Source organism: Promicromonospora sp. MEB111 (genome assembly GCF_030209445.1).
Taxonomy (GTDB): Bacteria; Actinomycetota; Actinomycetes; order Actinomycetales; family Cellulomonadaceae; genus Promicromonospora.
In genome coordinates, this window is the sequence record NZ_JARVSD010000003.1 from 57,672 (window position 1) to 113,566 (window position 55,895).

At 72.4% G+C, this 55,895-nt stretch carries 55 protein-coding genes (2 of these 55 cut by a window edge); 43 read left to right on the forward strand and 12 right to left on the reverse strand.

The features are described from left to right. A protein-coding gene (arfA, locus tag QRN56_RS02115) for an arabinosylfuranosidase ArfA (protein ID WP_285100816.1) crosses the window boundary here: on the reverse strand, positions 1-384 show its beginning. Its footprint begins 1,173 nt before the window's first position; the window shows 384 of its 1,557 coding nt (coding positions 1-384); the start codon lies at positions 382-384; its stop codon lies off the left edge, out of view. Between the two features lie 116 nt (positions 385-500). On the opposite strand from arfA, the gene QRN56_RS02120 reads away from it, so the two are divergent. From QRN56_RS02120 to QRN56_RS02170, 11 genes are all read left to right on the forward strand, one after another. Continuing rightward, positions 501-1,577, forward strand: coding sequence for a LacI family DNA-binding transcriptional regulator (locus QRN56_RS02120; RefSeq protein WP_285100817.1), 1,077 nt, complete (start codon positions 501-503; stop codon positions 1,575-1,577). A gap of 1 nt (position 1,578) precedes the next feature. Then, positions 1,579-1,938, forward strand: a complete 360-nt coding sequence (locus tag QRN56_RS02125) for a hypothetical protein (RefSeq protein WP_285100818.1) — start codon at positions 1,579-1,581, stop codon at positions 1,936-1,938. A gap of 134 nt (positions 1,939-2,072) precedes the next feature. Continuing rightward, positions 2,073-3,425 carry an ABC transporter substrate-binding protein gene (locus tag QRN56_RS02130; protein WP_285100819.1) on the forward strand — a complete coding sequence of 451 codons (1,353 nt, stop codon included), beginning with the start codon at positions 2,073-2,075 and terminating at the stop codon, positions 3,423-3,425. Continuing rightward, complete coding sequence (locus tag QRN56_RS02135) at positions 3,422-4,357, forward strand: carbohydrate ABC transporter permease (RefSeq protein WP_285100820.1); 936 nt, start codon at positions 3,422-3,424, stop codon at positions 4,355-4,357. Before QRN56_RS02130 ends, QRN56_RS02135 begins: the two co-directional genes overlap by 4 nt. Positions 4,358-4,401: 44 nt before the next feature. Continuing rightward, on the forward strand, positions 4,402-5,268 hold the full coding sequence (locus QRN56_RS02140) for a carbohydrate ABC transporter permease (RefSeq protein ID WP_285100821.1): 867 nt from the start codon (positions 4,402-4,404) through the stop codon (positions 5,266-5,268). 279 nt (positions 5,269-5,547) lie between these two features. After that, on the forward strand, positions 5,548-6,723 hold the full coding sequence (chvE, locus tag QRN56_RS02145) for a multiple monosaccharide ABC transporter substrate-binding protein (protein ID WP_285100822.1): 1,176 nt from the start codon (positions 5,548-5,550) through the stop codon (positions 6,721-6,723). Between the two features lie 150 nt (positions 6,724-6,873). Further along, positions 6,874-8,454, forward strand: coding sequence for a multiple monosaccharide ABC transporter ATP-binding protein (gene mmsA, locus QRN56_RS02150; protein WP_285100823.1), 1,581 nt, complete (start codon positions 6,874-6,876; stop codon positions 8,452-8,454). Then, complete coding sequence (mmsB, locus tag QRN56_RS02155) at positions 8,451-9,632, forward strand: multiple monosaccharide ABC transporter permease (RefSeq protein WP_285100824.1); 1,182 nt, start codon at positions 8,451-8,453, stop codon at positions 9,630-9,632. Before mmsA ends, mmsB begins: the two co-directional genes overlap by 4 nt. Positions 9,633-9,792: 160 nt before the next feature. Beyond that, positions 9,793-10,419: a TetR/AcrR family transcriptional regulator gene (locus QRN56_RS02160; protein WP_285100825.1), complete on the forward strand. Its 627-nt coding sequence runs from the start codon at positions 9,793-9,795 to the stop codon at positions 10,417-10,419. A 25-nt stretch (positions 10,420-10,444) separates the two neighbouring features. Further along, on the forward strand, positions 10,445-11,200 hold the full coding sequence (locus QRN56_RS02165; RefSeq protein WP_285100826.1) for an ABC transporter ATP-binding protein: 756 nt from the start codon (positions 10,445-10,447) through the stop codon (positions 11,198-11,200). Continuing rightward, on the forward strand, positions 11,197-11,922 hold the full coding sequence (locus QRN56_RS02170; RefSeq protein ID WP_285100827.1) for an ABC transporter permease: 726 nt from the start codon (positions 11,197-11,199) through the stop codon (positions 11,920-11,922). The genes QRN56_RS02165 and QRN56_RS02170 overlap by 4 nt, the downstream gene beginning before the upstream one ends. A 56-nt stretch (positions 11,923-11,978) precedes the next feature. On the opposite strand, the gene QRN56_RS02175 is transcribed toward QRN56_RS02170, so the two are convergent. Further along, a complete protein-coding gene (locus tag QRN56_RS02175) occupies positions 11,979-13,301 on the reverse strand; it encodes a phytase (protein ID WP_285100828.1) in 1,323 nt (440 codons plus the stop codon). Positions 13,302-13,393: 92 nt separating this feature from the next. Beyond that, positions 13,394-14,569, reverse strand: a complete 1,176-nt coding sequence (locus QRN56_RS02180) for an acetoin utilization protein AcuC (protein WP_285100829.1) — start codon at positions 14,567-14,569, stop codon at positions 13,394-13,396. 152 nt (positions 14,570-14,721) lie between these two features. Here QRN56_RS02180 and QRN56_RS02185 point away from each other — a divergent pair, with 152 nt between their 5' ends. From QRN56_RS02185 to QRN56_RS02195, 3 genes are all read left to right on the forward strand, one after another. Next, positions 14,722-16,122, forward strand: a complete 1,401-nt coding sequence (locus tag QRN56_RS02185) for a TrkH family potassium uptake protein (protein ID WP_285100830.1) — start codon at positions 14,722-14,724, stop codon at positions 16,120-16,122. Positions 16,123-16,194: 72 nt separating this feature from the next. Next, on the forward strand, positions 16,195-16,863 hold the full coding sequence (locus tag QRN56_RS02190; protein ID WP_285100831.1) for a potassium channel family protein: 669 nt from the start codon (positions 16,195-16,197) through the stop codon (positions 16,861-16,863). A gap of 233 nt (positions 16,864-17,096) precedes the next feature. Further along, positions 17,097-17,195, forward strand: a complete 99-nt coding sequence (locus QRN56_RS02195) for a 30S ribosomal protein bS22 (protein ID WP_003792170.1) — start codon at positions 17,097-17,099, stop codon at positions 17,193-17,195. 73 nt (positions 17,196-17,268) lie between these two features. Here QRN56_RS02195 and QRN56_RS02200 read toward each other — a convergent pair whose 3' ends face one another. Further along, a complete protein-coding gene (locus QRN56_RS02200; RefSeq protein WP_285100832.1) occupies positions 17,269-18,063 on the reverse strand; it encodes an HAD family hydrolase in 795 nt (264 codons plus the stop codon). Between the two features lie 78 nt (positions 18,064-18,141). Here QRN56_RS02200 and QRN56_RS02205 point away from each other — a divergent pair, with 78 nt between their 5' ends. From QRN56_RS02205 to QRN56_RS02215, 3 genes are read left to right on the forward strand one after another with little or no spacing between them, the layout of a single operon-like run. Continuing rightward, entirely contained in the window at positions 18,142-18,813 is a 672-nt protein-coding gene (locus QRN56_RS02205; protein WP_285100833.1) for a Pr6Pr family membrane protein, read from the forward strand. A 14-nt stretch (positions 18,814-18,827) separates the two neighbouring features. Further along, on the forward strand, positions 18,828-19,076 hold the full coding sequence (locus QRN56_RS02210) for a glutaredoxin family protein (protein ID WP_285100834.1): 249 nt from the start codon (positions 18,828-18,830) through the stop codon (positions 19,074-19,076). Positions 19,077-19,136: 60 nt separating this feature from the next. Further along, entirely contained in the window at positions 19,137-19,784 is a 648-nt protein-coding gene (locus QRN56_RS02215) for a redox-sensing transcriptional repressor Rex (protein WP_285100835.1), read from the forward strand. Positions 19,785-19,895: 111 nt separating this feature from the next. Here the strand turns inward: QRN56_RS02215 and QRN56_RS02220 are convergent, their stop codons facing one another. Further along, positions 19,896-20,447: a YceI family protein gene (locus QRN56_RS02220; RefSeq protein ID WP_285100836.1), complete on the reverse strand. Its 552-nt coding sequence runs from the start codon at positions 20,445-20,447 to the stop codon at positions 19,896-19,898. A gap of 220 nt (positions 20,448-20,667) precedes the next feature. On the opposite strand from QRN56_RS02220, the gene QRN56_RS02225 reads away from it, so the two are divergent. Further along, positions 20,668-21,180, forward strand: coding sequence for a MarR family winged helix-turn-helix transcriptional regulator (locus QRN56_RS02225; RefSeq protein ID WP_285100837.1), 513 nt, complete (start codon positions 20,668-20,670; stop codon positions 21,178-21,180). 83 nt (positions 21,181-21,263) lie between these two features. Here QRN56_RS02225 and aqpZ read toward each other — a convergent pair whose 3' ends face one another. Further along, a complete protein-coding gene (gene aqpZ, locus QRN56_RS02230) occupies positions 21,264-22,004 on the reverse strand; it encodes an aquaporin Z (RefSeq protein WP_502928741.1) in 741 nt (246 codons plus the stop codon). A gap of 156 nt (positions 22,005-22,160) precedes the next feature. Between aqpZ and QRN56_RS02235 the strand changes: the two genes are divergently transcribed. Genes QRN56_RS02235 through ccsB form a run of 5 tightly spaced genes read left to right on the forward strand, consistent with a single transcriptional unit; the run spans position 22,161 to position 26,992 of the window. Continuing rightward, positions 22,161-22,808 (forward strand): histidine phosphatase family protein, encoded by a 648-nt coding sequence (locus QRN56_RS02235; protein WP_285100839.1) that lies wholly within the window; start codon positions 22,161-22,163, stop codon positions 22,806-22,808. After that, a complete protein-coding gene (locus tag QRN56_RS02240) occupies positions 22,808-23,404 on the forward strand; it encodes a TlpA family protein disulfide reductase (protein WP_285101247.1) in 597 nt (198 codons plus the stop codon). The genes QRN56_RS02235 and QRN56_RS02240 overlap by 1 nt, the downstream gene beginning before the upstream one ends. Then, positions 23,404-24,210: a cytochrome c biogenesis CcdA family protein gene (locus tag QRN56_RS02245; RefSeq protein WP_285100840.1), complete on the forward strand. Its 807-nt coding sequence runs from the start codon at positions 23,404-23,406 to the stop codon at positions 24,208-24,210. Before QRN56_RS02240 ends, QRN56_RS02245 begins: the two co-directional genes overlap by 1 nt. Continuing rightward, a complete protein-coding gene (gene resB, locus QRN56_RS02250) occupies positions 24,210-26,000 on the forward strand; it encodes a cytochrome c biogenesis protein ResB (RefSeq protein ID WP_285100841.1) in 1,791 nt (596 codons plus the stop codon). The genes QRN56_RS02245 and resB overlap by 1 nt, the downstream gene beginning before the upstream one ends. Positions 26,001-26,002: 2 nt before the next feature. Then, the gene (gene ccsB / locus QRN56_RS02255; RefSeq protein WP_285100842.1) at positions 26,003-26,992 is read left to right on the forward strand and encodes a c-type cytochrome biogenesis protein CcsB; all 990 of its coding nucleotides are present in this window, start codon (positions 26,003-26,005) and stop codon (positions 26,990-26,992) included. An 80-nt stretch (positions 26,993-27,072) separates the two neighbouring features. On the opposite strand, the gene QRN56_RS02260 is transcribed toward ccsB, so the two are convergent. Beyond that, positions 27,073-27,459, reverse strand: coding sequence for a PLDc N-terminal domain-containing protein (locus QRN56_RS02260; protein ID WP_285100843.1), 387 nt, complete (start codon positions 27,457-27,459; stop codon positions 27,073-27,075). A gap of 120 nt (positions 27,460-27,579) precedes the next feature. Between QRN56_RS02260 and QRN56_RS02265 the strand changes: the two genes are divergently transcribed. Beyond that, on the forward strand, positions 27,580-27,861 hold the full coding sequence (locus QRN56_RS02265; protein WP_285100844.1) for a DUF4229 domain-containing protein: 282 nt from the start codon (positions 27,580-27,582) through the stop codon (positions 27,859-27,861). On the opposite strand, the gene QRN56_RS02270 is transcribed toward QRN56_RS02265, so the two are convergent. Further along, the gene (locus QRN56_RS02270) at positions 27,858-28,727 is read right to left on the reverse strand and encodes a 1,4-dihydroxy-2-naphthoate polyprenyltransferase (protein WP_285100845.1); all 870 of its coding nucleotides are present in this window, start codon (positions 28,725-28,727) and stop codon (positions 27,858-27,860) included. The two genes, QRN56_RS02265 and QRN56_RS02270, sit on opposite strands and share 4 nt — an antisense overlap. A gap of 85 nt (positions 28,728-28,812) precedes the next feature. Next, positions 28,813-30,165, reverse strand: a complete 1,353-nt coding sequence (locus QRN56_RS02275; protein WP_285100846.1) for an AMP-binding protein — start codon at positions 30,163-30,165, stop codon at positions 28,813-28,815. A 108-nt stretch (positions 30,166-30,273) separates the two neighbouring features. On the opposite strand from QRN56_RS02275, the gene QRN56_RS02280 reads away from it, so the two are divergent. The 3 genes from QRN56_RS02280 to QRN56_RS02290 all read left to right on the forward strand — a co-directional run bounded on the left by QRN56_RS02280 (position 30,274) and on the right by QRN56_RS02290 (position 34,518). Beyond that, positions 30,274-31,353 (forward strand): DUF3048 domain-containing protein, encoded by a 1,080-nt coding sequence (locus QRN56_RS02280; protein ID WP_285100847.1) that lies wholly within the window; start codon positions 30,274-30,276, stop codon positions 31,351-31,353. Between the two features lie 164 nt (positions 31,354-31,517). After that, positions 31,518-32,777, forward strand: coding sequence for an ATP-binding protein (locus tag QRN56_RS02285; RefSeq protein ID WP_285100848.1), 1,260 nt, complete (start codon positions 31,518-31,520; stop codon positions 32,775-32,777). Beyond that, entirely contained in the window at positions 32,764-34,518 is a 1,755-nt protein-coding gene (locus tag QRN56_RS02290) for an ABC transporter ATP-binding protein (protein WP_285100849.1), read from the forward strand. Before QRN56_RS02285 ends, QRN56_RS02290 begins: the two co-directional genes overlap by 14 nt. Before the next feature lie 227 nt (positions 34,519-34,745). Here the strand turns inward: QRN56_RS02290 and QRN56_RS02295 are convergent, their stop codons facing one another. Next, positions 34,746-35,699, reverse strand: a complete 954-nt coding sequence (locus QRN56_RS02295) for a 1,4-dihydroxy-2-naphthoyl-CoA synthase (RefSeq protein WP_285100850.1) — start codon at positions 35,697-35,699, stop codon at positions 34,746-34,748. 70 nt (positions 35,700-35,769) lie between these two features. Here QRN56_RS02295 and QRN56_RS02300 point away from each other — a divergent pair, with 70 nt between their 5' ends. From QRN56_RS02300 to QRN56_RS02320, 5 genes are all read left to right on the forward strand, one after another. Further along, positions 35,770-36,366, forward strand: a complete 597-nt coding sequence (locus QRN56_RS02300) for a gamma carbonic anhydrase family protein (RefSeq protein ID WP_285100851.1) — start codon at positions 35,770-35,772, stop codon at positions 36,364-36,366. Positions 36,367-36,498: 132 nt separating this feature from the next. After that, the gene (locus tag QRN56_RS02305; protein ID WP_285100852.1) at positions 36,499-37,476 is read left to right on the forward strand and encodes an o-succinylbenzoate synthase; all 978 of its coding nucleotides are present in this window, start codon (positions 36,499-36,501) and stop codon (positions 37,474-37,476) included. Then, positions 37,473-39,263, forward strand: coding sequence for a 2-succinyl-5-enolpyruvyl-6-hydroxy-3-cyclohexene-1-carboxylic-acid synthase (gene menD, locus QRN56_RS02310; RefSeq protein WP_285100853.1), 1,791 nt, complete (start codon positions 37,473-37,475; stop codon positions 39,261-39,263). Before QRN56_RS02305 ends, menD begins: the two co-directional genes overlap by 4 nt. Before the next feature lie 157 nt (positions 39,264-39,420). Next, the gene (locus QRN56_RS02315; RefSeq protein ID WP_285100854.1) at positions 39,421-41,193 is read left to right on the forward strand and encodes a S1C family serine protease; all 1,773 of its coding nucleotides are present in this window, start codon (positions 39,421-39,423) and stop codon (positions 41,191-41,193) included. Between the two features lie 112 nt (positions 41,194-41,305). Continuing rightward, complete coding sequence (locus tag QRN56_RS02320) at positions 41,306-41,803, forward strand: GNAT family N-acetyltransferase (protein WP_285100856.1); 498 nt, start codon at positions 41,306-41,308, stop codon at positions 41,801-41,803. A 21-nt stretch (positions 41,804-41,824) separates the two neighbouring features. Here QRN56_RS02320 and QRN56_RS02325 read toward each other — a convergent pair whose 3' ends face one another. After that, positions 41,825-42,454, reverse strand: a complete 630-nt coding sequence (locus QRN56_RS02325) for a TetR/AcrR family transcriptional regulator (protein WP_285100857.1) — start codon at positions 42,452-42,454, stop codon at positions 41,825-41,827. A 128-nt stretch (positions 42,455-42,582) separates the two neighbouring features. Here QRN56_RS02325 and QRN56_RS02330 point away from each other — a divergent pair, with 128 nt between their 5' ends. Further along, positions 42,583-43,176: a DUF6230 family protein gene (locus QRN56_RS02330; protein ID WP_285100859.1), complete on the forward strand. Its 594-nt coding sequence runs from the start codon at positions 42,583-42,585 to the stop codon at positions 43,174-43,176. Further along, positions 43,167-44,924, forward strand: a complete 1,758-nt coding sequence (locus QRN56_RS02335; protein ID WP_285100861.1) for a DUF6114 domain-containing protein — start codon at positions 43,167-43,169, stop codon at positions 44,922-44,924. The genes QRN56_RS02330 and QRN56_RS02335 overlap by 10 nt, the downstream gene beginning before the upstream one ends. A gap of 100 nt (positions 44,925-45,024) precedes the next feature. On the opposite strand, the gene QRN56_RS02340 is transcribed toward QRN56_RS02335, so the two are convergent. Continuing rightward, positions 45,025-46,476 carry an isochorismate synthase gene (locus QRN56_RS02340; protein WP_285100862.1) on the reverse strand — a complete coding sequence of 484 codons (1,452 nt, stop codon included), beginning with the start codon at positions 46,474-46,476 and terminating at the stop codon, positions 45,025-45,027. A gap of 88 nt (positions 46,477-46,564) precedes the next feature. Between QRN56_RS02340 and QRN56_RS02345 the strand changes: the two genes are divergently transcribed. From QRN56_RS02345 to QRN56_RS02385, 9 genes are all read left to right on the forward strand, one after another. Then, the gene (locus tag QRN56_RS02345) at positions 46,565-47,260 is read left to right on the forward strand and encodes a demethylmenaquinone methyltransferase (RefSeq protein ID WP_285100863.1); all 696 of its coding nucleotides are present in this window, start codon (positions 46,565-46,567) and stop codon (positions 47,258-47,260) included. Between the two features lie 258 nt (positions 47,261-47,518). After that, a complete protein-coding gene (locus tag QRN56_RS02350; protein WP_285100864.1) occupies positions 47,519-48,814 on the forward strand; it encodes a geranylgeranyl reductase family protein in 1,296 nt (431 codons plus the stop codon). Positions 48,815-48,857: 43 nt separating this feature from the next. Next, positions 48,858-49,217, forward strand: coding sequence for an NADH-quinone oxidoreductase subunit A (locus tag QRN56_RS02355; RefSeq protein ID WP_020016036.1), 360 nt, complete (start codon positions 48,858-48,860; stop codon positions 49,215-49,217). A gap of 75 nt (positions 49,218-49,292) precedes the next feature. Further along, entirely contained in the window at positions 49,293-49,844 is a 552-nt protein-coding gene (locus QRN56_RS02360; protein ID WP_036971201.1) for a NuoB/complex I 20 kDa subunit family protein, read from the forward strand. Continuing rightward, entirely contained in the window at positions 49,841-50,608 is a 768-nt protein-coding gene (locus tag QRN56_RS02365) for an NADH-quinone oxidoreductase subunit C (RefSeq protein WP_285100865.1), read from the forward strand. The genes QRN56_RS02360 and QRN56_RS02365 overlap by 4 nt, the downstream gene beginning before the upstream one ends. Next, entirely contained in the window at positions 50,605-51,975 is a 1,371-nt protein-coding gene (locus tag QRN56_RS02370) for an NADH-quinone oxidoreductase subunit D (protein WP_502928737.1), read from the forward strand. The genes QRN56_RS02365 and QRN56_RS02370 overlap by 4 nt, the downstream gene beginning before the upstream one ends. Beyond that, positions 51,972-52,820: an NADH-quinone oxidoreductase subunit NuoE gene (gene nuoE / locus QRN56_RS02375; RefSeq protein WP_285100866.1), complete on the forward strand. Its 849-nt coding sequence runs from the start codon at positions 51,972-51,974 to the stop codon at positions 52,818-52,820. The genes QRN56_RS02370 and nuoE overlap by 4 nt, the downstream gene beginning before the upstream one ends. Then, positions 52,817-54,163: an NADH-quinone oxidoreductase subunit NuoF gene (gene nuoF, locus QRN56_RS02380; protein ID WP_285100867.1), complete on the forward strand. Its 1,347-nt coding sequence runs from the start codon at positions 52,817-52,819 to the stop codon at positions 54,161-54,163. The genes nuoE and nuoF overlap by 4 nt, the downstream gene beginning before the upstream one ends. Beyond that, a protein-coding gene (locus tag QRN56_RS02385) for an NADH-quinone oxidoreductase subunit G (RefSeq protein ID WP_285100868.1) crosses the window boundary here: on the forward strand, positions 54,160-55,895 show its 5' portion. Its footprint extends 901 nt past the window's final position; 1,736 of the gene's 2,637 nt are visible here — the first part of the coding sequence; it begins with the start codon at positions 54,160-54,162; the stop codon falls past the right edge of the window. Before nuoF ends, QRN56_RS02385 begins: the two co-directional genes overlap by 4 nt.

Here is a 55,895-nt window from a genome sequence, read left to right on the forward strand (position 1 = left end):
GTTGACCGCCATCATCGGCTGGATGCCCTCGCGCTCGGCCCACTGCAGGAACTCGTCGGTGCCCACGAGGTTGGGCTCCACGGTGCGCCAGGCGAGGTCGAGGAACGGCTTGCGCTGCTCCACCGGCCCGACGGCGTCCTCCCAGCGGTAGTTCGACACGAAGTTGCCGCCCGGGTACCGGACGGTCGTGACGCCCAGCTCGCGGGTCAGGTCGGCGACGTCGCGGCGGAAGCCGTGCTCGTCCGACGTCGGATGGCCGGGCTCGTGGATACCCGTGTACACGGCGCGGCCCAGGTGCTCCACGAAGGAGCCGAACAGGCGGCGGTCGACGGTACCCACGGTGAAGTCGGGGTGCAGCAGGACGCGGGTGCGGGAGGTCGTCATTGTTCCTCGCTGATCGGTCGGCGGTTCTACAACGTTGCACACTAGCCGATGGACGACGCGGCAGCGATGCCCGTCCTCTACCCTGTGGAAAAACCTGACGAGCGGAGGCAGGCAGCGTGGCCGTGACGATGCACGACGTGGCGCAGCGCGCGGGCGTCTCCATCAAGACCGTGTCGAACGTGGTGAACGGCTACCCGTACATCCGCGCCGCCACCAAGGAACGCGTCGAGGCCGCGATCGAGGAGCTGGGCTATCGCGTCAACATGTCCGCGCGGAACCTGCGTACGCGGCGCACCGGGCTGATCACGCTCGCGGTCCCGGAGCTGTCGCTCCCGTACTTCGCGGAGCTGGCCGACGCCGTCATCTCCGCCGCCGACGCCGCGGGCTGGACCGTGCTCATCGAGCAGACGAGCGCCAGCCGCGAGCGGGAGACCGAGGTGCTCTCGGGGCGCCGCCGGCACCTCACCGACGGGCTGATCTTCTCGCCGCTGGCGCTCGGGCCGGACGACATCGAGCTGTTCTCGGTGGACTTCCCCCTGGTGATCCTCGGCGAGCGGGTGTTCGGGGCGCCCGCCGACCACGTGACGATGAACAACGTGGCCGCGGCCAAGGCGGCGACGCTCCACCTGGCGTCGCTCGGGCGGCGTCGGATCGCCGTGATCGGGGCGCACGAGGGGGAGCAGGTCGGCTCCGCGGCGCTGCGGACGGAGGGCTACCGTGCGGGGCTCGCGGAGGCCGGGCTCCCGTTCGACCCGGAGCTGGTCGGCGAGGCGGGCCTGTGGCACCGCTCGACCGGCGCCGAGACGATGAGCCGGATGCTCGACGACGGGGTGGAGATCGACGCCGTCTTCGCCCTCAACGACGCGCTCGCGCTCGGCGCGCTGCACGCCCTGCACGCACACCGGATCGACGTGCCGGGGCAGGTGGCGCTCATCGGGTTCGACGACGTCGACGACGCGCGCTACTCGGTCCCCGCGCTCTCCTCCGTGGACCCGGGCCGGGACCAGATCGCGCACACCGCGGTGGAGCTGCTGCTGGAGCGCATCGGCGCGTCCGGTGACCCCGCGCCGTTCCGCAAGGTGGTGCCGGACTCCCGGATCGTGGGCCGGGAGTCCACGGGCGAGAACGGCGACGTGGTGGGCGTCCAGCCGGGCGGCACCGAGCAGGTGGCTGTCGACATGACCTGGGCCTGAGATGGACAGGGACACCGCGCCTCGAACCTGGTTCCGGTGGGGAGTCGCCGCCGTGGTCGCGGCCGTCGTCGTCTGGGGGCACGGATTCCTCGAGGGTTCCGGGGGTAACGACGTCGAAGAGATGTGCCAGCAGGTCCATGGGCAGCCGTTCGACGACGAGTACCGGCACCGCGAGTGGAGCGGCCCGCAACCGCTGTACCCGCTCCACAACATGTGCAACGAGCACTATGACCTGGTTCCAGGCTGGGTCAACCCGACGGTCGCCGTCCTGACTCTCTCCGGCGGCGGCATGGTGCTCTTCGCCGCGGCGCTGTGGACGTCAGGGGTCGTGGGCCGGCGGATCTGGGCTGCTCGCCCCTGACCCCTTGCCACGGCGGCATGGTTGCCGGTAGAACGGTGCCCGGCGTTCCTACAACGTTGAAAAGTGACCCCGGTGACGACGCCGGGAGCGACGTGGTCCCTCGACCGCGGAGCACCGAATCAAGGAGGACTCGGATGCGTACTTCAGCCCGACGCCGAGGCGTGGCCGCCGCAGCCGCCGTGGCCGTATCCGCCATCGGCCTCACGGCCTGCTCCGGCGGCGGCGGGAGCGCCGAGGAGGCGACCTGCACCAACGAGATCAAGCAGCCCGACGCCGCCCAGGTGACGGTGTGGGCGTGGTACCCGTCGTTCGAGTCGGTCGTGGACAACTTCAACGAGACCCACACCAACCTGCAGGTCTGCTGGACCAACGCGGGCCAGGGCGCGGACGAGTACAACAAGTTCCAGACCGCCATCGAGGCCGGCACCGGCGCGCCCGACGTGATCATGCTCGAGGCCGAGGTGCTGCCCACCTTCACGATCCTCGAGTCGCTCGTGGACCTGTCCGAGTACGGCGCCGCCGAGCTGGAGGGCGACTACACGCCCGGCTCCTGGTCCGACGTCTCCAACGGCGACGCGGTCTACGCGATCCCAGTCGACGGCGGCCCCATGGGCATGCTCTACCGCGCCGACATCTTCGAGGAGTACGGCGTCGAGGTGCCGACCACCTGGGACGAGTTCGCGACCGCCGCCCAGGACCTGCGCGACGCGGGCTTCGAGGGGCACATCACCGACTTCCCGACCAACGGCAACGCGCTCAACTACGCGCTGTTCGCCCAGAACGGCTGGGAGCCGTTCCAGTACGACGCCGCGAAGCCGACCGAGGTGGGCATCACCGTCGACAGCCCGGAGGCCGAGGAGGTCCTGAGCTACTGGAAGGGCCTGATCGACGACGACCTGGTGGCCACCGAGGACGCCTTCACCACCGACTACAACGCGGCGCTCGTGGACGGCACCTACGCCGTCTACCTGGCCGCCGCCTGGGGCCCCGGCTACCTGCAGGGCCTCTCGGAGGCGGACGCCGACGCCGAGTGGCGCGCGGCCCCGCTGCCGCAGTGGGACCCGGAGAACCCGGTCCAGGTGAACTGGGGCGGCTCCACGTTCGCCGTGACCACGCAGTCCGAGCAGCCGGAGGCGGCCGCGACCGTGGCCAAGGAGCTGTTCGACACCGACGAGGCCTGGAGGCTCGGCGTCGAGGAGGCGGCCCTGTGGCCGCAGTGGAAGCCGATGCTCGAGTCGGACTGGTTCACGGGTCTCGAGGCGCCGTTCTTCGGCGGGCAGAAGATCAACGAGGAGGTGTTCCTGGACGCGGCCAACGGGTACGAGGGCTTCTCGTTCAGCCCGTTCCAGGTCTACGCCTACGACCAGCAGACCCAGGCCCTGTACGACATGGTGCAGAACGGCACGGACGCCGCGACCGCGCTGGGCACCGTCCAGGACGGGCTGGTGCAGTACGCCACCGAGCAGGGCTTCACGGTCTCCGAATGAGTGCGAGCAAGAGCGCCGTCGCGCCGTCCGCGACCCGCCCCACCAGCAAGATCGCCAGCCGGCGGCAGCGCTGGGGATACGTCTACGTGGCGCCGTTCGCCGCGGTGTTCGCCGTGTTCCTCGTGCTGCCGCTGGGCTACGCGCTGTGGATGAGCCTGCACAACAAGGGCATCGCCACGGCCGGACGCAGCGTGTTCGCGGGCGCCGACAACTACGTCAAGGCGTTCACGGACCCGGTGTTCCTGGAGGGGCTGTGGCGGGTGCTCCGGTTCGTGCTGGTCATGGTGCCGGTGCAGATCGTGGTCGCGCTCGTGGCGGCGCTCCTGCTCGACACGCTCGCCACGCGGCTCAGCCGGGCCACGCGCCTGCTGATCTTCGTGCCGTACGCGATCCCCGCGGTGATCGGCGCGCTCATGTGGGGCTTCCTGTACAGCCCCCGGTTCGGCCCGGCACAGGACGTGTTCGGCCTGGTGGGCCTGGCGGCGCCGAACTTCCTCAGCTCCGCCAACATCTTCGGGTCGCTGGTCAACATCGTGACCTGGCAGTGGGTGGGCTACTACATGATCATCATCTACGCGGCCCTGCGCTCGATCGACCCGTCCGTCTACGAGGCCGCGGTGCTCGACGGCGCGGACGGCCGGCAGATCGCGCTGCGCATCAAGGTGCCGATGATCTCGTCGTCGATGGTGATGATCGTGGTCTTCGCGCTCATCGGCACCCTGCAGTTCTTCACGGAGCCGCAGGTGCTGCGGTCCTCCGCGCAGGGCGCCATCCCGTCCGACTACACCCCGAACATGTACGCGTTCGCCACGGCGTTCAACTACAGCCAGTTCAACTACGCCTCGACGCTGGCGTTCGCGCTCGGCTTCCTCGTGTTCGTGGGCTCGTACGTGTTCCTGTTCCTCACGCGCAAGCAGAGCGGGCTCAAGTGATGACGACCTCGACCCTTCTTTCCAGGTCTCGTACCGACCGTGCGGTGCAGGACACCTCGGGGCCCGTGGGCCAGGGCCGCCGCCTGGGCTCGCACGTGGTGCTCGTGATCCTCGCGATCTACTTCGTGGTGCCCCTGTGGTGGCTCGCCGTGGCGTCCACCAAGACGAACGCGGGCCTGTTCGCCGGGGACGCGCTCTGGTTCGGCTCCGACTTCGCGCTCTGGGACAACATCGCCGGGCTCTTCACGCACCAGGGCGGCATCTACTGGACGTGGTTCCGCAACTCGTTCGTCTACGCGATCGCGGGCGGCGTGGGCGCGACGGCGCTCTCCGTGCTCGCGGGGTACGGCCTCGCCAAGTACCGGTTCCGGGGGCGTTCGGCGTTCTTCGCGCTGCTGCTCGGCTCGGTCATGGTCCCGATGACGGCGCTCGTCATCCCCACCTTCGTGCTGCTGAGCGGGATGGGCCTGCTCAACACCATGTGGGCGGTGATCCTGCCGTCGCTGCTCAGCCCGGTCGGCGTCTACCTCGTGCGGGTCTACGCCCAGGACGCGGTGCCGGAGGAGGTGCTCGACGCCGGACGGGTCGACGGCGCGGGTGAACTTCGCCTCTTCTTCCAGGTGGTGCTTCCGCTGCTGCGACCGGCGATCGTGACCGTTCTGCTCCTCACCACGGTCGCGACCTGGAACAACTTCTTCCTGCCGCTGGCGGTCCTGCGGGACCCGAACCTGCTGCCGGTGACGGTCGGCATCTACAACTGGCAGGCCCTCTCGAACGCCGGCGCGGGCGGCGAGCAGGTGTGGAACCTGATCGTCACAGGGTCGTTCCTGTCGGTGGTTCCGCTGGTCGCAGCGTTTCTTTCGTTGCAGAGGTACTGGCAGGGCGGGCTGTCGCTCGGCAGCGTCCGGTAGCGTCGGCCGGCCCGCGTGGCGGGCCGGCCGAGGCTCAGACTCCCTTGACCCAGCTCCCGGCCGGTTGACGGTCTCGATGCCGTAACCATTCAAGAAGGCTTCCTTACTTTTCCGGGACCACGGCTACCGTGAACCCCGTCACCGATGGGTCGTGGCGGGGTTCAGCCGACGCGACTTTGACCAATGGGCTTGTGAGCGTTCACAATCTGTTGCGTTCACAAAGTGAAGTCGGCCGGGTTGCAGAGACGTTGCCCGGGCAACACTCGAAGAGGAGAAGTCATGGCAAGGAAGCTGTGGGCTACGCGTGGTCTGGCCGCGCTGGCAACGGGCGCGATGGCCGTCTCGCTCGCCGCGTGCGGCGGTGGCGGTGCCGGTGCGGGTGGCGGCGCCGATGGCGGTGCCGGGGACGGCGAGGCCGGCGGCCTCGTGGGTGTGGCCATGCCCACCCAGACGTACGAGCGCTGGATCGCCGACGGCGACGCCGTGAAGACGGGTCTCGAGGAGGCCGGGTACGACGTCGACCTGCAGTTCGCGGGCGACGACATCCCGACCCAGCAGCAGCAGATCGACGCGATGATCAACAAGGGTGCCGAGGCGCTCATCATCGCCTCGATCGACGGCACCGCGCTGGGCAGCCAGCTCGAGGCCGCCGCCGCCGCCGACATCCCGGTCATCTCCTACGACCGCCTGATCCGCGACTCGGAGAACGTCGACTTCTACGTCACGTTCGACAACTACCAGGTGGGCGTGCAGCAGGGCACCTCGCTGCTGACCGGCCTGGGCATCCTCGACGAGAACGGCGAGGAGGCCGCGGACGCGCCCGAGGGCCCGTTCAACATCGAGCTGTTCGCCGGCTCGCCCGACGACAACAACGCCGGGTTCTTCTTCGACGGCGCGATGTCCGTGCTCCAGCCGTACATCGACGACAAGACGCTCGTCGTGCCCTCGGAGCAGGTCGACTTCGGCACCGTCGCCATCCAGCGGTGGGAGCAGGAGCGTGCGCAGAAGCGCATGGAGGACCTCCTGACCGCCACGTACACCAAGGGTGACGTGACCGTCGACGGCGTGCTGGCCCCGGCCGACGTCATCTCGCGCGGCATCATCACGGCCCTCGAGAACTCCGGCTACGGCAAGGGCGACCTCGCCATGCCGATCATCACGGGCCAGGACGCCGAGGCGTCGTCCGCCAAGCTGATCGTCGACGGCGCTCAGTACTCGACCATCTTCAAGGACACGCGTCTGCTGGCCGAGCAGGCCGTCACCGCCGCCACGGCCTACCTCGAGGGCAACGAGCCCGAGGCGAACGACACCAAGACGTACGACAACGGCGTCAAGGTCGTGCCGTCGTTCCTGCTGCCCACGGTGATCGTCACCAAGGACAACCTGCAGGCCGAGCTGATCGACTCCGGCTACCTCACCGAGGACGAGGTCGCCTCCGGTCAGGTCGACGAGTAGGTCTGACCTCCTCGCGACACCGGCTCGACACCGCTGACCCGTGTCAGGCCGTCAGGACACCTCGGTGTCCTGACGGCCTGACACGGGGTCGTCGGGCGGGCACGGCCTCGCACCATCTCTATTGGCGACAAGTACGCGACAAGGACTGGCATGGCCGATTCGGCGCCGACCGACATCCTCGAGATGCGCGGCATCACCAAGACATTTCCTGGGGTCAAGGCACTCCAGGACGTCAACCTCACCGTCCGCCGGGGCGAGATCCACGCGATCTGCGGCGAGAACGGGGCGGGCAAGTCCACCCTGATGAAGGTGCTGTCGGGTGTGTACCCGTACGGCACCTACGAGGGCGACATCGTGCTCGACGGCGAGACCGCCCAGTTCGGCACGATCAACGACTCCGAGGCGCTGGGCGTGGTGATCATCCACCAGGAGCTCGCCCTCGTCCCGTACCTGTCGATCGCCGAGAACATCTTTCTCGGGAACGAGCGCCTTCGGGCCGGCGGCGCCATCGACTGGAACCGCACCAACGCCGAGGCGGCCGAGCTGCTCGCGCGGGTGGGTCTGAGCGAGTCGCCCACGACGCCCATCTCCGCGCTCGGCGTGGGCAAGCAGCAGCTCGTCGAGATCGCCAAGGCGATCTCCAAGGACGTGCGCCTGCTCATCCTCGACGAGCCGACGGCGGCGCTGAACGACAACGACTCCGAGCACCTGCTCGGCCTGCTCCGGCAGTTCAAGGAGCAGGGCATCACCTCGATCATGATCTCCCACAAGCTGGCCGAGATCGCCGAGATCGCCGACACCACCACGATCATCCGCGACGGCAAGTCGATCGAGACCTTCGACATGGCCACCGCGGGCGCCTCGTCCGACGCGATCCAGGACCGCATCATCCGCGGCATGGTGGGGCGTGACCTCGACAACCGGTACCCCGACCGCGTGTCCAACCCCGGCGCCGAGGTGCTGCGCGTCGAGGACTGGACGGTGTACCACCCGACCCAGCCCGGGCGCGTCGTCGTCGAGAAGGCGAACCTGAACGTCCGCGCGGGCGAGGTCGTCGGCATCGCCGGCCTCATGGGCGCCGGGCGCACGGAGCTCGCGATGTCGCTGTTCGGCCGCTCCTACGGGCGGGACATCAGCGGCACGGCGTACATCCACGGCCAGCCGGTCGACGTGCACAACGTGCCGGACGCGATCAAGGCGGGTATCGCCTACGTGTCGGAGGACCGCAAGCAGTACGGGCTCAACCTCATCGAGGACATCCGCCGGAACATCTCGGCGGCGGGCCTCGGCAAGCTGTCCAAGAACGGCTTCGTGGACGAGAACGAGGAGCTCAAGGTCGCGGAGGAGTACCGCGCGTCCATGAACATCCGCACCCCCAACGTGCTGGTGGAGGTGGGCAAGCTCTCGGGCGGCAACCAGCAGAAGGTGGTGCTGTCCAAGTGGCTGTACACCGCCCCTGAGGTGCTGATCCTCGACGAGCCCACCCGCGGCATCGACGTCGGCGCCAAGTACGAGATCTACACCATCATCAACGAGCTGGTCGCGGCGGGGAAGGCCGTGCTGGTCATCTCGTCGGAGCTCCCCGAGCTCCTCGGGATCTGCGACCGCATCTACACCCTGGCCTTCGGCCGTATCACTGGCGAGGTCGACGTGCCCTCCGCCACCCAGGAAGGACTCATGGCTCTCATGACGCAGGAGACCACGCAGGAGACGCAGGAGGCGACGGCATGACCGGCATCGCCGACATCCGGGACCTGCTCACCCGGAACATCCGCACCAGCGGTATCTACATCGCGTTCGTGCTGATCATCGTGCTGTTCTCGGTGCTCACCGACGGACTGCTGCTCAGCTCGCGCAACCTCACCAGCCTCGTGCTGCAGTTCTCGTACATCCTGATCCTCGCCATCGGCATGGTGATCATCATCATCGGCGGGCACATCGACCTGTCGGTGGGGTCGGTGGTCGCGCTGACCGGCGCGGTCGCCGCCGTCGTCGTGATCCGGAACGGGCTGCCCTGGTGGGTCGGCGTCCTCGCCGCACTCGGCACGGGACTCCTGGTCGGCGCCTGGCAAGGGTTCTGGGTCGCGTACGTAGGAATTCCAGCGTTCATCGTGACGCTGGCGGGCATGCTCCTGTTCCGCGGCCTCACGCTCGAGGTGCTGAACAACGTCTCGCTCTCGCCGTTCCCGGCCGAGTACACGAGCATCGCCACGGGCTTCCTCAACGGCCTGCTCGGCGGCTACGGGTACGACACCTTCACGCTGGTCATCTTCGCGATCGGCGTGCTGGGCTTCGCCTACAACTCGTGGCGCAACCGCCGCGCGCGGATCGCCTACAACCAGACGGTCGAGGCTCCGGTCCTGTTCGTGCTGAAGCTGGTCGTGGTCGCCGCCGTCGTCATGTGGTTCGCCTACAACCTCGCGACGTACCGCGGCCTGCCTGCCGTGCTGATCATCCTGGCCGTGCTGGTCCTGGCCTACACGCTGATCACCAAGCACAGCGTGTTCGGCCGCCACGTCTACGCCATCGGTGGCAACCTCGCCGCGGCGCAGCTCTCCGGCGTCCGGGTCAAGCGCGTGAACTTCTGGATGTTCGTGAACATGGGCTTCCTCGCCTCCGTCGCGGGCATCGTGTTCTCCGCCCGGTCGAGCGCCGCCCAGCCGGCCGCGGGCAACATGTTCGAGCTCGACGCGATCGCGGCGTGCTTCATCGGTGGCGCCGCCGTGACCGGCGGCATCGGCACCGTGACCGGCGCGATGGTCGGTGGTCTGATCATGGCCGTCATGTCGAACGGCATGTCGCTCATGGGCGTCGACCAGTCGACGCAGCAGATCGTCAAGGGCATCGTGCTCCTCCTGGCCGTCGCGTTCGACGTCTGGAACAAGAAGCGGGCGTCGGCCACCCGCTGACCCGTGCGGGGCGGGCCTCTTCGGGGCCCGCCTCCGAGGAACGACCTCAGGCACCGACTCCTCCGGGGGCGGTGCCTGAGGTCGTTGTCGTTCGGCGGTCTCGGCGCTCCATCGTCCTTGGGGGCCGGGCCGACGGCGGGTGGTGGGCGAGAATGGCGGGATGGCCCAACCCGATCCCGCGCCCCGGCGAGGCCGCCGTCCCGCCGGGCAGGACGCCCGCGCCGAGATCCTGGCCGCCGCCCGCGACGAGTTCGTCGAGAACGGCTACCAGGCGGCCTCCCTCCGGGCCGTGGCCCGGCGTGCCGGGGTGGACCCGGGCACGGTGCGGCACTGGTTCCCCGACAAGGCGCGCCTGCTGACGGCGACGCTCGGCGTGGCGGGGATCGAGCCGGACAAGGTGGTGGAGCGGGTGTCCGCCGGCCCGGTCGAGTCGCTCGGGGAGCGCCTCGTGGAGGCGGTGATCGGCATCTGGGACTTCGACGGCGGGGACACCGTCCGCGTGGTCATCCCGGCCGTCATGTCCGATGCCGAGTTGCGCGGCCTGCTGCCGCAGTTCATCGGCGCGGCCATCCTGGCGCCGGTGATGCGCGCCCTCGCCGTGCCCGACGCCCCGCTGCGCACCGCGCTCGTCGCCTCGCAGATGTCGGGGGTGCTGCTCACCCGCTACCTGATCCCCGTGGAGCCGCTGGCCTCGCTCGCCCCGGCCGAGGTGGCGCGGCTCGTGGGCCCCACCCTGCAGCGCTATCTCACCGGCGCCCTCTCCGCCGCGGAGGGCCTTGCGCGGTAGCCGCCGCAGGAGCACAATTCCTCACATGAGGAAAAACGCGGTCGTCATCCGGGACCTGCGGGTCGTCCGGGGCGGGAGGCCGATCATCGACGGGCTGGAGCTCGACGTGCCCGCGGGATCCGTCGTGGGGCTGCTGGGGCCGTCCGGCTCCGGCAAGACCACGCTCATGCGCACCGTCGTGGGCGTGCAGGACAACGTCACCGGCACGGTCCAGGTGCTCGACGCCGCGGCGGGCAGCCCGGGCCTGCGCCGCAAGGTCAGCTACGTGACGCAGGACGCCAGCGTCTACACCGACCTCACCGTGGCGCAGAACCTGCGGTACTTCGCGGCCCTCGCCGGTGTCCCTGCCCCGGCCAGGGCGGTGGCGGCCGCCGTGGCGACCGTCGACCTCGGCGGGCACGAGAAGCAGCGGGTCGGCACGCTGTCCGGCGGTGAGCGGTCCCGCGTCTCGCTGGCCGCGGCGCTGGTCGGTGACCCCGAGCTGCTCGTGCTGGACGAGCCGACCGTCGGCCTCGACCCCGTGCTGCGCCGCGACCTGTGGACGATGTTCCGGCGGCTCGCGGCCGAGGGGCGCACCCTCCTGGTCTCCAGCCACGTGATGGACGAGGCCACGCAGTGCGACCGGCTGCTGCTGATGCGGGCCGGCGGGCTGGTCGCCGACACCACGCCCGACGAGCTGCTCACCAGCACCGGGGCGCCCGACGCCGAGCGCGCGTTCCTCGCCCTGATCGACGCGGCCGACGCCGCCGCCAGCCCGACGCACGAGGAGACCGCGCGATGACCCTGACCCTCGCCACCGCCGGCCGCGTGCTGTCCCAGCTGCGCGGCGACCACCGCACGGTCGCCCTCATCCTGCTGCTGCCGTGCCTGCTGATCGGGCTCATCGCCTGGATGTTCGACGACCAGCCCCAGGTGCTCGACCAGTTCGGCCCCATGCTCGTGGGCCTGTTCCCGCTCATCGTGATGTTCCTGGTCACGAGCGTGGCGACGCTGCGCGAGCGGCAGTCCGGCACGCTGGAGCGGCTCATGACCACGCCCATCCGCAAGGGCGACTTCGTGGCGGGCTACGGCCTCGCGTTCGCGACGCTCGCGCTGGTCCAGGCGTTCGTGGTGGTCGGGTTCGCCGTCCTCGTGGGGATGGACGTGGCCGGCCCGCTCTGGCTCGTCGTCGTGGTGGCGCTGCTGGACGCGATCCTCGGCTGCACCCTTGGCCTGGCCGCGTCGGCGCTCGCGCGCAGCGAGTTCCAGGCGGTCCAGATGATGCCCGCGATCATCTTTCCGCAGCTCATCACCTGCGGCCTCCTCATGCCGCGCGACCAGATGCCCGAGGTCCTGGAGTGGCTGTCCCGGGTGTTCCCGCTCACCTACGCCATCGAGGCGATGACGTCGCTCGCCGCGGGGGACGAGTGGGCCGACGTCCGCGGCGCGGTCGGCGTGATCGTCCTGTTCATCGTGGGCGCGGTGGTGCTGGGCGTCCTGACGCTCCGCCGCCGCACGGCCTGACCCACCACGTGTCAGACGTACAGATCACTCAAGTGATCTGTACGTCTGACACGTGGTCACCGCAGGCGGAGGGCCTTCGCGACGTCGCCCCAGTGCACGTACGAGAAGCCCGTGGCGTCCCGGTCCGGGTCGACATCGGGGCCGGTCTCGGGCTCGTCGTGCGTGACCAGCAGCCCGTACCGGTACTCGCCGACCGGCGCGTTGGACACCGCCAGGCCGTCGGAGCCGTTGACGTCGTCCACGCCGTCGCCCGCCACGCGGAAGGCGCCGAGCGACCGGTTGCGGCCGGTCAGGGCGTAGACGCCGTAGGTGTCGTCACCCTGGCTGGAGACGATCACGTAGCCCGTGCGGCCGGGGCCGTACCAGATGTCGACGCCCTCGGCGTCGGCGGTCAGGTTCGTCCCGCCGTACGACGGTGCCTCCGGGTCCACCGGGGCGCACTCCTCGGTCTCGGGGTCGTAGGCGTCGTGCACGCCGAAGTCCCGGACCTTGTCGACGAGGCGCGGCTCGCCCGAGCCGAGCGGGAGCGGCACACGCCACAGGCCGACGTCCTCCTGCGTCGCGTACAGGGTGCCGGTGCGGCGGTCGACCGCGACCCCCTCGAGCTGCGGCGCGACGCCCGGCTCCTCGCACGGAACCCAGGTGGTCCCGTCCGGCAGGCGGAACTCGCCGGGGATCTCCAGGTGCTCGACGTCGGTGTAGCCCACGCCGTCCGGGCCGGTCGTGAGGCGCGCCGTCGCGATGGTGGTGCTGCCCTCCTGGGTCACCACGGCGTACGTCCCGCCGCGCCGCGGCTGGTAGACGGCCAGGCCGTAGGCGGTCTGGTCCTCGGCGACCGTCTCGCGGTCCGGGCTGAACAGGAACTCCAGCTCCGGCGCGGTGATCTCGGTGAGCGGCGTCGCGGCGTCGGCCCCCGCCGGGTCGATCGCGAAGAAGCGGATCTGGTCGTTGTACCGGTCCGAGACGACGGCGACGTCGGTCGGCTCGCCTGCCACGTCCAGGCCGTAGGCGATGTCCACGTTGTTGAACCGGCCGGGCACACCGTCCGCGCGCGGGGCCGGCGTGGCCGCGACCGACTGCAGCTCGGTCGCGGCCACGTCGTAGACCCGCAGGCCGCCCTCCTTGGCCGTCGCGACCACGATCGAGCGCTCCGAGTCGTCCGGGTGCACCCAGATCGCCGGGTCGTCGCCGGACGCGTTGCCGCCGGCCTCGTCGTCGTACAGCGGGGGAGTCTCCACCGAGGTGGTCACGGTGGCGGTCCGGTGTTTCCCGCCGACGCCGTCCGGGCCGTCCGCGACGGCCGACGCGGGTGCCGCGACGGGCGCGAGCAGGGACACGAGCAGCAGGGCGGCCGGCAGGGCGGCGAGGCGACGTCGCATGGCCCCGAGCCTCCCGCCCCCAGGTGTCGCCGATCTGAACTCCACACGAACGCTTCGGCCGCCGATCCGGCTGGGCCCGAAGACCCGGGGTGTCAGTCCAGCAGGGGGTCCAGGCCCCAGAAGGGGAAGACCGCTCGGCGGGTGGCCTGGACCGCGCGGTCCACCGGGTCGGCCGGGTCGTAGCCGTCGCGCCAGCTCCGGAACGGCACCTCGGCCGCGCCCAGCGTGTGGGCGGCCTCCAGGTCCAGGGCCTCGACGGCGTCGCGCCACGAGGCAGGCAGCGCGGTCCCCTGCGCCAGGGGCGCGTGCGCGGCCTCGGCGACGAGCGCCGCCCAGGCGAGCGGGACGACGTCGGACACCGCGTACCCGCCGCCGCCCAGGGCGAGCCAGCGGCCGTCGGCGTGCTCGTGCGCGAGGGCGTGCACCCACTGCTGCGCGGTGCACTGCGCGTCCACGGAGACGTTGAGGTTGGAGAGCGGGTCGCGGCCGTGGGCGTCGCAGCCGTGCTGGGAGACGATCGCCTGCGGGCGGTGCTCCCGGACCAGCGCGGGCACGACGGCGTCGATCGCCCGCAGCCAGGCCGGTCCCGAGGTGCGCGCCGGGACGGGGATGTTGACGGCCGTCCCCTCGGCGGGGCCCGGCATGCCGACGTCGGCCGAGGCGCCCGTGCCGGGGAACAGGGTGCGGCCGTCCTCGTGGATCGAGACGGTCAGGACCCGCGGGTCGTCCCAGAAGATCGCCTCGACGCCGTCGCCGTGGTGGGCGTCGAAGTCCAGGTAGGCGACGCGTTCCGCGCCGAGGTCCAGCAGCCGGCGGATCGCGGCCGCCGCGTCGTTGTAGACGCAGAAGCCTGACGCTGCGCCCGGCATCGCGTGGTGCATGCCGCCCGCGACGTTCACACCGTGCGTGATCTCGCCGCGCCACAGGGCGTCGGCCAGCGCGACGGACCCGCCGAGCTGGCGGGCGGCGGCCTCGTGCATCCCCGCGAAGAGCGGATCGTCGTCGGTGCCCAGGCCCCGCATCAGGTCGGGTTCCAGCGTGGTCCCGGCGTGCCGGACGGCGGCGACGTACTCGGCGTCGTGCACCGACTCGATCACGGCGTCGGTCGCGGGCTCGGCGTCCACCACCTCGAGCGTGGGCCTCTCCAGCAGGCCGAGCGCCTTGATGAGCCGCATCGTCAGGTCGAGGCGGGCGGGCGACATGGGGTGCCCGGGGCCGAAGTCGTACTCGAGGAGTCGCGGACTCCAGACCAGCCGGGCGAGGTGCACCCGCCCACGGTAACGGACCCGGCCCGGGGCGGGTGCCGTGGCCCAGAAACGGCGTCGGCGGGCGCGGCACCGGCGTTGTGCCCGGCATGCGCCCTTCGGCGTGGCAGAGTAGGGCGTCGATCGTCGGGACTGCAGGGGAGGGAGCGGGTCGGATGGCGCCGATCTTCCGGCACAGGCTGTTCGGCCTCCGGGAGCTGGTGGACGAGCTGGCCTTCCGCGCACCCGCGCGCCTGGCCGTCACCGTGTTCGCGGGCGTGATCGGGCTGTTCGCGATCCTGCTGCTCGTGCCGTTCGCGACGGCGGACGGCGCGGGCGCCAGCTTCGTGGACGCCCTGTTCACCGCGGTCTCCGCCGTCTGCGTGACGGGGCTCGTGGTGCAGGACACGGCGACCTACTGGTCGTTGTACGGGCAGATCGTCATCCTCGCCGGCATCAAGGTGGGCGGCTTCGGCATCATGACCGTCGCCTCGCTGCTCGGCATGATGGTCTCCCGCAAGATCGGGCTGACGCAGAAGCTGCTCACGGCGTCGGAGACCAAGACGAGCCGGCTGGGTGACGTCGGCTCGCTGGTGCGCGTCATCATCGTCACCGCGACCACGCTCGAGCTGTCGATCGCGCTGCTGCTCTTCCCGCGTTTCCTGATCCTCGAGGACAACGTGGGCACGGCGGCCTGGCACTCCCTGTTCTACGGGATCTCCGCCTTCAACAACGCGGGGTTCGTACCCACGCCCGACGGCCTCATGCCGCACGTGGGCGACTGGACGCTCCTGCTGCCGATCGCGCTGGGCGTGTTCATCGGGGCGCTCGGGTTCCCCGTCATCCTCAACATCCAGCGGGCCTTGCCCCGGCCGGGGCACCGCTGGCACGGCTGGACCAAGCGGCTCTCGCTGCACAGCAGGCTCACGCTGGTGACCAGCGGCGTGCTGTTCGTGGTCGGCGCCCTGCTGCTCCTGGTCCTGGAGTGGACCAACCCCCGCACGTTCGGCCCGCTGAGCGTGGGGGACAAGGTGCTCGCGGCCGTCTTCGCCGGGATCATGCCCCGCTCGGGCGGGTTCAGCACCGTGGACATCGGCGCGATGCACGAGTCGAGCTGGCTCATCCAGGACGCGCTGATGTTCGTGGGCGGTGGCTCGGCGTCCACCGCGGGCGGTATCAAGGTGACCACGCTCGCGGTCATGCTGCTGGCGATCATCGCCGAGGCGCGGGGCGACCGGGACATCGAGGCGTTCGGCCGCCGGATCCCGCGCGACGTGCTGCGGCTCTCGATCGCGGTCGTGTTCACGGGCGCGAGCATCGTGCTGGTCTCGTGCGTCGCACTGCTGCAGGTCACCGACATCCCCCTGTCCAAGGTGCTGTTCGAGGTGCTGTCGGCCTTCGCGACCGTCGGACTGACCACCGGCATCACGTACGACCTGCCCGACGCCGGCAAGTACGTGCTGGCCGCCCTGATGTTCGTGGGGCGTACCGGGGCCGTGACCGTCGTGGCGGTGCTGGCGCTCCGCGACCGGCGGCGCATCGTACGCTTCCCGGAGGAACGACCCATCATCGGCTGACCGCCCGACGTGTCAGAATCCCACGTCACCATCGTGACCTGTGCTTCTGACAGGCTGGCAGAGAGGACTACCGTGCCGGAGAAGAGACCCGAGCGGGACGCGGGTGTGCTCGTGATCGGACTGGGCAGGTTCGGGTCGGCGATCGGCGCCACCCTGGACCGGCTCGGCCAGGACGTGCTCGCCGTGGAGCAGGACCCCACGCTGGTGGCCCAGTGGTCGGGGCGGCTGCCGCTGGTCGAGGCCGACGCGTCCAACCCGGACGCGCTGGAGCAGCTCGGCGCGAAGGACTTCGGCGTCGCCGTGGTCGGGGTCGGCTCGTCGCTCGAGGCGTCGGTGCTCATCACGGGCAACCTCGTGGATCTCGGCACGCCCCAGATCTGGGCCAAGGCGATCTCCGCCGAGCACGGCCGGATCCTGACCCGCATCGGCGCGCACCACGTCGTCTTCCCGGAAGCCGACGCCGGTTCGCGCGTCGCCCACCTCGTCAGCGGCAAGCTGCTCGACTACATCGAGGTCGAGGACGGCTTCACCATCGTGAAGATGCGCCCGCCCCGCGAGGCGCAGGGCTTCACGCTGGCGCAGTCGAACATCCGCAAGCGGTACGGGATCACCGTGATCGGGGTGAAGTCGCCCGGCGTGGACTTCGTCTACGCGACGCCCGAGACCCGGGTCTCCGCCAACGACCTGCTCGTCTGCTCGGGCCATGCCGACCTGCTGGAACGGTTCGCGGCCCGGCCCTGAGCGGTGCGCGGACGGCCCTCGTGGCCGACCCCGGACGGAGGTCAGGCGCACCTCACACCGCCGTCGATTACGGGGCGCGCGGCAGAGCAGGTAGCCTAGGTAGCGGACTCCTTTTCGTGTTGGTCGGCCATCGTCACTATGGCGTCACTGTCCCGGACCAACCGTGGACCATTTCGCCGCGCGGCCCGTCGTCGGGCCGCCGCCGACCGACCGACCGAACATTGCGAGGACCTATGGGCTCCGTCATCAAGAAGCGCCGCAAGCGCATGGCCAAGAAGAAGCACCGCAAGCTGCTTCGCAAGACGCGCCACCAGCGCCGCAACAAGAAGTGACGCGCGCGCCGTCGGGCGCGTGACGAGCAGGCCCGGCCCTTCGTGGGCCGGGCCTTCTTCGTGTCTCCGGGGCCTAGTGCCCGCGCAGCCGCCGTCGGGCCGCCCGGAGCACCAGGCCGAGCACCCAGGCCGCCCCGGCCCACGACGCCGTCCGGACCCCGCGCCCGGCCGCGCGCTGCGACCGCCCGCGGAACTCGCGGATGGGCCAGCCGACCTCCTGCGCGTGCCGGCGCAGCCGCAGGTCGGGGTTGATGGGGCAGGGATGGCCCACGGACCGCATCATCGGCAGGTCGTTGAGCGAGTCGCCGTAGGCGTAGCTCTCGTCGAGATCGATGGCCTCGGTCTCGGCGAGCGTGACGATGGCGTCGGCCTTGGCCTGGCCGTGCATCAGGTCGCCGGTGAGCCGGCCGGTGTAGAACCCGTCCTTGTGCTCGGCCACGGTGCCGAGCCCGCCCGTCGCGCCCAGGCGGCGGGCGATGAGCTGTGCGATCTCCACGGGGGTGGCCGTCACCAGCCACACCTGGTGGCCGGCGGCGATGTGCTCGTCGAGCAGCCGGCGCGTGCCGGGGTAGATCCGCAGGGACAGGACGGCGTCCCACACCTCCTCGCCGAGGGTGGCGATCTCCGCGACGCTGCGGCCCGCGATGAGCGAGAGGGCGCGGTCGCGCACCTGGTCGATCTCCTCGCGGTTCTCGCCCCAGAGCAGGTACCGCGCCTGGATCAGGGCGAACCTGAGGATGTCCCGCGTACCGAAGAACTTGCGCTGGTACGCCGACTTGGCCAGGTGAAAGGCGCTCGCACCGCGGATGATCGTGTTGTCGACGTCGAAGAACGCCGCGGTGGCGGACGAAGGGAGCGTCGACGGCATGGAGGTCACTCTATCCGCGTGCCACAGGACGCAAGTCCTCGCCGGGCACCCCGGCAGAAGCGCTGGTAGAACCGGGGAGTGACGCAGAACATCAGGACCTCCGAGGGCGCCGGGCTCGCGCGGTTCCTCCATCTGCTGGTCGCCGTGCTGGCCCTCGGGGGCTTCGGGATCGAGCTCGTCGTCGCCCTCACCGGGGGCCCCGGCCTCGCGCCCACGCACGCCGAGCGGATCGTCCGGCTCTTCAGCTACTTCACCATCCAGTCGAACCTGTTGATCGGCGGGGTGTCGGTGGCGCTCGCGCTGGACCCGCGCCGGGACGGGCCGGTCTTCCGGGTGCTGCGCCTCGACGCGCTGCTGTGCATCGCGGTGACCGGCATCGTGTACAACACGGTGCTGCGCGGGCTGGTGGAGCTGACGGGCGCCGGGATGGTGTCGAACGCGATGCTGCACGTCCTGGCGCCGGTGTTCGCCGTCGTCGCCTGGCTGCTGGTGGGACCGAGGCCGCGCGTGGCGGGGCGGACGGTGTGGTGGTCCGTCGTCTACCCGATCGCGTGGTTGGTCTACACGTTCGTCCGCGGCGCCGTCACGGGTTGGTACCCGTACCCGTTCCTGGACGTGAACGAGCTCGGCTACGCCGGCGCGGTGACCAACGCCGCGATCGTCGCCGTGGTCTTCCTCGTCCTGGCCTGGGGCGTGCGCTGGGCGGACGGGCGGCTGCCGGACACCGACCGTTCGGTGGCCCGTACGTGACGTAACCTCGGGGCGTGACCACTGCCGCCGAGACCCGGGTCGTTCTCTACACGCGCGAGGCATGCCATCTGTGCGAGGACGCACGTGCCGTCGTCGAGAAGGTGTGCGAGAGCTCGGGGACCGCGTGGCGCGAGGTCGACATCGACAGCGCGCCCGCACTGCGCGAGAAGTACGGGGAGTACGTCCCCGTGCTCGAGGTGGACGGGGTCCAGCAAGGTTTCTGGCGCGTGGACGGTGCGCGCCTGGCACGCCTCCTGGCATGATCGTCCAGGCAGTGTGTGCGTACGCCCGCGACACAGTGGTCGCGGGGAGGGGAGCAGCACGTGGTCGAACTCAGTGACGGGACAGTCCCGGCAGCAACAGTAGGGAGGCTGCCGTACTACCTGCGCGCCCTGCGCGACCTCGCGGCCGAGGGGGTGGACCTCACCTCCTCGACGGAGCTCGCCGAACGGTCGGGCGTCAGCTCGGCGCAGCTGCGCAAGGACCTCTCGTACCTGGGTTCGTTCGGCACGCGCGGCGTCGGGTACGACGTCGAGTCGCTCGCCTCGTACATCACGGTCGCCCTCGGGCTCGAGACGGAGCACCGGCTGGCGATCGTCGGCATCGGAAACCTCGGGCACGCGCTCGCCAACTACTCGGGGTACGCGACGCGCGGTTTCCAGGTGGTGGCGCTGCTCGACGCGTCGCCCGACGTCGTGGGCACGCACGTGGCCGGCGTGACCGTGGAGCACGTGCGCGGGGTGGCCGAGGTCATCGAGCGCGAGCGGGTCTCCATGGTGGTGCTGGCCCTGCCGGGCCACGGCGCCCAGGACGTGGCCGACGCCGTGGTGGGTTCCGGCGTCCGGGAGATCCTGAACTTCGCGCCGGTGGCGCTCCAGGTACCGGACGACGTGGTGGTGCGCTCGGTCGACGTCGGCGGCGAGCTGCAGATCCTGGCGTTCCACGCGGCGACCCGAGCGGCCGCGCTCTGACCCGGGAGCCCGTCGGCTGCCGAGAAAAGTTCAGCAGGCCCCCGACGACCGGAATCCGTGCGGATGCGGTCGTCCGGAGCCTGCTGAACCAGGATCAGGGACGAGCGGGGCTCAGCCCTTGGCGATCGCGCTGACGTCCAGCGTGATCTTGACCTTGTCGCCCACCAGGAAGCCACCGGTCTCCAGCGTGGCGTTCCACGTGAGGCCGAAGTCCTTCCGGTTGACCTCGACGCTGGCCTCGAAGCCCGCGCGGTTGTTGCCGAACGGGTCCTTGGCGGTGCCGGTGAACTCGGTCTCCAGCTCGACACCCTTGGTGATGCCGTTGATGGTGAGGTCGCCCGAGATGATGTAGTCGTCGCCGTCGGCCTTGATGTCGGTCGAGGAGAACGTCCAGGTCGGCTTCTCGTCGGCGTGCCAGAAGTCGGCGCTCTTCAGGTGGCCGTCACGACCGGCGTCGCCGGTGCTCACGGAGGCCGCGTCCAGCTCGGCGGTGACGCTCGACGACTCCAGGTCCTCGCCCACCGTGATGGTGCCCGAGGTGACGGTGATGCTGCCGCGCACCTTCGCGATCCCGGCGTGGCGGACGGAGAAGGAGGCAGCGGTGTGGGAGGGGTCGATGTCGTAGGCGCCGGTGGTGAGACCTGCGGGAAGCGGGGTGGCCATCAGGGGGACTCCTTGTGGGTGCGGCGGTTGAGGTAGATAGTTGAGGGATCAACTAGATCCGATGCGTTCCAACATAACGGGTCCCGTAACGTATTCCTAGAGGGCGCCCGGCACGTCGCAGATCACACTCGGGTCGGCGGGCGACCATGGCTCCCGGCGCGAGGGCGTCATCCGGGGCGGCCCTCATGGCAGCTCGGCGAGCACGAAGGCGGTGGGCAAAGTGGCAGCGGAGACGATCCAGGGTTCCGATCTCTGGCTGACCGAGGAGCAGCAGGGCTCCTGGCGGCGGTATCTCGAGGGGACCGCGCGGTTCGTGGAGGCCCTCAGCGCGGTGCACGACCGGACCCTCGACCTCTCGCTCGGGGAGTACAGCCTGCTGGTCCAGCTCTCGGAGGCGCCGGAGCGCACGATGCGCATGTCGACGCTCGCGGACGGTCTGGTGCTCTCGCGCAGCCGGCTGACGCACACGGTCGCGCGCATGGAGGCGCGCGGGCTCGTGGAACGGCGGGCGGCGGAGGGCGACCGTCGCGGGGTGAACTGCACCATGACCGACGCCGGCTACGCGGCGCTCGAGGTGTCGGCGCCGGGGCATGTGGCGGCCGTGCGCCGGATCATGGTCGACGCGCTGGACCCCGAGGAGTTCGCGGCGCTCGGCCGCATCATGGCCAAGGTCGCGGAGTCCTCGAAGGTGTCGGGCGGCACCGAGGAGGGGCTCACGGCCCACTGCGACTGAACGCGCCTCGACGCACGTGTCAGACGTACAGGTCACCCGAGGGATCTGTACGTCTGACACGTGGACGGCGGGGATGGCGGCGTCTACTCGGTCAGCACCCGGCTGAACATCGGGCGGTACGCGTACCCGGCGACCAGGGCGCCGAGGACCGGGAACAGGATGAACACCCAGAGCTGCCCCCATGCCCAGCCGCCGCCGTAGATCGCGGTGGCGATGGAGCGGGCGGGGTTCACCGACGTGTTGGTGACGGGGATCGAGATCAGGTGGATCAGGGTGAGCGTCAGGCCGATGGCCAGCGGCGCGAACCCGGGGGAGGCGATCCGCGCCGTGGTGCCGAGGATGACGAACAGGAAGACCGCGGTGAGGACGGTCTCGGTCAGGATCGCGGAGCCGAGCCCGAACCCGCCCGGGGAGTGCTCGCCGAACCCGTTGGACGCGAAGCCCGACTCGCGTGCGGCGTCGAAGAAACCGTCCGGCCCGCCGAGGGCGATCAGCGCCAGCACGGTGGAACCGAGCGCGCCACCGATGACCTGCGCCACGACGTAGCCACCGACGTCGCTCCACGAGAACCGGCCCGCGGCCGCCAGGCCGAGCGTGACGGCCGGGTTGAAGTGCCCGCCCGAGATCGGGCCGAGCGCGAACGCGCCGACCACGACGGTGAGGCCGAAGGCCAGGGCGACCCCGAGGAAGCCCACGCCCAGCGTGTTGGCCTCGGCGTCGGGGAAGTTGGCCGCGAGGATCGCGGTGCCGCAGCCACCCAGCACCAGCACGAAGGTGCCGAGCGCCTCGGCGGCCAGACGTGCGTACATGGCAGGCGATGCCATCTCACTCATGTGGAGCCCCCTTGCTTGCATTGGACGGTTTCATGACGAAACCTTTCCGCCGAATGTAGGTCGGCCGGACCGGATCGGCGCGAGATGACGTAATGCACACTCGCCGGAGGTCACGGGCACCCAGGGTCGGATGGGAGACTGTGGGTCATGGTTTCCACGACGGTTCACCTGCTGCGTCACGGCGAGGTGTACAACCCCGACGGCCTGCTGTACGGGCGCCTGCCTGGCTACCGGCTGTCCGACCGTGGCCAGGCGATGGCCAAGATCGTCGCCGACCACCTCACGAGCACCGGCAGGGACGTGACCCGCGTGGTGGCCTCCCCGCTGCAGCGGGCACAGGAGACGGCCGCCCCGGTGGCGCAGGGCTTCGGCGTCGAGCTCGCCACCGACGACCGCATCATCGAGGCCGGCAACCGGTTCGAGGGCCTGGTCGTCGCCGGACCCGGCGGCGGGGCGTTGAAGAACCCACGCAACTGGCCGCACATGTGGAACCCGTTCCGCCCGTCGTGGGGCGAGCCCTACACGGCGCAGGTCGAGCGCATGCGCGCCGCCGTCGAGGACGCGCGCCGCGCCGCGGAGGGCCACGAGATCGTGCTGGTCAGCCACCAGCTCCCCATCTGGCTCACCCGCCGGGCGCTCGAGGGCGGCACCCTGTGGCACGACCCGCGCAACCGGCAGTGCAACCTCGCGTCCCTGACGTCCCTGCACTTCGAGGACGACCGGTTCGTCGGCCTGCACTACACGGAGCCCGCCGCGGAGCTCTACGACGGCGCGAGCAAGGTTGCCGGCGCGTGATGCGGGGCAAGACCGTCAAGGCGGTCCAGTGGGTAGTGGTCGTCGGCATCGTGCTCGGGCTCGTCGTGTCGCTCGCCGCGTGCAGCCCGGAGGACTCGGGCGCCGGCGACGTCGTCGGTCAGGGGTACGTCTCCGGTGACGGCTCGGTCCAGACGTACGACGTCGGGGAGCGCAAGGGGCCCGTCGCCATCACGGGCACCGACTTCGAGGGCGACGACGTCGACACCGCCGGGTGGGCGGGCGACGTCGTGGTCGTGAACACCTGGTACGCCTCGTGCGCGCCGTGCCGCGCCGAGGCGCCCGACCTCGTGAGCCTCGCCGGGTCGAAGGACGGCGTGCAGTTCCTCGGCATCAACACGGAGGACGACGCCGGCGCCGCCCAGGCGTTCCAGCGCACCTTCGAGGTGCCCTACCCGAGCATCGAGGACCGCACCGGCAAGGTGATCGCCGGCCTGTCCGGCGTCGTGCCGCTGCAGGCCGTGCCGTCCACCGTGGTGCTGGACCAGGAGGGCAACGTGGCCGCGCGCGTCATCGGCCAGGTGGAGGGGTCCACGCTGGAGGCCCTGATCGACGAGGTCCTGGCGGAGGCCGCCTGATGGTCTCGACCGGCGCCATCGCGACCGCCGTCGGCGACGGCCTCGCGAGCACGGCGTTCAGCGGGTCCCTGCTCCTGGCGGTGCCGGTGGCGCTGCTCGCGGGCCTCGTCTCGTTCGCCTCGCCGTGCGTGCTGCCGCTCGTGCCCGGGTACGTCGGGTACGTGAGCAGCATGGCCGCGGCCTCGGCCGGCACGACCCCCGGGATCGTCACGACGCGCACCAAGCCGGCGCGCGGCCGCGTGGTCGGCGGGGTCGCCCTGTTCGTGCTCGGCTTCACCGTCGTGTTCGTCTCCTTCGGCGCCGCGTTCGGCGGCCTGGGCGCCTACCTGGTGCGCTGGGAGGACGTGATCATCCGCGTGCTCGGCGCCGTGGTGATCCTGCTCGGCCTCGGGTTCCTCGGGGCCGTCCCGTTCCTGCAGCGCGAGGCCCGGTTCCACATGACCCCGCGCGCCGGCCTGTGGGGCGCCCCGCTGCTCGGCGTCGTCTTCGGGCTCGGCTGGACGCCCTGCATCGGCCCGACCCTCGGCGCCGTGCAGGCGCTCGCGATCGACGAGGCGTCGGCGGGCCGCGGCGCCCTGCTCGGCGTGGCGTACTGCATCGGCCTGGGCGTGCCGTTCCTGCTCGTGGCCCTCGGGCTGCAGAGCTCGGAGCGCATGCTGGACTTCCTGCGCAAGCACCGCCTCGCGGCGCTGCGCATCGGCGGCGGCCTGCTGGTCCTGGTCGGGCTGCTGCTGGTCACCGGGCTCTGGACGCAGATCACCGGAGCCATGCAGCTCTGGATCGGCGGATTCGAGACGGTGATCTGATGGCCGGTCGTACCAGCAGCCGCGACAGCACCCCGGACAGCAGGGCGGGCACCTACGTCCCCGAGGGCATCGCGGACGAGTTCACGCAGGGCGAGCCCGGCGAGGCGCACGGCGCGTCGTCGTCGGATACGACGGGCCAGAAGCCCGAGCGCCCGAACGCGCCCGCGCTGGGCCTCGTGGGCACGCTGCGCTGGATGTGGCGCCAGCTCACCTCGATGCGCGTCGCGCTGATGCTGCTGATGCTGCTCGCCGTCGCCGCCGTGCCCGGGTCGGTGCTCCCGCAGCGCAACCAGGACGCCGCGGGTGTGCTCGAGTACCTCGCCGACCACCCGACCGCCGGGGAGTGGCTCGACAAGGCCGGGTTCTTCGACGTCTACTCGTCGGTCTGGTTCTCCGCCATCTACATCCTGCTGTTCGTCTCGCTCGTGGGCTGCATCCTGCCGCGGTCGGCGGCGCACTACCGCGCCCTGCGCGGTCGCCCGCCGCGCGTCCCGTCCCGGTTCAACCGGTTCCCCGCCAAGGCCACCGCGACCACCAGCGCCTCGCCCGAGGAGGCGGCCGACGCCGTCGCCGCCCACCTGCGCGGCAGGCTCTCCTGGCTGCCCACCTTCCGGGTGGACCGGGGCGGGGCGGACGCGCGCGGCTCTCGCCCCGCTGCGGCGACGGTCAGCGCCGAGCGCGGCTACCTGCGCGAGACCGGCAACCTCGTGTTCCACCTGGCCCTGGTGGGCCTGCTCGTCTCCGTCGCGACCGGCCAGATGCTGCACTACCGCGGCCAGGCCATCGTCACCGAGGGCCGCGGCTTCGCCAACGCCGTCGTGGACTACGACACCTTCGAGAAGGGCGGCTGGTTCCGCCCCGGCTCGCTGGTGCCGTTCTCGATGACGCTCGACAAGTTCGAGTCGGAGTTCGCGAGCGACACCGTGGCGTTCGCCCAGGCGCGCGACTTCACGGCGCACGTGACGGTGACCGAGCCCTCCGGCGAGGAACGGCCCGAGCAGATCAAGGTGAACCACCCGATCGTCGTCGACGGCGCCAAGGTCTACCTCCAGGGCAACGGCTTCGCCCCCGAGATCACCGTCCACGACGCCGAGGGCGAGGTCGCGTTCTCCGGTCGGGTCACGTTCATCCCCGAGGACACGATGTACACCTCCCGCGGCGTGGTGAAGGTGCCGGACGTGTCGCCCGGGCTGGACCAGATCGGGCTCGTGGGCTACTTCCTGCCCACGGCGGAGGTGAACGAGGACGGGTCGGCCCGCTCGGCGTTCCCGCAGCCCGTGGACCCGCTGCTCGTGCTCGAGGTGTACACAGGTGACCTCGGGCTCGACGACGGCTCGCCGCAGAACGTGTACGAGCTCGACACCGCGTCGCTCACCCCGGCCCTCGAGGAGTCCGGCGAGCGCGTCAAGGTCCTGGCACGGCCCGGCGAGACCGTGGACCTGCCGAACGGGCTCGGCACCCTGACCCTCGGCGAGGACCTCCCGCGCTACGTGGCGCTCGACCTGCGGCACGACCCTTCGCTCGCGTTCGTCCTCGTCTTCGCGCTGCTCGCGCTCGCGGGCCTCACCGTCTCGCTCTTCACGCCGCGGCGGCGCGTCTGGGCGCGGGCGTACACCGGGCCGGACGGCGTTACGGTGGTCGAGGTCGCGGGGCTCGCCCGGGGCGACGACGCCGGCCTCCAGGCCGAGGTCGACCGCGCCCTGGGGGCGGTGCCCGGAGCCGAGGCAGAACCGGCGGCCACTGGACAAGCTCAGGAACCGCGCATCGAGACCGGATCGGAAAAGGACTGAACATGGAGCTGGCAAACCTGAGCGTGCTGCTCGTCTGGGGCGCCGCGACGGCGCTCGCGATCGGGCTCATCGCGTTCTCGGTGGACCTCTCGCGCCTGTCCGGCGCGAAGGTCGACGCGCGGGACGCGGCCCGGAGCCGGGACAGGGTGAGCGTCGGTGCGGGCGCGCAGGACGACGTGCCCGGCCCGGTCGACGCGGGGTCCGCCGTCACCGGCGCGGCGGCCGGGCCGGTGAACCGCAAGTTCGCCGGGATCGGGATGTCCGTGACCTGGCTCGCCGCGGCGCTGCTGCTGATCGCGATCGTGCTGCGCGGCATCGCGGCGGGGCGCACGCCGTGGGCCAACATGTACGAGTTCACGCTGGTCGGCACGTTCGTGGCCGTCGCGGTGTTCGCCGGGGTGAACACCCGGCGCGACGTCCGGTACCTGGGCGCGTTCGTGAGCGGGCTCGGCGTGCTGTTCCTCGTGCTGGCCCAGGAGAAGTTCTTCGTGGAGGCGATGGGCGTCCAGCCCGCGCTGCAGAAGTACTGGCTCGTGATCCACGTGGGCGTCGCCATCTGCGCCACCGGCATCTTCACCGTCGCGTTCGTGGCGTCGGTGCTGCAGCTCCTGCGGGACGCCCGGGACAACGGCTCGCCCGTGCTCGGCAGCCGGCACTGGGGCTGGCTCGACCACACCGCGGCGCCCGCCGCCCTCGAGTCGCTCTCGTTCCGCCTGAACTCGGTGGCGTTCGTGCTGTGGACCTTCACGCTCATCGGTGGCGCCATCTGGGCCGAGGACGCCTGGGGCCGCTACTGGGGCTGGGACCCCAAGGAGGTCTGGAGCTTCATCGTCTGGGTGGTCTACGCGGCCTACCTGCACGCGCGCACCACCCGCGGCTGGTCCGGGAGCCGTGCGGCCTGGTTCGTCGTGGCCGGCTACGCGTGCGTGCTGTTCAACTTCACCGGCGTGAACCTGATCTTCAACGGGAAGCACTCGTACTCGGGCCTGTGAGCCCTGGGAACGACGCGCCCCGGGAATGACGCAGGGCACCGGATCCACGCGGATCCGGTGCCCTGCGTCATTCCCGGAGGTCAGCTGCTCTCGGCGTCGTCGTCCTTGGCCTCCTGGCGGCCGCGGGCCTCGCGCTCGCGCTTGCGCTTCTCCTGCTCCAGCAGCCAGAGGAACTCCGGGTCGTCGTCCGGGGCGACCGGGCCGGAGGGGCGGCGCGGGCCGGGCCGCGGGGGCTGGGTCGGGCGGCTGCCGCCGGAGCCGGGGCCTGGGGCCGGGCCCGCGCCGGACCGGCGGCTGACCCGCACCACGATCCACGAGATCGCGCCGAGCAGGGGCAGGAGGACGATCAGGAGCACCCAGAGCCAGCGGGGCAGACCTGCGCGTTCGTCCTCGTCAGCGCCCCAGACATCGGTCAGGGCATACGCCATGAGTCCGACGACCACCAAGATCAGGAGTACGCGAGGCATGCCCCCAGCCTACGGTGGGTTGGCGCGGGCAGGGCAGCCCTCGACGTGACGTTCGCCCCGTTGTCGCCCGCGCCGCCGCCGTCGTGCGAACGCGGGCCGCACCCGGCCTACCATGGGTGGGTGCCCCTCGTGATCTACTCCCTGCTCCGTGTCGCCCTCGTCGCCGCGGCACTCGGCGTGCTGTACCTGGTCGGACTGAGGGGCTGGCTGCTCCCGGTCGTCGCCGTGCTCGTCGCCCTGGCGGTGTCGTACCTGACCCTGGGCAGGCCACGCGACGCCGCGACCGAGTGGATGGCCGGCCGGGCCGAGCGGCGTGCCGCGGCGCGGGCCGCGGCCCCGAGGATCGATGCCGACGCCGCCCACGAGGACGCCGAGGTCGACGAGAAGCTGCGCGCCGACTAGATCGACAGGCCGAGCCAGAGCAGCACGCCGTAGCCCAGCTCGTACAGTCCCGTGCCCGCCAGGACCGGGATCAGCAGCTTGCCGCGCGCCCCGGCGAGGATCGGGATGGACAGCAGCGCCGCCGGGCCGAGCAGCAGCAGCACCACGAGCGACCACGGCGCCCAGAACACGCACAGCGCGCCGAGCAGCACCGGGACCCAGATCATCGCGATGTACGCGCGGCGCGCCCGGTAGTCGCCGAGCCGCACCGCGAGGGTGCGCTTGCCGGCGAGGACGTCGGTGGGGATGTCGCGCAGGTTGTTCACCATGAGCAGCGCGCACGCGATGAGGCCCACGCCCACGGCGCCGAGCACCGCGGGCCAGGTGATCCGGTCGGCCTGCGTGTACGTGGTGCCGAGCACCGCGACCAGGCCGAAGAACACGAACACGGCGATCTCGCCCAGGCCCCGGTACCCGTACGGCGTCCTGCCGCCCGTGTAGTACCAGGCGGCGACCACGCTCACCGCGCCGACGGCGAGCAGCCACCAGTGCCCCGACACCGCGCACAGGATCAGGCCCAGCACTCCCGCCACGCCGAACGCCGCGAAGGCGGCACCCTTCACCGCGCGCGGCGGCGCGGCGCCCGACGCCGTGAGCCGCATCGGGCCCACCCGGTCGAGGTCGGTGCCCCGCACGCCGTCGGAGTAGTCGTTGGCGAAGTTGACGCCGACCTGCAGCGCCAGGGCGACGCCCAGCGCGAGCAGCGCGGGCAGCCAGGCGGAGGAGTCGACCTGCGCGGCCGCGCCGGTACCCACCATGACGGGGGCGGCCGCCGCCGGCAGCGTGCGGGGCCGCGCCCCGGAGATCCACTCGGCGGCAGTGGCCATCAGCGTGTCCTTCGTTCGTGGGGTGTGCCTGTGTCCTCGCCACAGCGGCACCGGGCCGGGGCCCGGTCCTGGCGGAGGAACGAAGTCATGGTCGCACGGGTTCCCGGCCGGGAATCCGCTCGGCCCGCACGACGGCGTCGCGCACCGCCCGGCGGTCCACCTTGCCCGGTCCCCGGGTCGGCAGGGCCGGTGTCACGTACACGCGCCGCGGCGCCGCCGGGGCCCCGAGCAGCCGGCCGACGGCGGTGCGCAGCCCGGCGAGCAGCTCGCCGCCGCCGTCGGCCAGGGGCAGGCGTTCCTCCGGCGCCTGGTCCTCGGGCGCCTGGTTCTCCGGCTGGTTCTGGGGCGTCCCGGCCGCGGGTGTGTGGCCCGGCAGGGCGAGGACGGCGACCACGACCTGGCCCCACTCGTCGTCGGGCACGCCGACGACGCACGCCTCGCCCGGCGTGCCCAGCCGGGCCAGGTGCCCGGCGATCGCGTCCTCGACGGCGGCCGGCGCGACGTTGACGCCGCCGGTGAGGATCACGTCGTCCGCCCGGCCGAGGATCGTGAGCCGGCCGTGGTCGAGGCGGCCCAGGTCGGAGGTGCGGAACCAGCGGGTGCCGTCGGGATCGGTGCGGAACGCGGCGGCCGTCGCGCCGGGGTCGCCCACGTAGCCCTCGGCGAGCACGGGGCCGGACAGCTCGACCACGCCGGTCGTGGGCCCGGCGCCGGCTGCGGCGCCGGCCGCGTCGCCGGGGCCCGTGGCGTCGGTCAGCCGGACCCGCACGCCGGCCAGCGGGACGCCGTCGTACACGCAGCCGCCGCTCGTCTCGGACATGCCGTAGGTCGTCACGGCGCGGACCCCGGCGGCCCGCGCGCGGGCCAGCAGCGGGGCGGGCGTCGCGGCGCCGCCCACGAGCACGGCGTCGAACCGCGCGAGCGCGGCGAGGCCGTCGCCACCCTCGTCGGCATCGCCGTCCCCGTCACCGTCGCCGTCAGCGGCGGCGACGAGCCGGTGGAGCTGGGTGGGCACGATCGAGACGTAGGCCCGGTCGCTGCCGGGCGTGCTGACGGGGGAGTCGAGGAAGTCCTGCGCGAGGGCGGCGAACGCGCCGGGCGTGAAGGGGGCCAGGTCGCCGACGCGCACCTCGGTCCCCGCCACGACCGTGCGGTTGACCACCTGGACGCCCGCGACGTGCGTGGGCGGCAGGACCAGCAGCCAGCGGCCGGGTCCGCCGAGCCGGTCGTGGGTGGCCTCGGCCGAGGCGCGCAGGGCCGCGGCGCTCAGCGCGACCTCGCGGGGGTTTCCCGTGGAACCGGAGGTCCGGAGCACGAGCGCGGTGCCGGGCGGTACCGCGGCGTCGGACAGGCGGGGCTGCGGGGCGTAGACGGCGCCGCCGCCGAGGGCGTCCCGGACGGCGCGCACCACGGCGCCCGCGGGGTCGGTCAGGGTCACCTCCTGAGCGTATGCGCGTCCAAGGGGCCGGGCGTCGCACGGATCTGTAAGGTGTGCGCCACACGGACCCCTCGGGGCTCGGCACCGAACGCTCGCGGAGGAGTACCGATGACCACGCGTTGGAGGACGGCGGTCCGTGCCACGGGTACGGCCATGGTGCTGGCGGCCGGGCTGACCGGTTGCGACGGGGGCCGGCCCGCGGAGGCGCTGGCGACACCCACCACCACGGTCGCGGCCTCGGTCGAGAGCGACCGGGGCGGCCCGCCCGAGCCGGACGTGCCGCTGGTGTGGCCGCTCACGGGCGTGCGGACCGAGGACGTCGCGGACCGTCCCGCGGTGTCGATCAAGATCGAGAACGCGACCGCGGCCCGGCCGCAGAGCGGCCTGGTGGAGGCCGACATCGTGTGGGAGGAGGTCGTCGAGGGCGGCATCACCCGCTTCGTCGCGACCTACCACTCGAACATCCCGGACGCCGTGGAGCCGGTGCGCTCCATCCGCCCGATGGACGCCGCGATCGTGGCGCCGCTCGACGGGATCCTCGTGTTCTCCGGCGGGCAGGGCCCGTTCATCGCCGCGGCGCAGCGGGCGGGCACCCAGACGGTCATCATGGACAAGGGCGCCCCGGGCTTCCGGCGCGATCCCGGCCGGGTCGCGCCGCACAACGTGATCGGCCACGTGCCGACCTTCGTCGAGCAGGCCGACGGAGAGCGGACGAGCCCGCCGCCCGCCCAGTTCGAGTACGCGCGCAAGGTGGGCCAGGGGTCGGCGCCGCAGGACGGCCAGGCCGCGCGCTCGGTCGACGTACGGCTCTCCACGCTGCAGCGCACCGTCTGGACGTGGGACCAGGAGAACCGGAAGTACCTGCGCAGCGAGGGCTCCGCGCGGTCCGTCGCCGCCGACGGCCGGCGGCACGCCGCGCGGAACGTCCTGGTGCTCTCCACCGAGGTGTTCAACACCAAGTGGCGGGACCCGGCCGGGGCGCCCGTGCCGGAGCACCGGCTCGCCGGGCGCAGCGGCAAGGGCACGCTGCTCTCGATGGGGCACAGCCTCTCGGTGCAGTGGTCCAAGAAGGACCTGAGCTCGCCGATCGTGCTCCGGACCGCCGACGGCAAGGACGTGCTGCTCGACCCGGGGAACACGTGGATCGAGCTCGTGCCGAAGGGCAAGGGGAGCTGGCAGGTGGAGTGATCCGGAGCCGCCGCCGGCCCGGGTATTCTTCCCGCACGGCGACGGCGGACGGCCGTCGTGGCTGATGAGAAAGCCTTCATCCGGGTCTCATCACGAGTTCATGGCGGGCTTGTTGAGTGACGACGTCGCACCATCGCGTCCCTCGACAAGAAAGCGTGGCCGCCATGAGCATCCTTGAGACCTCCCCGGAGCTTCGCGGGCTCGACCCGCGTCCCGTCGCCACACCGTTGCGGGCCGACGCCGCGCCCGCCACCGTGCGGATGCCGGACCCGGCCGCGCACCGGCTGCTGCGCGCCAAGAAGGCCTACTCCACGCGGTTCGTGGCGGCCGCGATCGAGCAGGACCCGGCCGCCTTCGGCCTCGACACCGACCTGACCCGGGCACCGCGGCCCGGGGATGTCGTGCTGGCGCGCGTGGTCACCATCGGTCAGCACCGCCGGCTCGAGTCGCCCGTCTCCCGGCGGCAGATCCTGTTCGAGGGTGACGAGATCGTCGTGGCCTACGGGTCGCGCTACGCCGCCGACCAGTTCCTGGCGGTCCTCCCGGAGGACCTCGGGCCGTGCCACCTCGCCGCCGCCGGCGGGCTCGCCTCGCGGGTGGTGGACCGGCACGCCGCGGTCAAGGACGCCACGGTGATCGAGCCGATCGGCCTGCTCACGGCGTCGGGCGTCGGCGGGGGCGGGCCCGCGGCCGCGACGTCGGGCACCGCGACGGACGCCGTCGTGAACCTCGCCGCATACGCCCCGTACCGGGTGCGCGCCGCGGGGAGCGTGACCGGCAACGCCGCGCGCGTCCCGGTGATCGCCGTCATCGGCACGTCGATGAACTCCGGCAAGTCCACCACGCTGGCCTGCCTGGCCCACGGCCTGACCGCGGCCGGCCTCACGGTCCACGCCGGCAAGGCGACGGGGACGGGTGCGGGCAACGACGCGCACCACTTCGTGGACGCGGGCGCGAGCCACGTCGTCGACTTCACCGACTTCGGCCTGCCGAGCACGTTCGGCCTTCCGTTCGAGGACGTCCGCGACGTCTTCGCGACCATGGCGGACGTGCTGGCGTCCCCGGTGCGGCCGGGTGCGCCCGCCCCCGGCGTCGTGCTCATCGAGATCGCGGACGGCGTCTACCAGGGCGAGACCGGCCGGCTGCTGGTGGACGACGCGTTCCGCTCGGTGGTCGACCGCGTCGTGTTCGCGGCCGGGGACGCGCTCGGGGCGAGCGGCGGCGTGGCGGCCCTGCGGGCCCTCGGCTGCGAGCCGTCGGTCGTGTCGGGGGTGCTCACGGCCTCGCCGCTCGCCACCGCCGAGGCTCGCCGCGCGCTCGACGCGGACGTCGTGCGGACCTACGACCTGTGCCTGCCCGCCGTTGCGTGGGCCGCCGCGGGGCTCGGGGACGCGCGGCTCGGCGCCGGTCATGCGGTCGCCTGAGTCCGGTGCGCCGTCGCCCGGTGCGGGTGCGGGTTCGCGGGAGCCGGGCGGCCTGCCGAGGATCTTCGTCGGCGCCCGACGCCGCTGGGTCGTCGGTCTCGCCGCGCTCGGCATCGCCCAGGGCGCCCTCGGGGCGGTGGGCGCCTGGGCGCTGACCCAGCTCCGGCCGGGCAGCGCGTGGCCGGTCGTCGTCGCGATCCTGAGCATCGTGGCGACGGCGGTGGCCATCGGCGGGCTGCGCGTCGAGGAGCGGATCGTCGCGGAGCGGCTCGGCCAGGACTACGTGCGCGAGGTGCGCCGCGAGCTGATCGAGTCCGAGCTCACGCCGGGCGGCGGCACCCACCTGGGCATCACGGTGGCCCGCACCACCAACGACCTCGCGAGCGTGCGCAACTGGGTGTCGCAGGGGGTCGGACCGCTCGCGGCCGGCATCCCGCTCATCGCGGGTTCCGCCATCGGGCTCACGGTGCTCGACCCGTTTCTCGGCCTCGGGTTCCTGCTCCCGCTGGGCGTGCTCGCCGCCGTCATGGTGCCCTGGGCGCGCACCGCGTACCTGAAGTCGCGGCGGCTGCGGCGCGCCCGCGGGCGGATGGCCACGCGGATCGCCGACACCGTCGGAGCCTCGGAGGGGATCATCGCGGCACGCGGTGCCGGCCGCGAGCTCGACCACATCGACTCGGCGTCCGACGACGTGGTCGACCGCGCCGTCGACCGGTCGGCGACCGTCGGGGCGCTGCGGGCCGGGGGCACCGTCGCCGCGCTGCTCGCGACGCTCGCCGTCGCCGCCGTCGGCGTGGTGCGCGGGCTCGACCCGGCCGTCACGGTGGCCGCGATGGCCATGGCGGGCCTCGCCTCGACCCCGATCGTCGACCTCGGGCGCATCGTCGAGTACCGCCAGACCTTCCTGGCCGCCGGCGCGGTCCTCGTCCCCGCGCTCGCCGACGCCGCCCTCCGGCGCGTGGAGCACGAGCGGGCGAGCAGCGCGGCGGCGCAGGCCGACCTGCCCGACGGCGCGGCCGGGCCCGGCCGGGTGCACCTCGTGGTCCCCGGCCTCGTGCCGGACGACTCCCCGCTGCGTGCCGGGCCGGGCGCCCGGATCCGCCTGAGCCGCGGCGCCGGCGGTGGTCCCGGCGGCGGCGACGACGGCGGCAGCGACCCGGAGGCGCCGCTGCGCCTGATGCGGCGGGTCGTGGGCCTCGACCTCGCGCCGGCCGGGACCACCGACCAGGTCTGGGTGGCCGGGCGGAACCTGCGGGCGGTGGCGCCGGGGGAGGGGCGGGCGCTCGTCGGGCTCGCGACCCGGGGCACCGTGTTCGAGCGCGGCACACTGCGGCGCGCGCTGCGCTACCGCCGTCCGGACCTGGACGACGCCACGGCCGACGCGGTCTTCGAGGCGGTGGGCCTCGACGTCGGCAGGTTCCCGGACGGGCCCCGCACCGTGCTGCGCGCCGGCGGGGAGCCCTTGACCGTCGACCAGCGCGCCCGGCTCGCGCTCGCCCGCGCGGTCTACGGCGAGCCGGCGCTGCTCCTGGTCGCCGATCTCGACCGCGACCTGGACCAGGAGGGGCGCGACCGGCTCGCGGAGGTCCTGGCGGAGTATCCGGGGGTCGTGGTGTTCACGGGGTCCGACGACCTGGCGCGGGCGCTCAGCGCCGAGGAGGTCCGCCTCGCCGCGGGGCCGGTCCCGGTCACGCCGGACGGCCGGCCGGCGGACGGCCGGTCGGTGGACGACGACGAGTAACCGACCACCCGACTGACTCGGCGATCCCGTGGTGCCGAGTCAGTCGGCTGGTCGGACCAACCGACTGACTCGGCGAATCCTGCCTGCTGAGTCAGTGGGGTGGTCGGACCAACTGGCTGACTCGGCGATCGCGCCCCGGCGAGTCAGCTGGTCGGCCAGTCGGCCAGTCGGCCAGTCGGTCAACCGGTCGGTCAGTTGGTCGGTCGGCCAGTCGGTCAGTCGGTCAGTCAGTAGTAGTAGGGGAAGGCCGACCAGTCCGGGTCGCGGCGCTCCAGGAACGCCTCCTTGCCCTCGACCGCCTCGTCCGTCATGTACGCCAGCCGCGTCGCCTCGCCGGCGAACACCTGCTGGCCGGCGATGCCGTCGTCGGCGGCGTTGAACGCGAACTTGAGCATCCGGATGGCCTGCGGCGACTTGCCGGCGATGATGCGCGCGTACTCCAGCGCCAGCCCCTCCAGGTCCTCGTGGGCGGCGACCTCGTTGACCGAGCCCCAGCGCTCGGCGTCGTCGGCCGAGTACTCGCGGGCCAGGAAGAAGACCTCGCGGGCGCGCTTCTGCCCGAGCTGCCGGGCGAAGTAGGCGGAGCCGTAGCCGGCGTCGAACGAGCCGACGTCGGCGTCGGTCTGCTTGAACTTGCCGTGCTCGCGGCAGGCGACCGTGAGGTCGGCGACGACGTGCAGCGAGTGCCCGCCGCCGGCGGCCCAGCCGTCCACGACCGCGACCACCACCTTGGGCATGGTCCGCATGAGGCGCTGCACCTCCAGGATGTGCAGGCGGCCGGCCTTGGCGGGGTCGATCGAGTCCGCGTTCTCGCCCTCGGCGTAGCGGTAGCCGTCGCGGCCGCGGATGCGCTGGTCGCCGCCGCTGCAGAAGGCCCAGCCGCCGTCCTTGGGGGAGGGGCCGTTGCCGGTCAGCAGCACCGTGCCGACGTCGGACGTCATGCGGGCGTGGTCCATGACCCGGTACAGCTCGTCCACGGTGTGCGGGCGGAACGCGTTGCGCACCTCGGGGCGGTCGAACGCGATGCGCACCACGGGCAGGTCCCGCGGCTCGGGGCCGCTGCGGTCGACACCACGGTGGTACGTGAGGTCCGTCAGGTCCTCGAACCCGGCGACCGTGCGCCAGCGCTGCGGGTCGAACGTCTCGGAGACCTGCTGGGGGAGTTCGGTGCTCGTGCTCACACGGACCAGCCTAGTTCGGCCGGTGTGCGTGGCGGCACCTAGGGTGGCGGCGACGAGAGGAAGTGCCCGCATGCTGATCCGCCATCGCGGCCTGGAGCCGTCCATCGATCCCTCGGCCTACGTCGCGCCGTCCGCCACGGTCGTCGGCGACGTCCGCATCGCCGCCGGCGCGCGGATCCTGCACGGCGCGGTCCTCACCGCCGAGGACGGCGTCGTCGTCATCGGCGCGGACACGATCGTCATGGAGAACGCGCTCGTCCGCGGGCGCGGCAGCCACCACGCGCGGATCGGGGACGCGGTGATGGTCGGCCCGCACGCCCACGTGAACGGCAGCACCGTCGAGGACGAGGCGTTCCTCGCCACCGGTGCGTCGCTGTTCCCGGGCAGCGTCGTCGGCGCGGGTGCCGAGGTGCGCATCAACGGCGTGGTGCAGGTCAACACCGTCCTCGCGCCCGGGGCTGTCGTGCCGATCGGCTGGGTGGCGGTGGGTGATCCGGCCACGATCCTGTCGCCGGAGCGACACGAGGAGATCTGGGCGATCCAGCGGGAGCTCGACTTCGGTGGCACCGTCTACGGCGTGGACCGGGACGTCCCGATGCGGGAGCTGATGCGCCGGCAGTCGGCCTACTACGGCGCGCACCGCGACGACGTGCCCGTGCCCGAGTGATCCGACTGACTCGCGTTCACCAGGCTGGATCCGGCCGTGAGGACCGCCATGACGGCACCCGGCAGCCTGCTGAACCGAAGTCAGGAGCTGCCAGAGCCCGACCCGGCCCCGGCGGGTCGATAGCCTGGACCCGTGCTGATCGGTGAACCCGTGGTCTGGTCCACGCCCCTGCGGACCCGCTTTCGCGGGATCGACGTGCGCGACGGCGTCCTGCTCCGCGGCCCCGCCGGCTGGGGCGAGCTCTCCCCGTTCTGGGACTACGACGACGAGGAATCCGCCACCTGGCTGCGCGCCGCGCACGAGGCGGCCCTCGTCGGCTGGCCCGACGCCGTGCGGCAGAGCGTGCCGGTCAACGTGACCGTCCCCGCCGTCGGGCCGGAGCGGGCGCGCGAGATCGTGCTCGCGTCCGGCGGGTGCCGCACCGCCAAGGTCAAGGTCGCACAGCGCGGCCCCGACGGCGCGCTCGAACCCGTGGGCGCCGAGATCGAGCGGGTCGCCGCCGTCCGCGACACCCTCGGGCCCGACGGCGCGATCCGGGTCGATGCCAACGCCGCCTGGACCCCGGACGAGGCCCTGGCCCACCTCGCCGAGATCGACCGCGCCGCCGGCGGGCTGGAGTACGTCGAGCAGCCCTGCGCCGACGTCTACGAGCTCGCCCTGGTGCGCCGCAAGCAGGACGTGCCCGTCGCGGCCGACGAGTCCATCCGCCGCGCCTCCGACCCGATGCGCGTGGTGCGCCAGGAGGCCGCCGACATCGTGGTCCTCAAGGTCCAGCCCCTCGGCGGGGTCCGCGCCTGCCTCGACCTCGCCGAGCAGGTCGGCCTGCCCGTCGTCGTCTCGTCCGCGCTGGAGAGCTCGGTCGGGCTCGCCGCCGGCATCGCGCTGGCCGCCGCGCTCCCCGAGCTGCCGTACGCCTGCGGGCTCGCGACGTCCCAGCTTCTGGCGCACGACGTCGTCGCCGAGCCCCTGCTGCCCGTCGACGGCGCGCTCCCCGTGCGCCGTCCGGAGCCGTCACCCGAGGCGCTCGCGGCCACGGCCGCAAACGTCCCGACGACGGACCGCTGGCTCGCCCGGTACCACCGCCTGACCCGGATCCTGGAGGACGCATGACCATCCCGCCCGCCGTGGCCGCCGCCCGAGCACTCGTCGCCGACCTGGTCACCCGGGGTGTGCAGGACATCGTGCTCGCGCCCGGATCCCGCAGCGCGCCCCTTGCCTATGCCGTGGCCGAGGCCGCCGACGCCGGCCGCGTCACGCTGCACGTCCGGATCGACGAGCGGGACGCGGGCTTCCTCGCGCTCGGCCTGTCCAAGGGTTCAGAGGGTGCGCCGGTCGCCGTCGTCACGACGTCGGGCACCGCGGTCGCGAACCTGCACCCCGCCGTGCTGGAGGCGAGCCACACGAGCCTGCCGCTCATCGTGCTCACCGCCGACCGGCCGCACGAGCTGCGCGGCACCGGCGCGTCGCAGACCACCGACCAGGTGGGCATCTTCGGTTCGGCGGTGCGGTACGCCGTGGACGTGCCGGCGCCGGTCGGCCCGTCAGGCTCGTCCGACCCGGACGGCGGGTCCGGCGGCGACGCCGAGGCGGTCCGCGACCTGCGGAGCGTCACCGCGCGCGCGGTCAGCGCCGCGCTCGGGTTCCGCTCGGGACACCCGGGGCCCGTGCACCTCAACCTCGCCTTCCGGGACCCGCTGACGCCGTCGGCCGCGCTGCCCGGACCGCCCGCGGACACCGCGCAGGAGGGCTACCCCAAGCCCGACCCGCCGCTCGTCGTGCCCGCCGTGCTGCGGCACTTCGGCTCGCCCGCGCTGCCCGGCGACCCGGCGCGCACGGTCGTCGTCGCGGGCGACGGCGCCGGGCCCGAGGCGCGGCAGCTCGCCGAGGCGCAGGGCTGGCCGCTGTTCGCGGAGCCGTCGTCGGGCGCCGCGGGCGGCACCCATGCCATCGCCGGCTACCGCCTGCTGCTCGGCTCCGACGTGCTCGCCGACGGCATCGAGCACGTGGTGGTGCTGGGCCGGCCCACGCTGTCGCGGCCTGTGCAGCGGCTGCTGGGCCGCCCGTCCGTGGCGGTCAGCGTGGTCGCGCCGGGCGCGGGTCCCTGGCCTGACGCCGCCCGCAACGCCGCCGTCGTGCTGCCGGGCCTGGCGCCCGTCTGGTTCGAGCCGGCCGCCGAGCGGCCCACACCGTTCCTGGAGCGCTGGCGGACCGCGGGCGCCGCGGCCGCGCGCGTCCTGGACGAGATGACCAGCGACGACGCGGTGCTCGGCGGCCCGACCGCACTCTCCGTGGCTCGGGCCGTGGCCCGGGTGCTGGGCCCCGCTGACCTGCTCGTGGTCGGCTCCTCCAACCCCGTGCGGGACCTGGAGCTGGTGCTCGGCCTCGACGGCCCCGGCCCCGCCGTCCTCGCCAACCGCGGCCTCGCGGGCATCGACGGCACCGTCTCGACGGCGGCCGGCGTGGCGCTCGCCGCCGCGCGCCGCGGCCTGCGCACGCGCGCCCTCCTGGGCGACCTCACGTTCCTGCACGACGTCGGCGGCCTGCTGCGCGGTCCCGACGAGCACCAGGTGGACCTGGAGATCGTGGTGGTGAACGACGACGGCGGCTCGATCTTCGCGACCCTGGAGCACGGGGCGCTCGCCGCGACGAGCGGCGCCGCGAGCGCCACGTTCGAGCGGGTGTTCGGCACGCCGCACGGGGCGAACCTGGCGCAGCTCTGCGCGGGGTACGGGGTGGACCACCAGCTCGTCAAGGACGTGCCGACCCTGCGGCACGCGCTGCAGGCGCCCAGCCACGGCATCCAGGTGATCGAGGTGCGGGTGCCGCGCGGGGACCGCCTGACGGAGTCGCGCGTCCTGGCGACCAGGGTCCAGGAGGCCGCGACCCTCGCTGTCTGAGGCGTTGAGTGCGGGATCTTCGCCCTTCCGGGCCGTCAGGAAGGGCGAAGATCCCGCACTCAGCGGGGTCTCGGGATATGCAGGGAACTCACAGACTCGTTTAAGGGTGGGACAAGGAACGGGGTGTCAACTAGTTCTGACTTCAAGGAGGGTCACGATGACCGAGCAGAACAGCACCACTCCGCAGCCGGAACAGCAGCCGTCCGAAGCGCAGCCGACCCAGCAGCTGCCGGTCGCCGGCCCGGCCCCCGTCCAGAACGCGGGCGCCGAGCAGACCCCGACCCCTGTGCAGTCGACGGCGCCCGTCCCCGCGCCGCCCGAGGGCGCGGCACCCCAGGGCGCGACGCCGGCGGGCATGACGCCCGCCCAGCACGAGCGGGCGCAGCACCCGGCGCAGGCCCCGGCGCCGCAGCCGGCCCCCACCCAGCCGGCCCCCACCCAGCAGGTCCCGGCGCAGCACGCCCCGGCTCCGCAGGCCCCGGCTCCGCAGGCCCCGGCGCAGGCCCAGCCTGCCCCCGCCCAGCACGCGCCGGCCCAGCACACGCCCGCCCAGCACGCCCCGGCCCAGCACCACACGACGCCCGTGCAGACCGTGGCTCCCGCCGGCCCACCGTCGCCGTCCTACGTCAACCCCTACGCGGCCCCCGCCACCGCGACCGCCGAGCCGCGGCCGCGGAACCGCACCTGGGTCCCCGTGGTCAGCGCCGCCGCGGCCGCCGCGCTGCTGGCGAGCCTGGGCACGGCCGGTGCCATCTCGCTCACGAACGGCTCGGACGGCGCGGCCTCCCTCGCCGACGTCGGGCAGTCGAACAACCAGACCGTCCCGGTGAAGAGCTCGACCGTCGAGAACCCGGACTGGACCGCCGTCACCTCCGCGGTGCAGGAGTCCGTGGTCTCGATCCAGGTCGAGAGCCAGGCGGGCGGGGCCGAGGGCTCCGGCGTCGTGCTGGACTCCGACGGTCGCGTGCTGACCAACAACCACGTGGTCTCCGGCGCGCAGACCGTCCAGGTCACCCTGAGCGACGGCAGCGTGTACGACGCCGACATCGTCGGCACCGACCCGACCACCGACCTCGCCGTCGTGCAGCTGACGGACCCGCCGTCGGACCTGAAGCCGGCGAAGTTCGGCGACTCGGACAACGTGGTGGTGGGCGAGCCCGTGATGGCGCTCGGCAACCCGCTGGGCCTGGCGAACACCGCCACGACGGGCATCGTGTCCGCCCTGGACCGCCCGGTCACGGCCAGCGCCGAGGACGGGTCCGACCAGGTGGTCACCAACGCGATCCAGATCGACGCCGCGGTGAACCCCGGCAACTCGGGTGGTCCGCTGTTCAACGCGTCGGGCGAGGTCATCGGCATCACGTCCTCGATCGCGACGCTGTCGAGCGGCGGCGGGACGTCCAGCAGCTCCGGCTCGATCGGCCTGGGCTTCGCCATCCCGGGCAACCTGGCCACGCAGATCGGCGACCAGCTCAAGGAGAACGGCACCGCGGAGCACGCGTTCCTCGGGGTCTCGATGTCGGACGCCACCGCGACGGCGGACGGCGTCACCCGCCGCGGCGCGGGCGTCGAGGACGTCGTCGCCGACTCGCCCGCCGGCAAGGCCGGGATCCAGCAGGGCGACGTGATCGTGGCGATCGACGGCGACGCGGTCAACGGGCCGGAGTCGCTCACGGCGTTCGTGCGGGAGAAGGCGGCCGGCGACAAGTCGGTGCTGACCATCGTCCGCGACGGCAAGACCGAGGAGGTCACGGTGACGCTCGCGGTGAAGGAGGAGACCGACACCAGCTCGGGCTCGCAGGACCAGCAGGACCAGCAGGGTCAGCTGCCCGGCCAGCAGGACGGTCAGCAGGACGGCTCGGGCTCGGACCAGACCAACCCGAACAACATCCCGGACTGGCTGCAGGACTTCTTCAACAACCAGGGCTGATCCGCCCCGGCTGCAACGTGTCAGACCCCCAGATCACGCGAGTGACCTGGGGGTCTGACACGTATTCGCGTTCAGCGGGTGAACTTGGCCCGACCGGTTTAGGTTGGTCCGCGTGTCTGGGACGTACACCGTGGTCAGGACTCTCGGCAGGTCGGATGCCGCGCACGACATCCTCGAGGAGCTGCCGGAGTGGTTCGGCATCGACCGGTTCACGCACGAGTACGTCGAGGCGGCGGACCGGTTCCCCAACTACCTCGCGGTCGCCTCGCCCTCCGTCGGGGCCGACGGCGGCGCGGTCCCGGCCGACGACGTGCTCGGCGTGCTGCTCCTGGACCAGCGCTACCCGACGTCGGCCGAGGTGCACCTGCTGGCGGTCCGGCGCAAGCACCACCGCGCCGGGATCGGGCGCGACCTCATGGCCCGGGTCGAGGACGACCTGCGGGGTCAGGGCGTACGCCTGCTCAGCGTGAAGACGCTGGGACCCTCGGCGCACGACCCCGCCTTCGACCAGACACGCGCCTTCTACGGCGCCTGCGGCTTCCACCCGGTGGAGGAGTTCCCCGACCTGTGGGCGGACGACCCCTGCCTGCTGATGGTCAAGCCGCTCTGACCTGCCGGCCGAGGGCCCGGCTCAGGCCTTGGTCTGCGCTCCGAACAGGGCCTCGGCGGCACCCGGCACCACGGCCGCGACGACGCCGCCCAGGCTGCGCTCGAGGTAGCCGACCAGCTCGGCGTCCGCGAGGTCGGAGTTGATGCCGCCGTCGACCAGGGCCTGCTCGGCGAGCGCCACCCACGAGCGGACCGCGATGCGCAGCAGCTCGGTCTCCGGCACGCCCAGCTCCAGGAGGACGGCGAGGGCGCGTTCGGTCTGCTGGCGCCGCGCGTCCTCGATCACCGCGCGCACCTCCTCGTCGCCGCTGGCCGCGCCGCGCACGAGCGAGTAGAAGGTAGGGCCGTGCTCCCGGACGTACTCGACGAGCCGGGTCAGGGTGTTGGCCAGGCGGTCGGCGGGCGGGAGCTCGGGCTGCGGCTCCGAGGCGTGGAGCATCGAGTCGCGCGCGCGGCGCACGATCTCGTGGTGCAGGCCGTTCTTGGAGCCGAAGTAGTAGTAGACCAGACCCGTCGAGACACCGGCTTCGGCGGCGATCTCCTCGACGGTCACCTCGGCCAACGGGCGGTCCGCGAGAGTCGCGACTCCGAGGGCCACGAGCTGGTTGCGGCGTTCCTCCGGGCGGAGGCGCGTGCGTCGGGCTGTTGCCATGTGTCGAGCATATCCGGCATGCTTTGCGCCGCCGTCAGGGGGTCAATTGACGGTGAGTCAGTAATCGCGCTACGGTCGCGGCGGGACGACGACGCCGTCGTCCTCACATTGGCATGAGGGGAACACCAATGAAGCTCAGCAAGCTCACGGGGACGCGTAAGGGCCGCGTGGCCCTCGCCGTCATCCCGGTCACCATTGCCGCCAGCGTCCTGCTCGGTGGGGTTGCACAGGGCGCAGTGCCCGTCTCGTTCGCCATCTCCGGCAGCCAGTTCAAGATCGGCGCCGACAAGCTCGCGGGCACGGGCTTCTCGCAGTACGCGGGCGTCGCGACCGCCTCCGACGGCACGCAGCACCCCGCCGCGATCGCGAACATCAAGGACGCGCAGCTCTACAACCTCTGCCAGTCGGTCGTGCAGGACACGCCGCTCGGCAAGGTGGGCCTGCTGATCTCCGCGGGCACCGGTGACGAGCCCGCCAAGGCCACGGACCTGCAGATCGGCATGAGCGACCTGTCCGGTACCGCGATCTTCAAGAACATCCGCATCGGTGTGGACGCCTCGACGGTCAACACGACCAAGAAGGGCGACGCCGGCGACTTCGCCATGGACTCCGACTCGATCGACATCGACGGGCTCCAGCAGGTGTCGTGGAGCACGCAGGCCGCCGTCTTCCAGCTGACGGACCTCAGCCTCAAGATCACGGACGGCACCGAGTGCTTCTGAGTCCGGGTGACGGCCCGGCGGACGCCGGCCGCCCCGGACTTCGCGCGAGGCTCGCTGACTGGCGCAGGGACTTCCGCCCCTGGCGCAGGCAGCGGCCGTTCGTCGGGGGTGTGCTGGTCGTTCTCGCGGGCCTGGAGATGCTCCTGTCCGGTCCCATCAAGCTGGACCAGCTCGGGATGAACGTCGTGCTCCGGTTCGGGGTCGAGGGCGCGCAGGCGACGATCCTGCCGCTGGCCCTGGTGCTGCTCGGGATCCTGGTGATCGCGCAGCCCGTGCACCGCATCTTCTACGGCGTGATCGCGCTCGCGATCTCCGTCTACTCGATCGCCGGCGTGAACCTCGGCGGCTGGATCATCGGGTTCCTGCTCGGCGTGGTCGGCGGCATCATCGTCGTGTCCTGGGCGCCCGAGGCGGCGGAGGGTGGCACGGCCGAGGCCGCCGACGAGGCGGAGCCGGGGAACGAGGCAGGGTCGGGTACGGCCGACGGCGCCGCCGCGGCCGGGAAGGCCGGCACCGCGCAGGACGGCGCTCCGGCGTCGGACGCCGCCCCCGAGCCCGGCGCGGAACGATCCCCCGCCGCCGCCGAGCCCGAGGCGGACGAGCCCGCGGACGACGACGCCCCGCAGCAGGACGAGCCGGCGCCGAAGGCGACCGCCGAACCCGCCCCCGAGACCGAGCCGACCCGCCGGGTGGACTCGCTCAGCGGCGCGCTGAAGGCCCTGTCGCAGAAGTCCGCGGCGGTCGTGGTGGCGAGCGCGATGGCGGTCGGCGGCATGAGCCTGCCGGCGACCACGTCGATGGCCGAGACCCAGGACGACTCGTTCTGGTGCGTCGTCTTCGGCGCGTGCGACGAGGGGGACGCGGAGCCGTCCGCCTCGCCGACGCCGTCGCCGAGCACGTCCGAGTCCGGCGGCGACGAGGCCGGGGATCCGGTCGGGGACGCGGTCGACGAGGTCACCGGCGGCGCGACCGACCCGGCCGAGGGCGGCGACGCCGGCTCCGGTTCCGGTGACGCCACGGAGGGCGACGACGCCGCCGGCACGGGCGAGGACGGCGAGCCCGAGTGCCAGGAACCGACGCAGGACGGCGAGGTGCCCGCGGACGCCGCGGAAGAGGCCCCGAGCGACCCGTGCGGCGAGATCGACCCGCAGGCGACGATCGAGGAGGCGCTCCACACCGAGCTCGGCACCTGCGTGAAGGTGACGTTCGGCGGAAAGTTCGACCTCAACATCGACCTGCCCGGCCAGTGCGGTGCCAAGGAGGACGGCTCCGTCTTCTCGCTCCCCGCCGACCTGGAGAGCCGGGACCTCACGATCCCGCTCACGGGCATCAACGGGATCGGCCTGGCGAACGTGCCGGTCAAGAACGACGGCTCGCGCCGCGACGCCATCAAGATCTCGGCCGACAAGGTGGTCGTCGACGGGTTCTGGCTCAAGTCGTACGCGTACGACGAGGGCACGGTCGCGGGCACGGACACGCGGGCCAGCTTCGTGTCGCTCGAGGGCGACGCGCACATGTACGTGTCGTCGATCCACGCGAACCTGCCCGACGGGCAGGACCTCCTGGAGGTGGCGACCAAGGTGCTCGAGGGTGCCTCGCTCATCGAGATCCTGCTGACCGCCACGGACGCGCGGATGGGCTTCATCGGCGCCACGTCCGACCTGCAGGTCTGGGACAACTTCCGCGAGCAGGTCTGGGGCGACCCGACCAACCCGATCGGCAAGGGCCCGAGGGCGGGCGACGCCTGACCCGTTCCCGCTGAGCCCCGTCGAGTGCTGGGTATGTGTTGCCGGACGACGATCCGGCAACACATACCCAGCACTCAACGCGCACGGGGGCGGGCGCGGTTCAGGACGAGACGCCCAGCGCGTAGCGCATGGGCTCCAGCTTCGCCTCGGACTCCGCCAGCTCGGCCTGCGGGTCCGACGCCGCGACGATGCCGCAGCCCGCGAACAGGCGGATGTGGCGCGGGTCGGTCGCGGAGATCTCCGCCGACCGCAGGGCGATGCCCCACTCGCCGTCGCCCCCGGCCCCGACCCAGCCCACCGGGCCCGCGTAGCGGGCGCGGTCCAGGCCCTCGATCTCGCGGATCAGGCTGCGCGCGGCGGTCGTCGGCGTGCCGCAGACGGCGGCGCTCGGGTGCAGCGCGGCGGCGAGCGAGAGGGACGACGGCGCGGGCCTGCGCGACGCCGCGTGCTGGTCCGTCAGCACGCCGGTCACGTCCGTCGCGAGGTGCATGACGTTCGGCAGGTGCAGGACGAAGGGGGCCTCGGGCACGTTCATCGACGAGCAGAACGGCTGCAGGGCGGCGGCCACGGAGCGCACCGCGAACTCGTGCTCCTCGAGGTCCTTCGAGGACCGGGCGAGCTGGGCGGCGCGCAGCAGGTCGGCGTCGTCGGCGTCCGCCGTGCCGTGCTCGCGGCGGATCGTGCCCGCCAGCACACGCGAGGCGACCAGGCCCTTCTCGCTGCGCACGAGCAGCTCCGGCGTCGCGCCCACCATGCCGTCCACGCTGAAGGCCCAGCAGGCGTCGTAGGCGGACGCGAGGCGGCCCAGCAGGTGCCTGGTGTCGAGCGGCTGTTCGGCGGTCGCCACGACGTCGCGCGCGAGCACCACCTTCTCCAGCTCGCCGGTCTGGATCCGGGCGATCCCCTCGGCGACCACGGCGGGCCAGTCGGCCGCGCCCACGGCGCCGTCGGCGAGGACCACCCGGCCCGGCTCCGTCACGGGCTGGTGCGGGTAGGCCGAGAGCAGGTCCTCGCCCACGGGGGCGGACCGGTCGCCCACCAGGGAGATCGTGGTCATCCAGGCCTTGTCGCCCCGCCGTCCGACGACGACGCGCGGCACGATCAGCACGCCGCTGGCCCGCGCGGGGTCCTCCGACTCGTCGCCGGGGGAGACGTCGTCGAAGGCGAAGCTGCCGAACGCGACCAGCCCGCTGCCGGGCAGGTCGACGTCGTCGTGCACCACGGCGTTGTCGAGCACCTGGCGCCAGGCCTCGTCGGCGTCGGCGAACCGGCCCGGGCCGAACGTCTCGAACCGCAGTGCCTCGCCCCAGCCCACGAGCCCGTCGCCGTGCCGCACCCAGGCGAGCGCGTTGGTGTCGGGGAGCCGGTCCACGAGCGCGGTCGGGGTGTCCGGGAGGTCGTCGGTCGCGACGGTGCGGACCACGAGCTGCGGGCCGTGGGGAGCGCCCGGCGGTGCCTCGTCGGACACGGGCGGGGGCTGCGCCACCCAGCTGTCGTACACGCTGGTGCCGGTGGGTGTGCCGGAGGTGCCGCCGGAAGGTGAAGCGATCATCGCTTTCAGGATAAGCGCGGGCGAGCTGGTCGGAGACCTGCTGTTTCGGAGGTCACAGGCGGGGCCGCGGCGTGAAAGCATGGCAGCTATGTCACGTGCGAGTCTGGAGAAGAAGCCGGCCGAGGTCGCGTCGATGTTCGACGGGATCGCCGCCCGCTACGACCTCACGAACGACCTCATCTCCCTGGGCCAGGACCGGCGCTGGCGCCGCCTCACGGTCGAGGCCGTCGCGGCGATGCCGGGCGAGCGCGTGCTGGACCTCGCCGCGGGCACCGGGACCAGCAGCGAGCCCTTCGCCGCCGACGGCGCCTTCGTGGTCCCGTCCGACTTCTCGATCGGAATGCTGCAGGTGGGCAAGCAGCGCCGTCCGGACCTGCCCTTCGTCGCGGGTGACGCCACGCGGCTGCCCTTCGCCGACGAGTCGTTCGACGCCGTGACCATCAGCTTCGGCCTGCGCAACGTGGTGGACACCGGCGCCGCGCTGCGCGAGATGCTGCGCGTGGTCCGGCCGGGCGGGCGCGTGGTGATCTGCGAGTTCTCCACCCCCACGTGGGGTCCGTTCCGGAAGGTCTACCAGGAGTACCTGATGCGTGCGCTGCCCGTGGTGGCGAGCGCCGTGACCCGCGACAAGGGCTCCTACGACTACCTCGCCGAGTCCATCCGCACCTGGCACACCCAGGTGGACCTGGCCAAGCTCATGCTGGAGGCGGGCTGGGAGCACGCCGCCTACCGCAACGTGACGGGCGGCATCGTGGCCCTGCACCGGGCGGTCCGCCCGGTGTGAGCCGAAGGCCCGCCGTCAGCAGGTGATCAGGCATGGTTCCCGGACCGGGACCATGCCTGATCGCATTTCCCGGGGCGGACCGCTCGCGACCTCCCCAAGTAAGGGGAACCTTCCTACACAATCCCCCCTAAGTGTGGCTAGGGTGTCGGTGTTGTGACAGGGTTCACAAGGGCTTGTCAGGAAGCCCTTGCCGAACCCCGCACAGCAGGTCAGCAACGACCAGGCAGCGGGTTCCCAACGGGGGTGAACGTGCGAAGAGTGATACGCGACGACGCGGATGTCATCGTGGTGGGCGCCGGTCCGGCCGGCTCGTCCACCGCGCACTGGTGCGCGGCCGCGGGGCTCGACGTGCTCCTGCTGGAGAAGGGCGAGTTTCCCCGGGACAAGATCTGCGGCGACGGCCTGACGCCGCGCGCCGTGGCCGAGCTCGTCCGCATGGGGGTGCCCACCCGCGAGGAGGACGGCTGGATCCGCAACCGCGGCCTGCGGGTGCACGGCGGCGGCCGCTCCTACGAGCTGGACTGGCCCGACCTGACGACCTACCCGGGCTACGGCATGGCCCGCGCCCGCATGACGCTGGACCACACCCTGGCCCAGCACGCCCAGGCGAGCGGCGCCAAGCTGCTGGAGCGCACCAAGGTCACCGGCGCCCTGCGCGCGGACGACGGCCGCGTGGTCGGCGTCACCGCCCAGCCGCTCGACGCCAGCGGCCGCGCCGAGGGCCCGGTCAAGGAGTTCCGCGCCCCCGTGGTGGTGGCGGCCGACGGCGTCAGCTCGCGCTTCGCCCTCGGCATCGGCCGGGAGCGCCGCGACGACCGCCCCATGGGCACCGCCGTCCGGGCCTACTACCGCACCCCGCGGCACGACGACCCGTTCATGGAGTCGCACCTCGAGCTGTGGGACGGCGAGCCGGGCAAGAGCGCCCTGCTGCCGGGTTACGGCTGGATCTTCCCGCTCGGCGACGGCACGGTGAACGTCGGCCTCGGCAGCGTGTCCTCCACCCCGGCCCGGCAGTCCGCGGCCGGCATCGACTACCGGCGGCTCATGGAGACGTGGCTCGACAAGAGCGCGCCGGAGGGCTGGGACCTGGTGCACGAGCCGGAGCGCGGGCCCATCCGCGGCGCGGCCCTGCCCATGGGCTACAACCGCGGCCCCCTGTACGCGGCCGGCGTGCTCCTGGCCGGCGACTCCGCCGGCATGGTGAGCCCGTTCAACGGCGAGGGCATCGCCTACGGGCTGCAGGCCGGGCGCGTGGCCGCCGAGGCGATCAGCCAGGCCCGGCACCGCGCCACCGACGAGGCCCGCGAGGCCACGCTCGCCACCTACGCGGAGCGCATGCGGGCCGACCTGGGCGGCTACTACACGCTGGGCCGCTGGTTCGTGCGGCTCATCGAGCACCCCGAGATCATGCGGGTCTGCGTCCGGTACGGCCTGCCGCGCAAGGTCGTCATGCAGTTCACGCTCAAGCTCCTGTCCGACTGCTACGAGCCGCACGGCGGCGACTGGGTCGACCGGGTCATCGCGGGCCTGACCAGGGTGGTCCCGAGCTCATGAGCATCACGTCCATGAAGGGCAAGCCGTCCACGAAGGGCACAGCATGAATCCCTACGTACCCATCCTGATCCTCATGGCGATCGGGGCGGTCCTGGCGCTCGGCGGTGTCGCCGCGAGCGCGATCATCGGCCCCAAGCGCTACAACCGCGCCAAGCTCGACTCGTACGAGTGCGGCATCGAGCCGACGCCGCACGCGGTGGGCGGCGGTCGGCTCCCGATCAAGTACTACCTGGTGGCGATGACATTCATCGTCTTCGACATCGAGGTCGTCTTTCTTTACCCGTGGGCCGTGGACTTCACGACGCTCGCGACGTTCGGGCTGGTGGCGATGCTGGCGTTCCTGGCGCTGATCACCGTCCCGTTCGTCTACGAGTGGCGCCGCGGCGGCTTCGACTGGGTCTGAGACAGCGACTGGACGTCCGGCGCCTGACAGCGCCGGGCAGCGACGCCGGGCCCGGCCCGGCAGCAAGGAGGGGACATGGGTGTCGAGGAAGCGCCGTCAGGGTTCCTGCTGACGACGATCGAGGACCTCGCGGGGTACCTGCGCAAGGCCTCGGTGTGGCCGGTGACGTTCGGCCTGGCCTGCTGCGCCATCGAGATGATGGCGGCGGGCGCGTCGCGGTTCGACCTGTCGCGGTTCGGCATGGAGGTGTTCCGTGCGTCGCCGCGCCAGGCCGACCTGATGATCGTCGCGGGCCGGGTGAGCCAGAAGATGGCCCCGGTGGTGCGCCAGGTGTACGACCAGATGAGCGAGCCCAAGTGGGTGCTCTCCATGGGCGTGTGCGCGTCGTCGGGCGGGATGTTCAACAACTACGCGATCGTCCAGGGCGTGGACCACGTGGTCCCGGTCGACATCTACCTGCCCGGCTGCCCGCCGCGCCCGGAGATGCTGATCAACGCGATCCTCGGGCTGCACGACCACATCCAGAACGCGCCGCTCGGCGTGAACCGGATCGAGGCCGCGCGCGCCGCCGAGGCGGCCGCGATGGAGGCCACGCCGACCTTCGAGATGAAGGGCCTGCTGCGATGAGCGACGTCACGCCGGGCGGCGACCAGGGCTCGGCCCTGACGCCCCCGGAGGGGGCGGCCACCTTCGAGGTGGTCGAGGTCAAGAAGGGCATGTTCGGCGCCCAGGGCTCGGGCGACACGTCCGGCTACGGCGGCCTGGTCACGCCCGTCGCGATGCCTGCGGCGTCCCCCCGCCCGTACGGGAGCTGGTTCGACCAGGTGGTCGACGTCCTGGCCGAGGTGCTGGAGGACGCCGCACGGACCGGCGGGCCCACCTTCGACCAGGCGGTCGAGAAGGTGGTCGTGGACCTGCACGGCGCCGCGAGCGCGGACGCGCAGCAGGCGGAGCTGACGATCCACGTGGCCCGCGAGCACGTCGCCGCCGTCTGCCAGGCGCTGCGCGACGACCAGGACCTGCGGTTCGAGCTGTCGCTCGGCGTCAGCGGCGTCCACTACCCGCACGACGCGGGCCGGGAGCTGCACGCCGTCTACCACCTGGCCTCGGTCACGCACTCCCGCCGGCTGCGGCTGGAGGTCGCCGCGCCCGACGACGACCCGCACATCCGGTCGACCACGTCCGTGTACCCGTCCAACGACTGGCACGAGCGCGAGACCTACGACTTCTTCGGGATCGTCTTCGACGGCCACCCCGCCCTGACCCGGATCGAGATGCCGGACGACTGGGTGGGCCACCCGCAGCGCAAGGACTACCCGCTCGGCGGCATCCCCGTCGAGTACAAGGGCGCCACGGTGCCCCCGCCGGACACGAGGAGGAGCTACTCATGAGCGCTCCCACTGACCACAGGCCGCCGCCCGCCCCGCACGCGACGCGCCCCGCCGGGAACGAGGACATGTCGTCCACCGTGCGCGCCTTCGAGGCCTACGGCGACGGCGACTGGGACGACATCGCGCGCGAGGCGATCGGCGAGGAGCGGATCGTCGTCAACATGGGTCCCCAGCACCCGTCCACGCACGGCGTGCTGCGTCTCATGCTGGAGATCGACGGCGAGACCGTCACCGAGGCCCGGGCCGGTATCGGCTACCTGCACACGGGCATCGAGAAGAACATGGAGTTCCGCACCTGGACGCAGGGCACCACGTTCTGCACCCGCATGGACTACGTGGCGCCCCTGTTCCAGGAGGCCGCGTACTGCCTCGCGGTCGAGAAGCTCCTCGGCATCACGGACGACATCCCCGAGCGCGCCTCGGTGATCCGGGTGCTGATGATGGAGCTCAACCGGATCGCCTCCCACCTGGTCTGCCTCGGCACCGGCGGCAACGAGATGGGCGCCACCACGGTGATGACCATCGGGTTCACCGCCCGCGAGGAGATCCTGCGCCTCTTCGAGGCCGTGACCGGCCTGCGCATGAACCACGCGTACATCCGCCCCGGCGGGGTCGCGGTGGACACGCCCGAAGGCTTCACCACCCAGGCCCGCGCGGCGCTGAAGAACGTGCGCGGCTACCTCAAGCAGCTCGGCGACCTCATGCTCGCCAACCCGATCTTCAAGGCGCGGCTGACGAACGTCGGCGTGCTGAACCTCTCCGGCTGCATGGCCCTGGCCGTGACCGGACCGGTGCTGCGCTCCACGGGCCTGCCGTACGACGTCCGCAAGGACAACCCGTACTGCGGCTACGAGACCTACGACTTCGACGTCCCCACCTCGAAGGGCGCCGACTGCTACGACCGCGTCGTGCTCCGCGTGGAGGAGTGCTACCAGTCGCTGAAGATCATCGAGCAGGCGCTGGAGCGGCTCGACCGCACCGAGGGCGAGCCCGTCATGGTCGCCGACAAGAAGATCGCGTGGCCCGCCCAGCTCGCCGTCGGCGGCGACGGCCAGGGCAACTCGCTGGAGCACATCAAGAAGATCATGGGCACCTCCATGGAGGCCCTGATCCACCACTTCAAGCTGGTCACCGAGGGCTTCCGCGTCCCCGTGGGCCAGGCATGGCAGACCGTGGAGCACCCGCGCGGCGAGCTCGGCGTGCACGTCGTGTCCGACGGCGGCACCCGCCCCTACCGCGCGCACTTCCGCGACCCCTCGTTCAACAACCTCCAGGCCACGTCGGTGATGTGCGAGGGCGGCCAGGTGGCCGACGTCGTCGTCGCCGTCGCGTCCCTGGACCCCGTGCTGGGAGGTGTGGACCGATGACCGCAGATCCGCAGGCGGCCACGAAGACCGGCTACGACGCCGAGACCGTCGCGTCCCTGACCGCCGACGCCACGGCGATCATGGCCCGCTACCCGGACCCGAGGTCCGGCCTGCTGCCGATGCTGCACCTCGTGCAGTCGGTCGACGGGTACGTGAGCCGCGACGGCATCCTGTTCTGCGCCGAGACGCTCGGCATCACGGCCGCCGAGGTCTCCGCCGTCGCCACCTTCTACACCCAGTACAAGCGCCACCCCAACGGGAAGTACACCGTGGGCGTGTGCACCAACACCCTGTGCGCCGTCATGGGCGGCGACGCCATCTTCGACGAGCTCAGCGACCACCTCGGCGTGGGCCACGACGAGACCACCGACGACGGCGCCATCACCCTGGAGCGCATCGAGTGCAACGCCGCCTGCGACTACGCACCCGTCGTGATGGTCAACTGGGAGTTCTTCGACAACCAGACGCCCGAGACGGCCACGGCGCTCGCGGACCAGCTGCGCCTCGGTGACGACGTCGTCCCCACCCGGGGCGCCGCCTCCGTGTGCTCGTTCAAGCAGATGAGCCGCATCCTGGCCGGGTTCCCCGACGGCCGCGCCGACGAGGGCGTGGGCGCGGGCGAGCCGACCCTGGCCGGGCTCGCGATCGCCCGCGAGCGCGGCTGGACGGCGCCGGACGCCCCGGCGGCCGACGGCGCGGCGGACGGCACCGCCGCGGACGGCGCGGCCGCGGGGCAGACCAGCCCGCCGGTCGGCACGCCCGGCTCCTCGGCCGAGCGCAAGCCCGCGACGTCGTCCGACACCGAGGTCGGCAAGGACAAGAAGCCCGGGGAGGACGCGAAGTGAACCTCACACCGGTACTCACCGACACGTGGGACAAGGACCGCTCCTGGCGGCTGGCCACGTACGAGCGCAACGGCGGCTACGCCGGGCTCAAGAAGGCCCTGACCATGGAGCCGGGCGCGCTGGTCCAGGCGGTCAAGGACTCCGGCCTGCGCGGCCGCGGCGGCGCGGGCTTCCCCACGGGCATGAAGTGGGGCTTCCTGCCCCCGCCCGACGGCGGCCCGCGGTACCTGGTGGTCAACGCCGACGAGTCGGAGCCGGGCACCTGCAAGGACATCCCGCTGATGCTCGCCAGCCCGCAGCACCTCATCGAGGGCGTGGCGATCACGAGCTACGCGATCGGCTGCGACCACGCGTTCATCTACGTGCGCGGCGAGGTGCTGCACGTCTACCGACGGCTGCTGAACGCGGTCGAGGAGGCATACAAGGCGGGCTACCTGGGCAAGAACATCCAGGGCTCGGGCTTCGACCTCGACGTCACGGTGCACGCCGGCGCGGGCGCCTACATCTGCGGCGAGGAGACGGCGCTGCTCGACTCCCTGGAGGGCCTGCGCGGCCAGCCGCGGCTCAAGCCGCCGTTCCCCGCGGTCGCCGGCCTGTACGCCCGGCCCACCGTGGTCAACAACGTGGAGTCCATCGCGTCGGTGCCCGGCATCGTCGCCCGGGGCGCCGACTGGTTCTCCTCGATGGGCACCGAGAAGTCGCAGGGCCACGGGCTGTTCTCCCTGTCGGGGCACGTCACCCGGCCCGGCCAGTACGAGGCCCCGCTCGGCATCACGCTGCGCGAGCTGCTCGACCTGTCGGGCGGCATCCGCGCGGGGCACGAGCTGAAGTTCTGGACCCCCGGCGGGTCGTCCACGCCGATCTTCACGCAGGCCCACCTGGACACCCCGCTCGACTACGAGTCGGTGGGCGCCGCGGGGTCGATGCTCGGCACGCGCGCGCTGCAGATCTTCGACGAGACGGTGTGCGTGGTCCGGGCCGTGTCCCGCTGGACCGACTTCTACGCGCACGAGTCGTGCGGCAAGTGCACGCCGTGCCGCGAGGGCACCTACTGGCTCAAGCAGGTGCTGCGCCGCATCGAGGCCGGCGAGGGGCAGGACGGCGACCTGGAGCTCCTGGTCGACCTGTGCGACAACATCCTGGGCAAGGCGTTCTGCGCGCTTGGCGACGGCGCGGTCTCGCCCGTCACGTCGAGCATCGAGCACTTCCGCGCCGAGTACCAGGCGCACATCGACGGCCACGGCTGCCCGTTCGACCCGAGCGCGTCGGCGCTGTTCCCGTACACCCCCAAGACACGGACACCGGGCGCCCTCACGGGCGCCGGGGCGGGAGGTCACCGATGACCGTCACCACGAACAACCCCACGACCGAGGCGGCCCCGGTCGAGCTGGTCACCTTCACCATCGACGGCACCGAGGTGAGCGTCCCCCAGGGCACGCTGATCATCCGCGCCGCCGAGCAGGCCGGCATCCAGATCCCGCGGTTCTGCGACCACCCGCTCCTGGCGCCCGCCGGCGCGTGCCGGCAGTGCCTCGTCGAGGTGGCCATGCCGGACCGCGAGGGCAACGTGCGGCCCATGCCCAAGCCGCAGGCGTCGTGCACCATGACGGTCGCGCCGGGCATGGTCGTCAAGACGCAGCACACCTCCGCCGTCGCCGACAAGGCGCAGCAGGGGGTCATGGAGCTGCTGCTCATGAACCACCCGCTGGACTGCCCGGTCTGCGACAAGGGCGGCGAGTGCCCCCTGCAGAACCAGGCGATGAGCAACGGCCGGCCGGAGACGCGGTTCACCGACGTCAAGCGCACGTTCCCCAAGCCGATCGCGCTGTCCACGCAGATCCTGCTGGACCGAGAGCGCTGCGTGCTGTGCCAGCGCTGCACCCGGTTCAGCGAGGAGATCGCGGGCGACGCGTTCATCGCGCTGCAGGACCGCGGCGCGCACCAGCAGATCGGCCGGTACGACGAGGACGTGCTCGGCTTCGCCGGCGCCGAGTCGAGCACCGGTCCCGTGGACCGTCCGATCGGGGAGGCCACCACGGACACGTCCGGGCGGCCCTTCTCATCCTACTACTCGGGCAACACCGTGCAGATCTGCCCGGTGGGCGCCCTGACGGGCGCGGGCTACCGGTTCCGGTCGCGTCCGTTCGACCTGGTGAGCACCCCGGGCATCGCCGAGCACGACGCGTGCGGCTCCGCGATCCGCATCGACCACCGTCGCGGCCAGGTGCTGCGCCGGATGTCGGGCGAGGACCCGGTGGTCAACGAGGAGTGGATCACCGACAAGGACCGCTTCGCGTTCACGTGGCAGTCCGCGCCGGACCGGGTCACCACCCCGCTGGTGCGCGAGAACGGCGAGCTGCGCCCCGCGTCCTGGGTCGAGGCCCTCGAGGTCGCGGCGGCCGGCCTGGCCGCGGCGCGCGAGAACGGCGGTGTCGGCGTGCTGCCGGGCGGCCGCCTCACCGTCGAGGACGCGTTCGCCTGGTCCCGGTTCGCCCGGACGGCGCTCGGCACCAACGACGTGGACCAGCGGGTGCGCGTGCACTCCGCCGAGGAGGCCGCGTTCCTGGCCCGCGTCGTGGCCGGTTCCGGCGTCGGCGTCACGTTCCGCGACCTGGAGCAGGCGCCCGCGGTGCTGCTCGTCGGTCTGGAGGCCGAGGAGGAGGCGGGCGTCACGTTCCTGCGGCTGCGCAAGGGCGCCCAGGGCAAGGCCGGGACCAAGGTCTTCTCGATCGCCCCCTACGCGACCCGCGGCCTGACCCGCCTGGACGGCACGCTGCTCCCGGCGGCCCCCGGCACCGAGGCCGAGCGGCTGACCAGCCTGACCACCAGCCTGGCCGGCGGCCTGCTCCCGGCGGACGCCCCGACGTCCGACATCGACACGAGCGCCCTGGCCCAGCCGGGTGCCGTGATCCTCGTGGGCGAGCGCCTCGCGGGCTCGCCGGGCGCCTACACCGCGGCCCTCGGGCTCGCCGAGGCGACGGGCGCGCGGCTCGCGTGGATCCCGCGCCGTGCGGGCGAGCGCGGCGGCGTCGAGGCCGGCCTGCTGCCGGACCTGCTGCCGGGCGGCCGTCCGGT

Coding starts and splice junctions, on each gene's coding strand:
- QRN56_RS02125 (WP_285100818.1), top strand. CDS start 1,579: ATGGACAGGGACACCGCGCCTCGAACCTGGTTCCGGTGGGGAGTCGCC.
- QRN56_RS02130 (WP_285100819.1), top strand. CDS start 2,073: ATGCGTACTTCAGCCCGACGCCGAGGCGTGGCCGCCGCAGCCGCCGTG.
- QRN56_RS02135 (WP_285100820.1), top strand. CDS start 3,422: ATGAGTGCGAGCAAGAGCGCCGTCGCGCCGTCCGCGACCCGCCCCACC.
- chvE (WP_285100822.1), top strand. CDS start 5,548: ATGGCAAGGAAGCTGTGGGCTACGCGTGGTCTGGCCGCGCTGGCAACG.
- mmsA (WP_285100823.1), top strand. CDS start 6,874: ATGGCCGATTCGGCGCCGACCGACATCCTCGAGATGCGCGGCATCACC.
- mmsB (WP_285100824.1), top strand. CDS start 8,451: ATGACCGGCATCGCCGACATCCGGGACCTGCTCACCCGGAACATCCGC.
- QRN56_RS02160 (WP_285100825.1), top strand. CDS start 9,793: ATGGCCCAACCCGATCCCGCGCCCCGGCGAGGCCGCCGTCCCGCCGGG.
- QRN56_RS02165 (WP_285100826.1), top strand. CDS start 10,445: ATGAGGAAAAACGCGGTCGTCATCCGGGACCTGCGGGTCGTCCGGGGC.
- QRN56_RS02170 (WP_285100827.1), top strand. CDS start 11,197: ATGACCCTGACCCTCGCCACCGCCGGCCGCGTGCTGTCCCAGCTGCGC.
- QRN56_RS02175 (WP_285100828.1), bottom strand. CDS start 13,301: ATGCGACGTCGCCTCGCCGCCCTGCCGGCCGCCCTGCTGCTCGTGTCC.
- QRN56_RS02185 (WP_285100830.1), top strand. CDS start 14,722: ATGGCGCCGATCTTCCGGCACAGGCTGTTCGGCCTCCGGGAGCTGGTG.
- QRN56_RS02195 (WP_003792170.1), top strand. CDS start 17,097: ATGGGCTCCGTCATCAAGAAGCGCCGCAAGCGCATGGCCAAGAAGAAG.
- QRN56_RS02200 (WP_285100832.1), bottom strand. CDS start 18,063: ATGCCGTCGACGCTCCCTTCGTCCGCCACCGCGGCGTTCTTCGACGTC.
- QRN56_RS02220 (WP_285100836.1), bottom strand. CDS start 20,447: ATGGCCACCCCGCTTCCCGCAGGTCTCACCACCGGCGCCTACGACATC.
- aqpZ (WP_502928741.1), bottom strand. CDS start 22,004: ATGGCATCGCCTGCCATGTACGCACGTCTGGCCGCCGAGGCGCTCGGC.
- QRN56_RS02235 (WP_285100839.1), top strand. CDS start 22,161: ATGGTTTCCACGACGGTTCACCTGCTGCGTCACGGCGAGGTGTACAAC.
- QRN56_RS02240 (WP_285101247.1), top strand. CDS start 22,808: ATGCGGGGCAAGACCGTCAAGGCGGTCCAGTGGGTAGTGGTCGTCGGC.
- QRN56_RS02245 (WP_285100840.1), top strand. CDS start 23,404: ATGGTCTCGACCGGCGCCATCGCGACCGCCGTCGGCGACGGCCTCGCG.
- resB (WP_285100841.1), top strand. CDS start 24,210: ATGGCCGGTCGTACCAGCAGCCGCGACAGCACCCCGGACAGCAGGGCG.
- ccsB (WP_285100842.1), top strand. CDS start 26,003: ATGGAGCTGGCAAACCTGAGCGTGCTGCTCGTCTGGGGCGCCGCGACG.
- QRN56_RS02260 (WP_285100843.1), bottom strand. CDS start 27,459: ATGCCTCGCGTACTCCTGATCTTGGTGGTCGTCGGACTCATGGCGTAT.
- QRN56_RS02270 (WP_285100845.1), bottom strand. CDS start 28,727: ATGGCCACTGCCGCCGAGTGGATCTCCGGGGCGCGGCCCCGCACGCTG.
- QRN56_RS02280 (WP_285100847.1), top strand. CDS start 30,274: ATGACCACGCGTTGGAGGACGGCGGTCCGTGCCACGGGTACGGCCATG.
- QRN56_RS02285 (WP_285100848.1), top strand. CDS start 31,518: ATGAGCATCCTTGAGACCTCCCCGGAGCTTCGCGGGCTCGACCCGCGT.
- QRN56_RS02290 (WP_285100849.1), top strand. CDS start 32,764: ATGCGGTCGCCTGAGTCCGGTGCGCCGTCGCCCGGTGCGGGTGCGGGT.
- QRN56_RS02300 (WP_285100851.1), top strand. CDS start 35,770: ATGCTGATCCGCCATCGCGGCCTGGAGCCGTCCATCGATCCCTCGGCC.
- menD (WP_285100853.1), top strand. CDS start 37,473: ATGACCATCCCGCCCGCCGTGGCCGCCGCCCGAGCACTCGTCGCCGAC.
- QRN56_RS02315 (WP_285100854.1), top strand. CDS start 39,421: ATGACCGAGCAGAACAGCACCACTCCGCAGCCGGAACAGCAGCCGTCC.
- QRN56_RS02325 (WP_285100857.1), bottom strand. CDS start 42,454: ATGGCAACAGCCCGACGCACGCGCCTCCGCCCGGAGGAACGCCGCAAC.
- QRN56_RS02330 (WP_285100859.1), top strand. CDS start 42,583: ATGAAGCTCAGCAAGCTCACGGGGACGCGTAAGGGCCGCGTGGCCCTC.
- QRN56_RS02340 (WP_285100862.1), bottom strand. CDS start 46,476: ATGATCGCTTCACCTTCCGGCGGCACCTCCGGCACACCCACCGGCACC.
- QRN56_RS02345 (WP_285100863.1), top strand. CDS start 46,565: ATGTCACGTGCGAGTCTGGAGAAGAAGCCGGCCGAGGTCGCGTCGATG.
- QRN56_RS02355 (WP_020016036.1), top strand. CDS start 48,858: ATGAATCCCTACGTACCCATCCTGATCCTCATGGCGATCGGGGCGGTC.
- QRN56_RS02360 (WP_036971201.1), top strand. CDS start 49,293: ATGGGTGTCGAGGAAGCGCCGTCAGGGTTCCTGCTGACGACGATCGAG.
- QRN56_RS02365 (WP_285100865.1), top strand. CDS start 49,841: ATGAGCGACGTCACGCCGGGCGGCGACCAGGGCTCGGCCCTGACGCCC.
- QRN56_RS02370 (WP_502928737.1), top strand. CDS start 50,605: ATGAGCGCTCCCACTGACCACAGGCCGCCGCCCGCCCCGCACGCGACG.
- nuoE (WP_285100866.1), top strand. CDS start 51,972: ATGACCGCAGATCCGCAGGCGGCCACGAAGACCGGCTACGACGCCGAG.